This window comes from Sphingobacterium sp. MYb388 (assembly GCF_037479535.1).
GTDB lineage: Bacteria > Bacteroidota > Bacteroidia > Sphingobacteriales > Sphingobacteriaceae > Sphingobacterium > Sphingobacterium anhuiense.
The window spans coordinates 1,153,426-1,211,096 of record NZ_JBBGYV010000001.1 but is presented as its reverse complement, the minus strand read 5'-3'; the positions used below and the strand labels follow the sequence as shown (position 1 = coordinate 1,211,096).

Here is a 57,671-nt window from a genome sequence, read left to right as displayed (position 1 = left end):
GATTATAATAAAATAAGTTTAAATGTAAATCCACACATTTAAGCTAGTTCATCCTCAATCACTTAGCCCAAGTGGTGTTTCCAGACTATACCTAAAAGGTCTGATTGAATCATACGCTAATTGCTTTGAATCTGTTGTATAATTTACCTCCAACATGTTCATCTGTTAAAGATATTAATAGCTATTCGTGTAATGTATAACTTAAATTCTCCAAAATATTATATATTTAGTTTCAAATTTAGTATCTAATAAACTATGTCATTGCAAAAAACACCAGGAGAAGTCTCCGCTTTAGCGGGCTTTTTTTTTCAATACGAAATCTTCGCAACAGAAATTTATAATCATTTGCTTGAAAGTAATTTAGAATGGGTGGAATTTGCGAGTAACACAGCGGGAAAGCTGGATGATGTACTATTAGGCGTGGAAGATAAGGTAATAGCATTTCAAGTCAAACAGATATCCAATTCAAATTTCAGTTATCATGACTTCGTTAATTCAGAAACGCAAAGTATTTTTCAAGGGTTATTTAAGGGATGGAAGTCCTTTAAGTCTAAATATCATAATAAAAAGATTGACGCTCGCTTTATTACAACACAGGATATTTCGGCAAATGACCAGATCAAGGCTTATGTAGGCAAAAAAAAACCATCGTTTGAAAATTTCATTGTGAATTTTTGGACTCCAATACAAAAAGGAATCTATAATTCAATATCAATTCCCAAAGTTTGGCAGGTGGTATTTGATGAACTGGTTAGTCAGATCAATGCAACGCCAGATGAACTTATTTCATTTATCGTTGACCTAAAATTTGTTTTCAATTACAAGACTAATCAATTTGTTTACGATAGCTACACACAATCAAAACGATCTGCACATATTAATAGAATTACTGATGGTATCGCACGGATAGTTGCAAAAAAAGGTAATGTACACTATGACCGGAAGCAGTTTCTCGCTGAATTTAGTCTAAAGGATCAATTTGAAACGCGGTTTCAACATGCATTTTTTGTCGATGAAAAACACTACCAGCCTATAAACACGACTTTGATGCAGTTGGCATCGGTCATAGAACGTAAAGGAAAAGGTTACATTGCTCTAGTGGGTAATGCAGGGTCGGGAAAATCGACCTTATTGACCAAATGGTTGACTGGAAGTGCGCATAGGGTACTTAAATACTATGCATATACAAACGTTGAAATGAGTTATGAATATGGTTATCGTGGAGAAGCAAGTTATTTTCTTCACGATTTGCTAGTTCAAATACGGGAAAGTCGTTCTGTTTTGCAAGATCGCCTTCCTGAAAATGACTTACTTGATCTTCAAGTGCATTTAGGTGAAGAATTAGCCAAACTTGGACGGAACAATGAAAAGGTATTCATAATCGTTGACGGTTTAGACCACATAAACAGAGAGCAACAAGTGACAAAAAGCTTGATTGAAGTTTTGCCTTCGCCAAAAGTTATACCTGAGAATATATACTTTGTATTAGGCAGCCGTACAGTTACCCAATTGGAAGACTTAAGTTTTGAGATAAGACAGGACTTAACTAAAAACGATAGCATTGTTACGATAAATGCTTTGGCAAAAGAACAAATTAATGAATTAGCTCTTTCTCATTCAATTAGCTTATCCGGACACCAACTAGACGACTTACAACAAAATACGAAAGGCCATCCACTATTTCTACGCTATACGATTGAAGAATTAAGAGCTGCAGACTTGAAGAATTACTCTGCAATTATTTCAGAAAAGGATTTTAGCGGTGATATTGAGATAGAGTATCAAAAATTTTGGGATAAGCATAAATCCTTAGACGAATTTATACATATTTTGGGATTAATTGCACGCTTCAGGTATCCATATTTTGAGCTTGAACTTTTGGGGGACTTCAGTATTAAAAATGCTGACGCTGAACGAATCAACAAAGTTTCAGAATATTATTTCTATAAATCTGAAAATATTTGGCAATTCTTTCATAATAGTTTCAAGGAATTCCTAATAAGGGAATCCGCAAAAAATCGTTTTTCAGCAAAGTTTGACCCTGTGACTCATTCTGCATTTCATTCGGAAATCGCAGATGCAATAGTAAATAATGTAAGTTCATACAGGTTTAATCTGATTTACCATTGGTTCAATGCCGGAAAATTTCAACAGATAACGGACTCGACATCACAGGCCTTTTTCCGTGAGCAGTGGTTCGCCTTCCGTAATGTTCAAATTATCCGCGAAGATATTAAGCTGGCGCTTCATGCTGGCGTACAACAGGGCAATAATCAAATGGTAATTATCTGTTTTTTTGCTTTATTAGAAATTGATCAGCGGGCTTCAAATTTTCCATTTGGAAACTATTATGATATTTTTCTTGCGGCAGAAAGATTAGATCTCGCAAGTTCTTTTGTCTTTGATCCAGCAAAGCTACTTGTATCTCAAACTGCTGCACTGGAGTTTTCCGTTTTGCTTGCGAATAACGGATATAAAGAAATCGCTAAGGAACTATTTGAACGGGCCACTCCCATTCATCTGTTTGTAGGACAACAATCATTATCCAGAAGGCGTTACAACTCACAAAACCATACTGAGATAGACGAGGTTGAGTTAATAAAAGTTTGGGCAAATGCAGCAAGTATTTTCCAGCCGATATGTGAATTCATCATCCGGCTTCAAAATCTGCAGATCAGTGAAGAGCATGGAAGCGGACCTGATAAACAAGTTATTCCTGAGGTTATTTTGTCTTTAAAAGAATACTTACTCGAAAATGATAAATATGAAACACTTATTGAATTAGATATATTCGCAGAGGAAAATTTAGATAAATACGATAAGTTTTATTTTTATTCTGACATCATTCACAAGCGATTTATTCCTCAAGGATTAAAAAGAAGGGCATTGGAATTCTTTAATAAATGCTCGCCTAAGGGACATAACTCCTACTTGCTCTCATACGCATCAATATTTACCTTGGTGTTGAACGACTTAGATAGAGGTAAAATCGCATTTGAAAAACTGGAAACCCCAGCTGAGATAAAAAAGCGAATCCCCCATTTCCAGATAGGAAGCATGGCAAATTATGTATTCAATTACACGCGGCTTTATTACACAATCACCAAAAATTTCTCTCTGCCCATTATAAACTTTTTACCTATAAGTGACAAGCCTACTGAAAAAACCTTCCTCTTAGCATTTGCGAGGATGGGACAGGCTCATGCATGGTATCATCATGGTTACCCTGAAGCTTCGGCAGAATTCTTTGGAGGATTAGAAAAGTTATTTGGGATGTTTCATCATTCCTACGACTCTCCTTTGTACGATTACGACATTATTGCCAATAAGGGACTTTTTTTGAAACAGGTGCTGAGCTCCAGTCTAAGCATCTCACCACAAACTACAATCGAACTTCTTGAAAAATTAACTAGTGAGTGGAAGTCAAATAAAAGGTTTTGGAGCGATGAAACAATTCAAAACATTGTAAGATGGGTTATAGAGCGTAAAGTTGATGCTGACTGGTGCAAGCGCACTTTGGTTTGGCTTGAAGAAACTATTTATAGTACAGGTTACCTCCAAAAAATTATAGATGACAGTGCGCGTCAAACTCGATTATGGGCAAAGCTTGGGATGATAGAAAAAGTAGAGGCCGGTATATCAAAGTTAATGGCGCATAGTCTAGGCATGGGTCCTGAAGAAGATCGTCAAGTGGAACAAATGGTTCGTTGGATGGAAAAGCATCCTCCAGTTGATGAAACTGGAGTCCAGTTTTACTTTGATAGGTTAATAAGCATAAGAAATAAGGTGAATTCTTCATCACATACGCCTGCACGTGATATATTGAAAATGGCATTGCCATTTGGTAATGGGTACAGGGTTTTTGAACACCTTCTTTTTCACCAATTGGTACCATTGCTGGACGGATTGGAAATAATCTTGGTTTATCTCCTTCAGCGAAATTCTGGTTGGTCAAATCTTTTGATGAAGCTTTTTACACAGATGGTTATTACAATGGATAGTGCCCATAGTACACGGCGTTCGTTAATAACCACTTTTTTCACCCAACAACCCCCTCAAGAGGAAGTACAGGCATTAGTAAAAGGAATAAAAATTTTTGCTGTTGCTGAGGTTCGTACTAAATATTTATTGGCTATAAAAAACCTTTGCGTGGAACATGGTATTGCACCAGAGGCGGTTGATATTCTCCATAAGCCGGAATTTAAGAATCGTGAAAGAGGTAGTTCAGAAAATTTGCACCTTAATGATAATCGTATTCTAGAACTTGAAACAGTACTTGAGCAGGTAAAGAATATAGATGATTTTATAAAACTTCGTGGTGAAACGGCGGAGCACAGCTATTTTAATTGGACAGAAATATTGATTAAGGTAATTCCCGGAGCTGACGAAGTATCTTTATTCAAAATCATTTCCGATTTTAATTTAGATATTGACACAAAACAGATCATCCGAATCGTTGATGCTCTTCAATCTAGTGGCAAGACAAAACTTGCACAAGAACTACTTGAACGTACCATAACCAGCTCCCGATATTGTCAATGGGGCGACGATTACTACGAAAAAGGGAAGATTCCAGCTTATCAAAAGCTGCAAGAATTATGTTCGGATACTGCAGTTAAATCATCAGCACTTAAAGATTTCACAGATGCACTACCAAATTTAAGCATTGGAGCTAGAGAATCTATTATAAGTGATTTGGACCAGATTTTATTTCTATTTGGTGAAGAAGTTAATATGGATATGATTTATCAAGAAATCAATCTTTTCCGTGATCAGCTATTCACCAATGATATGCCTTTGTATGAACTTGACATCATTGGTAATGATAATGATGAGTTATTATTGACCGATTTGTTATTTTTTTTAATTACCACACCAAGCCAGTTTGATTACATTATTTTCCCAATACTAATTACTGAAAACAAAAAACTAAAATCATTAATACACACTCTACTTCGTCGCTTATTTGACGAGGGATTTACGATTAAATTTCTACACTTCCTACACGGTCTGGGTGAAAAAAGTAGGGCATTCACTGATATGTTTCTTGATGAAATTGTCTCATTGGTGAATAATGAAAGGGCTGACGTTGTGGTTTTAGCCTCTGATCTTTTAAATTTAGCTCAAATAACACCCGTAAGGAATATTCAAGCAAAAGACCTCCCTTTGAATTATACTTTGGAACTATCCCCACAAAGCGGTCTTGTTGACCTTTCAAAAAAAGCTTTCGAAAATATTAGTTTAGACGGATATCTCAAAGAAACTACTGATCCTTTAATATTCACCCAGATTATAAAGTATGAAATAAAAATATTGGCTAAACTTACGGGCTTTCATGAGTATAATATCGCCTACCGTATCCGTGAAATTGGAAACGACACTCAATTTCCTAAATGGTGTGCAACGATTGGTGAGCCGGAACTAAGAAATTTATATGAAACAGTGCTTGACCTTCAGATTCCTTACAGCCGTCCTCAAGTGCAAAAAGTATTTGACGGCTTGGGTAAAGTTATCATGGAGCTTTGCGATTTGGGGCATTTAAATTTTAAAGATGTGGTTGGGTTACTACCCCATTTTGATTCTGTTCTATATCAGATTAAAACGGTTGAGATGCCTCCTTTTATATCCTCAATTTTAAAATCATCAGGCTCGGCACCATCTGCTGATCGAAAGTGGGCTCATGAAATTAATGAAAAGTACGTCTCTTCTGTTATTCCTTCATTCGATGGCGAATATTTCATATTAGCAGAAAGAACACTTCTTCAGGGTATGGGACATGGTAAAGCATTGGAAATTCGTCAAGCTTTTGTAGATACCGATCAGGCAGTTCCTCAAAGTATCTTTAGCATATTCCCATCGACAACAGAGGAACTCATTAGGGATTATCCTGAAATAAATCAGCAAGGTATTGTAATTTATAACAACTGTTTTAGCACTCTTCCAGTCGCAAATTGGCTTGCGATCAACCCTCTAGTCGCCTACGACCTAGGTCTTACTTACAATGTGGAGCAAGGTAATTTTCGTTGGGATAACTCATCTGGCGATTCTGTAATCGAATCAATATTTTGGAAATTAGGAGACACTGCTAATAAAAGTGGTCATCATGATTCTGAGGCCGGTTTTGGATGGAGGGTAATAATTAGCCGCAAAGGTCTAGAAGATATTATTGACAAATTGGAAGGCCAGCCCTTGTATCATTATAAGAAAGTAACACGAAATTTGGAGTTCTATCAAAAGAGATACAATACTTATATTAAGGAGGATGATTCGAAATCAACGGTAGAAGCATTTGAGCTTTAATAGTTATCTTCGGGTATTTCCTTGATATTGTTTTTATTCTAAGAATTATCCACCTCAAAAATTTATCATTTTTTAAATAATATCTAAATTTATTATCGGCAAAGGATTGCAAAACATAATACGACATTAATTGAGTTATCAAGGGCAGCAAAACCATCAATAGGTATGAAAGCGGCAAATTAAATCTTAGCGTCGACCTTATTGAAAAAATCTGATCCACAATAGGCGTCACGCCAGAGATTTTAATTAAATGAGTTACAATATTTTGTGTGCCTAAATGTTATATTTAGGCACACAAAATATTGTAATAATATAAAATTATAAAATACGAGATTAAGGGTAACAGATATTGTTCACTTAAGTCAATGTAAAGGAAATATTGAAATAGGTTTTTAAAAATGAATACCTAATTTAATGGATAACAACTATCATTAAAACTATGCCCTATAAAATTAATGTTCCCTACTCAGAAAAAGATACCGCAAAGGCTGTTGGTGCCTTTTGGGATAACGCTTCTAAAACGTGGTATATTCCAGACCACAAGCATTTCAATGATTTTTTGAAATGGATTAATATAAAAGATATCAGTATTATCCTCAAAGCCCCATACTATTTGGGACTTAACAAAAGAGAATGCTGGAAATGCTCCAAAGAAACTACTGTTATATCTCTTTATTCTGACAATTTTTATAAATATAATGATGATGACGACACAGATGAGCCTGCCTTTCATCCTGTAGATTCAAAATCATTTGTCTATTCTCTGGCTTTTATAGAACCGGATGTTGCCAATTTTATTCATAAGGAATTTCAGTTCTATAAGTTAGGGTATTCAAAAATGGCGGATAGTACTTATTGGGCTAATCATTGCGAACACTGCAAGGTAATTCAAGGCGATTTCCATCTTCATGAAGAACCTGATGGCGCATTTTGCCCGATAGATGAAGAAAGTTGTAAGAAACTTACACTCATTGAAATGCCGTTTACATATGATTTGGGTCTGGACGGAGCCTTTTCATATTCTTCGAACGAGGATGAGATCTTTGAATTGGCAAAGAAAGTGAAATGGGAGAATTTCAAAGAGAATAAATAGGGGCATTATGGCAATAAGTTAAGGGTATCTCAGCAATAAGAGGTATTTCTATTTAGTGTTTTCACATTTATGCACAAGCTCATGATAATATTTACTCATTGAAGTTTGTCCTGACATAACACCTCTGTCGAGAGGTTAGCTCAAGCTGTTTTATTGAAAGAAAAGTTCGTTCAGGGAACATACGGCGACAATTATGGAAGCCTATCTTTTTGATTTGAGCACAACATAACTTAACATTATGTCTTTTTCAAATAAAGAATGTTCCTTCATTATTGAAGCTGGGCATAGGCAGTTTGAGCACACCGTTGAAGTTGCTTAAATATGGCTGGCCTTCTTCACGAACGGTTGGGTAATAAAAATCCCTCATTTCCTGATACGCTTTATCTTCTTCCAACTCTTTATTGAAAGTTGGATCGTAAACGGTACGAGCAAGGGCATATACCCTAAAGTCTATATCCGGATAGTCCTTCAATAAGGCCTTCCACACTGCTCTTGCAGTTGCCCCGGTGGTGATGACATCGTCTATAAACCAAAATCGCCTAAATGTCCTTCTGTTGTAACCATAGCAAACCTGAAAGGTATCCTTTAAGGCATCCCATCTATCTTCCTTGGAAAGATATTTCAACTCTGGTGTTTCATGTAGCTTCTTGATCATATCAAAAGGATAACGGATCCTAGATGCTCGGGCCGTCCTATGGCATAAATATGCGAGGGGCTGTTCCTTCTCTGAAGCAAATGTTGCACGCTGTTCATTATGTCCCAGCGCCCGCACCATTATATCTTTCAAATCATGCTCAAGCTTTCCGAAATCGTCATACATGAAGCCCAACCAGACGTTGACCGCGGGACGGTAGTTCTTCTTTAAGCTCAGGATACTCTCCGATATCGGGTCATAGCCCTGCGACCTCGGAAGATAACCGCAGACATAGTGGACGGGTGCCTTGCGACCATCCAGCTCCAACCATTCGTTTGGGTTTCTCATTACACTAAGATAAGAAATTGAAATCATAGAAGATACAAGCTCTTTTAGTCGAAGCGAAAGTATATTAAGTCCTTCATATTTCTGGACTAAGGTATTAGCCCGTTGTTAAAGCAAATGGATTAAGCTTAGAATTTTATCCGGAACCTGATGTTGCAATTGAAGAACAGCACTCAGAGCACAAAAAATAACTGGAAAGGCAAGAAGCCAAGTATTGGCATAGGTAAGGTTGATTCCAAAGTGAATTAAAAACATTGATCTATGATATTTTTTTCATTTTCTGCAACCTTTCTATTTCCAATTTTATTGTCTTTTGTTCTGTTGGCGATTTTGTCAATTTAATAGCTGTAGTATAATGTTGAACGGCAATGTCGAGGTCTGTACTGGAATATAGATAACCTAGTAATTCATAAAAATAATTGCTCTCCGATAGATCTAGTTTTTCTACTTCATTGATTGCTTTTTTAAAACCATGAATTTTAGAGAATGCAAATGCCCTGTTCAGGGCAGTAATAGGTGAATACTCAATAAAGAGGAGCTGATTGTATAATTGTAGAATATGCTTCCATTTGTTATCATTGGTAGATGTAGTATGCCAATAGGCAATTCCAGCCTCTATATGATACTTAGATACATCAGTGCCACAACAGGCATTCACTAAATAATAATTACCTCTGTCAATTAGGGATTGGTCCCACAGCTTTTTATCCTGATTGTCAAAAAGTATAGCTTCGCCATCAGCTCCTGTCCTAGCATCCAATCTTGAGCTTTGAAAACACATCAATGCCAAAAGGGCATTTACACGAGGTACATTGGTCAAAGGATTTTCGGTAAGCACGAGCATTAACCTCACGGCTTCCGAACAAAGTTCTTTTCTGACTGTCTGGTTGCCGGTGCTGGAGAAATACCCCTCGTTGAATAGTAGGTACAGCATTTTCAGAACAGTGTCCAATCTAGATTGAATCTCTAGTTCACTTAGGGCTTTAATTTTGAAATTGTCATTCCGAAGTTGGGTCCTTGCTCTATGTAAACGCTTTTTAACGGTTTCTTTTTTTGTCAAAAAAGCATTGGCAATTTCTTCGACACTAAAACCACATAGAATTTGAAGTGCCAGACTAATCTGTGCCTCCCTTGAATTGGCAGGGTTGCAAACTGCAAAAATCATAGCTAACTGGCTGTCGGCAATAATTTGGGTATTAAATTCAAAATCTTTGTTTACCTCGATTTCGTCCGGTTTAACGGCATCTTTTACCTGAGTTTGAAAAATGGCAATGTGCTTGAAATAGTCCTTTGTCTTATTCTTTGCCACCAGGTAAAGCCAGGCTGTCGGATTTTCCGGTACGCCGTTGATAGCCCAATGTTCTGATGCTTTCAGAAACGTATCACTGGCAATATCTTCTGCAATTTCAATATGCACCAAGCCAAAATGACGGCAAAGGACAGCCGTCATCTTAGCATATTCCTGTCGGAACAGGTGCGGTAGCAGTTCATTATGTGAGTTGGCGCTGCTCAATGCTAACTACGCTTTAGAACCTCTCTAATTTCGATGCTCCCCCCAATTTTAAATATTGGATTTTCTTTGGCCATTTCTACGGCCTCATCAATGGTATTTGTTTGAACTACAATGTAGCCGCTAATAAATTCCTTGATTTCGGTATAAGGACCGTCGGTTACCATATTATCCTGTCTTACAGTTTTGGCACTTTCGGGAACAGGTAATAACGTATTACCTTTGTCCACCAATTTGTTCTGAGCTGCTATTCCTGCCAGCCAGTTCATTCTCTCCTGCATCTGCTCGGGAGATGGTTGAAAATCAGCAATGTTTTTTAGTCTGAAAATTAATGCAAATTCTTTCATGTCTTTAAATTTAATTCTACCCTAATAACGATTGAATTTTCATAATGGGGACAACTTATAACAAGTTACATAAACTTAATGCTTTCCAAAGTATTTAAATATATAAGACAGCTATTAAACAGTTAAAGCCTTTTAATGAATGCTCTACCCGTTGGTGAAAGGTCATAACCTACCTTATGGCTTATGGTCAAGCCCAAGTTTTTCAGTTTTCGGATATTTAGCTTCAGCCATTCTTTTTCAAAGCTTGTTAATTGTGCTATATTTTTTGCATGTAAATTGGGGTGATCTTTTATCGGCCAATAGAGTTTTCCTTGTCCAATATCTTTGCCTGCTATAACAGTCCAACCGTTCCAATTTCTTTTAGTCGCAATGTTTTTTTTTAAACAAATACTTTGGTTTGGTAAGCTTTTTCTTCTGCTGCTAATGAGGTATGGTCGTTCTGTATAGTTCCGAGCAATCTAAAGGACTGCAAAAACAAGGTGATTTTACGAACGATTATGCGGGAATGAAAGGTATGAACAGTAATAGGTACCTGAATCCTAATGAAGAAATCCTTAAAAATACTTATATCTAAAAAAGTGAGTGTATTTACAACTACCTCTAAAATACCTTATTAAATCATTGATAATTCTTTAAACAGTCCTGTAATGCCAAGGCTACGATGAATTTTCTTTTAGGGAAGAGATTATACATTAGTAATTAGAAATAATAGGTGTTTTAAAAAATTATAAAACCTATTACTTCTAATAAAAAATAATATTTTTCATATAAATAATCAGTCTTCTGACATTGTTTCCTTTGAAGATGATAATCTTGCTACAGTGTTTGCCATTAATCTAGCCATTTCATTTACCGTGTTTAAATTTGCTCTATTATTAGGTGCGTAACGCACATTCTCAATACCTTTAATTGATTTTATATTCTCCTTATTAATCACAATTAAATCTTTTTCAAATCCTTCAGACAAGAAAAACATATTTCGTTCAAATTCTTTTCTACTGGTCGGCATCCTTTTTACTTTTAAACTCTGGTCGCTCGAAATTAGCTATTGAATTAGCTAAGAGTCTAGTTGATTCATTAATAGTCAAAAAATTAGTTCGTCTATTAGGCATGATTCGAACATTGAGTAGTCCATTTATCAATCTTGGATCGGGAGGAATATGAAATTTCCCATCCTTAATTCTTTCAGCTAATAGGCTAATCCGCCTTTCAAATTCTTTTCTATTGTTGGGTGAGATCATCTTTTTATTATTCTTTGTTCAAAAACATCAATATATACTTCTTTATGGCCATAATAAATCTGCCAGACCAATTTGTATTTTGTTTTCAGTCCGTCAACAACCTCTTTGGAGATCGTTGAATAATACCCTGTCTGTTGGGCCACCCCTTGCTTTGAGTTATCCCAATTCCGCCCTCTTCTCCAATATGTAGAAGAAATATCATTGGTTATTCCCGGAATTAATTTAGCTATATTTGGATTTTGTTCAGCTGGCACTAATTCACTTCCTGTTACATCGCCTGCATTCTCACAATTAATAAAAAATGGGGTTACTTCTTCATCATCTTTAAATGTTGCAGGATATCTATTTGCCGGAAAAGATAGCCAAGGATAAGAATTACCTTTCTCATTAAATGAATCAATCGGAATTAAATAAGCATTCAATTCGATATTTTCGATTGTTCTCCGATCTGATCCCGAATATTTTGTAATCGTGTAATTCAATGGGATTTCGTCATTAATTAACAATTGGTCAATATTAACTTTGTTACTACTAAAAACTTTTTTAATAGTTGACTCAAATTGGTCGCCCACGGTTAAAATGTCCACATTTAACTTATTCTCTGGAAAAGCAGGTTGATACATTCTTAATATATCTGCTACATTTTCTTTAATATCGAGGGAAACATATGAGTTAATTGCAATATTAAGGGCATATCTTAAGAGATTATCAAAATCCGGTATCAGATTAATATCATTGTTATCGTTAAAGCTCCTTTTCATATAATCACTCGCTTTTTGACACTCTTCAATTGAAAGGTTAACAACCAACTGTTGAATTTGATCCAGCAGTATTTCTTCAAATTGAGTATTTAGAATGTTGAGTTCATTCAGATCATATAAGAAATCATCTATTGGCTCTAAGTATTCTTCTTCAATTTCAATCTCCTCGTTTTTTATTGCAACTGTTGTAAAAGTTTTCTCAAATTTTGAAATTAAAACATCCAAACCAGTTGCTCCATTTAATTTTAATTCTTTGAGAGAATTCATTAGGGTATACTTTATCATGAAATGTTCAATTTCAAAAACTTCTTTCTCATTTCGCTCAATGCAGGTCTTAAGCACATCCGAAAATCCAATAATATTTAAATTAGAGATTTGATGAATCGCTGAGGCTGAAAGTTCTTTCGATATCTTATACCCTTCACTGCAAATTTCCGTCATCAGTGTATTAACTATTTTTTCTGCCATATGAGATCCTAGCCAAGTTAATATCTCTATCGTTCTATTTTTTACTACGATAGACGGGTGATTTAAAAACCAGACTAATAATTCTAATATCAGATTATCCTGTTGATCCTGTGTTACCTTCCGTGTACTAATACTTAACCAACTATACTTATCTTTATAAGCTTGTGGCGTCTTCACCATTAAGTCTATATGCTCAAGAACAGAAGATAATATCAATTGCTTCTCATCCTCATCCTCTATATTTCGAAGTAGGCTCATTATCTGGTCAGCAATTACCCAACCTTCGAAGTAAGGCTCATTAATAATTAGGTCTTTTATATCCTTAATAAATTCGGATGAGTTATCATAACTCTCAGACAAAAGATCTCTGACATCATCAATTTTATGGGAATAATTAGATGACCATACTCCATATTTTTGACTTTGCAACTCCTGCAGAGCTTCAATTATGACCTTCCTTGCACCAGCCTTATTTTCAGCATCAAGCTTTTTCTGTATTGATTCTTTTACTTTAACTAATAAATCTAAAGGATCGTCTTTATCTTTAATTTCCGAATAAGCCTTTACTTGATTAACGTCTGGTGCCTGTTTTGAAAGAGGAGGCTCAGGCTTCATACCAACAATCTCGAGGTAAACAATAACCTTTTCATAATTTGAAGGACTCAGTTCTTTAAACAATTTATGAAGATATTCATTACGATATTCATCATTTATTTCGGTAATCACAAATCGGGATAAGCGTCTAAATAGTACGTCCAACTTTTCCGGCTCATTACTTTCAGCATAATTTAAGATTCCCGCCTGTATCTTAGCATATCCACTTAAATATCTGTCATCCCCTAAAATACCCAGTTCACTAAGTCCCCAAGCAAACAGTGAAGCATTGCAATCAATATTCTTTAGCATATTTAATATACCACTTTGCTCTTCTATTGCCCTTGCTCCTAATACATAGCCATGCCCGATATTAGGCATATCTACTTTTCCAGATTCTGCATTGTCAATAATTGTATTATAATCTGGGAGCACTAAGTATTTAAAATACGAAATTGCCTTATCGAGAAAACCGATTTTTGCTAAATCTCCAACAAAGACCTCCTGCTGTTGCTTCACATATCGTTGAAATGTCATTTCACCAGAGGCATGGTGCAACTGGGCAGCAAACTTCCCTAAATAGGATTGATTTCCGTTTTGGGGGATGATACTAGAAACTGCGGTATTAATAATTCCTAACTGTGCCTCCTTATACCATGAAGGTCCCATGGATGTATCGATCATTTCTTTAAATATACTTTTGACCCTAGCCTCATTATTTAAAAGACCATATAGCTCTATCAACCTTAACAAATATTCATTTCTTTCATAACGATTTTCTATTGTTGTTATAATATGCTCTTCTAATACTTTGGCAACTTTGAAAGCGGGCAATTCATGTTCAGGATTTTTAGCAAGCTCCCTGGCTAAAACAAAGAGACTATCTGTATATCCTTCAGTATAAAGCCCTAGTTGATATTGCTCTTTTTGTACAATTACCTCAACAAATCCTAAAATTTGATCAGGAAAAGCATCAATAAGCACATGGATTAAATACTTATATATAATGGGGTAAATAGTTTCAGGCAATGCATAGGCACGATTCCAGTGCATTCTAACCCGAAGATCAGGAATCAGCTTACTTAAAAGAAATTTAATGTTTGGTTCAAAAGAATTGATTTGATCAACTTTGCAATCCACCCTAAAACGCTTAATTTTTCCGTTAAGAAAACATAGGTATTGAAAGATCGCTTTAATATTGTACTCCCACTCGTAAAAAAAACCATGTTGAGGCAATTCCGGGAACTGATCGGTTACATCGAAAAATCCTAAACATTCATAATAAAGAGTAATTCGATGAATAGAGTGATGATCCAAATCGACGCCATTATCTTTTCTAAAATCAAACTTCTCTTTGTTGATGTAAACTTTTTCGTAGAGCTTTTCAATAATATCTACTCTTTTTGATCTCCCTAGAAGAATATGCAAAAGCATGAAGTGATAGTCTGGATGAGTACCATATTTATCAATTACGTATTCCAAATCTTCTATCCAAGATGGAATATTATCGTCCGTTTTTCTTCTTGGACTTCTCTGCTGAAAATCCAAAGCATGATAAATACTTATTGCGATAAATCCACTGGCTTTATCATCATAGGTAAATTTATTCTCTATTTCCTTGGTATAAGGTGGTACATTAAACCTCCAAATGAAATAGCCACTATTATAGGAACCGACCTCGTCTTTAAATTTATGTATTGATTCTTTAGGATTGCCACTTGCTTTAATTAATTTAATTGCTGTATCCTTTATATGATCAAATTCGTGAAAAGCCTTTTCAAAATCAGAGTTTGCAGATAATGTAACTGCACGGAACTTTAATTGAATAAATCGATTGAATGAATCGGTATCAAAACCACTTTCAACGAAATTGTTACACGTCTGATTAATCGTGTTAAGCAATACTTCTGCCTCTTCAATTGCATCATACTCGTAAAACTTTTGCAATAGATAAATGGCATCTCCATCTGAAGTTATTAAGGTTTTGTTCCGAACCACATATCTAATAGCCTCCTCTGGTTTATTTAAAGCGAGCAAGGCATTGACAAGAAAAATAGCATTTTCATGAAATAGTGTATTATATCTGAAATTTACACGCTGAGAAAGAAGTAACAGGGAAATAACCTTGTGTGCATTACCCAATTCCGCAGCTAACCCTATTACATCTTTAATATCGGCTAAAACTATATCTGGGTTTATACTATTTATTGCGCAATCATCCACCCAATTCTGATTACATTCTATTATTGCAGTATTTTTCCCATTTTCATCCCCCCGTAATAAATGGAAAACCCGTTCAGAAATTCCGAAATTGGTATCGGGATTTTTCAGAATGAAGGCAGCAACATTTGCGTGAACCCGCTTACTTATTTCCTTTGTCTTCTCATTGATAAAATCTGAAAATGATGTATGATAAATACTGACTAAATTAGTATCTCTTAGCATGTGTTGTATTTTCTTAAAATTTGTCAGAAAATGATGCTTAGTATATTCAGGTACTAATTCTGGTAGTATATCTTTTCCAATGGGTATCCTCAGCCGCGATAGCGTAGCAGCAAGCCAGGTTTCATCAGTATGATCATCAAGTTGTTGCCAGATTTTATTATAATAAATTTCAATTTCCCCTCCGATTTTTGGTATAGAATTAATCCAATTATCTAGCGTAGTAAGATCTTCGGTATCCAAAACGTATTTAGTAAGGTAGCGTAAATACAAAGGATGTCCTTCTGACCTTTGTGATAATTCATTGATCTGAGCCAAGCTCAGTTGCTTACCTTTTAATTGTTCAAACAGAAATTTTTCCGCGTGCTGCAGCGATAATGGGGTGACCTTTATTTCATTAGAAGAATTGATTGCTGCCCGGATTGTTTTTGGCAAAACTTCTTTAGAAGTACAAGAGAAGATGACTTTAAAATTTGACGGTAATTGTTGAGGTAACACTGATAGATAATCTATTATTTTAGATCCGCTGACATCATCTAATCCATCCACAATTAAAAAAGCGATCTTTCCTTGGCCCTGGAAATGGCTTGACAATTGTTGAATAATCTGAATTATAGCAAATATCCTCTCGTTGAAAGTCGTTTCTGGTTTGGGTTTAGGAGGTGGATTATTGAACAATGCTCGATAACAGACTTCTTCAACCCAACGAATGAAAAATTCTGGAGTTGCCCGGATCTGTGTGGGATATTCCTCGTTTTCGGGAACCTTAACAAAGAAACGATCAATTATTATATGATTATTATTCCTAAATTCCAATTGTGCAGCAATTGTGGTTTTACCAGAACCAGGATTACCTTTTATCAAAAAGTAACTAGAATCAATTTGTTCTGTGATCACATGATTTATTTCCTCGAGCACTTCATCATTCGGCGTAGTATCGGAAATATCTTCTTCAATTGAATCAGGAATCGAATGTTCATTTTTATTCACGATTTTAATATCGTGCTCCACTAAAATTTCAGCGACACTTCGGATGCTTGTAGCTCCCAAAGTACCCGCATTATCATAGCCAATAACACCTACCGCAAAACCGTCAATTAATAGAACTGAACCTGATAGCCCTGAAAAGTCATCCAAATTCACATATTGGGTACAGATTAAATCAACATCCCATTTAGTACCCTCGTTAAGACGGGAGACAGTTCCAGTATATCTTCCTCCAGAATTTATTCTTTGTGCTGGAAAGCCAAAGGTTTCCCAATTTTCATCATAAGGTATCTGTATATTTTTTAAAGTAATCGCATTAAAATTAGTTGTCGATTCAAGCTTTGTTATTAAAATTGTAATATCATGTTCTGGTATTCTCTTTAATATTTCGGCTTCGGACCTTACAGTTTCGGAAGAAAATATATAAATAGGTTCTCCTGCGGGAAGATTATGGTCAGCTGTCAGCAAAAATTGTTTATCATTATCAATAAGAACGAAAAAGGCCGTGCCGGATTTATCACCGCATTCAACCCTAACCGTAGCTTTTTCTATTTCTGATGGATGTAATATTCTTGAGGTCATAGTGATAAGGTAAATGGAGCTTGGTCCAAATAATGTATTGAGTAATTGTGTGTTTTTTTCCAGTCTCCTCTATCAAAAAATTTTGAGTTATCAGTTTTATAATTGAAATAAATTTTTCGATGGAAGCCTACCGGGCGATTAATAATATGGGCAATTGTTTTTTTATCGGGATGATTATGGCTTGCTCCATTAGTGGAAATAAGATAATTGTGGGCATCAATCGTTTCTAATAAATCCTTACTAATATTATTAAAGCTCCCATGATGTGAAACTTTAATAAAGTCAAACATAATTATACCATTTTTTTGAAAATCTTTAAGTGATTTTACTATCAAATCCGGGTGCGCGTCTGCAAGAAAAAGTAATTTTTTTTCTTCAATTTTCAATATAAAAGCAATAGAACTACCATTCGTAGCTGTAGTGTCTTCTTCGAAAGGCTGGTTTAGTAATTCTTCAAGCGTATCTTCCGTTGCAGAAATTTTAGTTGGACGTTTTTTATTCATTGCCTTTTCCCATGACATGAGCATTTCAAAAGCATCATCATACAATCCTAAACTACCATTATTATAGTTAATGCCATATCTCTCAAGCTCACCGGACCATAATTTTTTTAGTTTGTTTAACTTCTCCCTGTCAGGAGATAGAAGAAATAAATTTGAATTTTCACTAATTACAATCTCCCTCCCATAATCTGTAGAGATTGCGTTTCCATTAAAATCACTATTCCAAGAGTATTTCCCCTGTAAAATCAATGCTCCGACTGTAGTTCCTTGTTTGGCACTAATTTCTTGCTCATCCTTTAGAATATTTGGTTTTTTAGGATAACCTCTCAGGATTATTTGCCTAAGTATTCGTGATTCTTTTTCATTAATATCTATTTGGTTTTTCTCAAAAAGATGACGGAATGCATTATGCCATATTTCTTTAATTTCTATAAATCTTTCGGAATTATTTTCCTTCAACAATCTTATTGCTCCTTGAATATGATCAGCATCAATGTGAGTTAAAATCAATTTATCGAGCAATCCGCCATTTAAACTTATCTTTATTAGATCATCCTTTAAATTTTTTTTTATTGTTGCAGCATAGCCGCAATCAACTAATATATGCTTTTGTTCCTTCTTATCATGAAAGCTTATTAAAAAGCAGTCTCCATTTTTAGCGGGATACGCTATTATACTTATGTTCATTAACTTTTTAAGAAATTAATAAATTGACTTAACTCTCGTGAATATAAATAAAAAGAAGCATCAATTAATAATGAAAGTAAAATCTTCGATTATTAAATAGAATAATTGCTCTATTACCATTAACATTCTAATACTGGTTCATTCATTCCAAAAGATACAAGAAGCAACTATGATAAGCTTCCCCCTATTATCAGCATTATGTTACCAAACTATTGCTCACAAGCTGCTTCTCGAGCAGCGCTCCCTGCCATATATCTAGCGCTATAAAGTTTATATTTAAAAAACACTCTAAAAAACCTATTAAATTGGACCACATTACCTTTGACAAAATGATTATTCATATGACATATCTTCGATTTTCTCCCTTGTCTCTTCGTCCAAATTGTAATTCTGAATTAAATTTATCCGTTCATGTTCAAACTTTTCACGGTATGCTTCATCAAGCAAATAATAGTTTAGTAAGTGAATATGAGATTCAATATCGGTAACATTAATTCTTAAAATTTTTTCAGCAGTGTTTATTGCTTCAAATAGATGACCACATTTATAAAGGAGGTATGTTAGATTAAATAGTTCTTGTTTATCTGTTTGATTACCTGCCAAAATAGTACCATTATAAAATAAATCTAGCAATTCCGCACTTCTATCTTCATGACCGTTTTCAAATAGCGAATCACTTGCTAAAGCTAAAAAAGTCAAAATACGATTAGCCTTGAGAATCACAATATGCTTTTCATAATCTATTAAATCACTTTTCCCGTCCTTTCTTTTCAAAATTTTTGGGTAACATTGAGAAATATGCTCATGGAAGAAATTAAAATATAATTCAGCATTATTTTTAGGGTATACTGAAGTATTGAATTGTAATTCTGAAAGTAAAGAAATTGATAAACAAAAACGATTGTAAAAATTCGATTCTTTACTTATCAAATCATATAGCAATTCAGAAAACAAGTCATCAGTCCATTGCGGCGTTGTATGATTATTTAATCTTTTATTAATTGATATCCTAAATACACTCTTAATCAATTCACACTTACCCCATAAGTTCGAATTGTCAAATAACTCTTGAAATTGGGGCAAAATTGTAAGTGGAGGATAGCTATCTAAGTGACTGATGGCTCTTAAATAATAAAACTTAAGCTCAGAGCCAGCGTTAGGAAGGGAGTTTAAAAGAAAATGAGCAAGAATACCTGAATACCCACGACTAGCTAAAATAAACAAATTTGCAATAGCAATTTTTTCTTTTTCAGGTACATTTGCTTTAAGCATGTCATCAAAAAATTGATGCCCTAACCGATAATCATAATGATAAAATCGACTTCCTCCTTCATTCAATACTTCTTCTACTTCTAATACTTTAAGAATTTCGGAATAGAAAAAGCTGTCTAAAAAAAATGAAGAACTCTTTTCATTCCCATCCTTCATGTAATCCTCCCAATGAGAATAATAATATTTAATATCATTTAATAAAGATGGATTCGGAGTATATTCACTAGCTGGCTGACCATTAAATGTTGGGCTATCCAACCCGCTTATTGAAATTACATTAGAGAGCGTATTTGAAGTGTCTAATCTGAATATGCTTAGAGCCGTAGTTGAGGAACAGATTTTTGCAAAAGTTTGCTTAAGTACTTTGTAGAATTCGCCTAAAGAAATCAAGTCCACATTATTGACTAATTCTTGTGAAGTTGCAATATCATAACTAGTATCCAAATGTCCAGCTGTTTTGTTTCTAATAATTCGAATTTCATCTATTTTTTCTTGGAAACGATATGATGCTAAAAATCGAGAAAGTAGTTCCGATTCTGCTGGAAACTCAATCTGTGTAAGATAATAATCTAGGCCTGGATCATACTGCTTGTCAGTTGGAGTAATTTCCGGTCTGCTAATTAAATTATCTGCGTAACTGACAATATCTAGTATAAAAATCTTTATAAAAATATGCCGGATAGGTACGACATTTAACTGTTTTAGCATCGATTCAGTATACCCGATAAGAAGTTCTAAAGCTTTAAGTACTCCACCCTTTGTTTGTAAACCATTTTGATGTACCAAACCACCAGAATTATTTCTAGTGAATGCTAAAATATCAGATGATAAATTTGGTTGTTTTTCAATGTCATGTTGATTGTTGACAATTTTTATCAGATCCCTGCTACTTTCATCTATTACAATAGTATGTAGAGGAATAAAACCGCTCAAGGATTGAAAAAATAAATAAATTTTTTCAACCTGATTGGCAAAAAAAACTACTGTTTCCAAATTAATATCAGCCCAATTTGAAAGCCGATCAAAGTAATCTAAATGTTGAAAATGAGCACCAAATTTATCCCGTGAAGTTTTTAGATATTCGGCGTAGAATTGTGCTAAATCGTTCAATTCATCCTTTATTAATTTCAGGTTTAAAGTGGATTTATTAAGACGAAATCCTATTTTAATAAAGTCGTCTAATCTTACTGCAATATATCTGGCAATACTACGGTTGTAAAAATCACAGTTTTCTATTTTAATTAATTCCCTTATTAAAACAATTTCCTTTGCACAATAATTTAAATGATTTATAGTCATAGATTAGATAAACTTTTAAACTTTTAAATATAGCATTATAAAATGTCTAAAAAAATTAAACTCTATGACACCTCTATTTTCTCACCACCAACCGCTCCAACTCCGGGTCGTTCATCATCCGCTGTATCTCCGCATTAACTATTTCCTGTACCTCTTCGCGTATCTGGTTGTAGTTGCGTTGCACCATTTGGTTATCAATTTTGCGGATGATTGGTATTGATTGATAAGCTTTTTCTTCTGCGGCTAAAGCGGCATGGTCGTTCTGTATCTCGTTGTGGAAGGCTTTTAAATGTATCTTTTCTTCCGGATTGTCGGCTACCATTCCGACAAACTCCCCACTGCTCAGTGCTGATATTTTGGATGCGGGAACTGCCGCTTCCAGCTGCTTGGATTTGCTGATCGAGGTGTCGTTCCTATTGATGGAAAGGCTCTGCCTGTCCTGCATGATCCGCCCTACTCTATCGGATAATAGCTTCGCTGTATCGCCAGTTACCTGTCCTGATACAATATTGCCGACGATACCCATAATCACATCTGCCTGCTCCCTTCCATAGTCTTTTCGTAGTTGTGAAAGATCCTGTATGCCCAAGCAGGTCGATACTTTATTGCTCCTTGCCGTGGCTATCAAACTGTCTATACCGTTCAGATAAATGGTCGGAAACTCGTCAAAAATTAGTGAGGATTTAAGCTTTTCTTTCTGATTGACCAGCTTTACTAAACGGTTTACATACAACGACAACACAGCTCCGTATATCTGTACCTTCTGTGGGTTATTGCCCATACACACCAGCTTGGGTGCTTCGGGGTTATTGATGTCCAACGTGAAATCATTACCGCTAAGGACGTAATATAACTGTGGTGATGATAGTCGTGCCATGGCTACTTTAGCGGATGCAATCTGTCCTTCCAGCTGTTCCACCGCACCATTTAGAAAGGCGTTGATAAAGGGATTTATTAATACTTCTACTTCCTGTTCCAGCCTTAATACGGTAAACAACTGGTCGTATTCGAGCTGCATAAACTCCAACACATGTGGCAATGTACAGAACTCTCCATCCTGGTATTTGCGCAGAAACCAAATAATGGCCGTCAAGAAATTGATGGGTGACTCGACGAAGAAATCTCCCTGTTTTTTGATCCATTCCCTGTTCAGTCCCAACAAAATCGTACGTGCCGATTCTGCTGCATCGGTGATATCTGTCATTCCCAAAGGGTCTAAGGGATTGCAACGATGACTTCTAGTGAGGTCATCAAAATTGATAAAATAGCACTCTGACTTGCCTTTGTATTTGTCCTTATTCTTTAGCCAATGGTTGTAAACGATTATGGATAAATCAGGAAACTTGAAGTCATAAACGAACATCGAAAAGCCTTTTGCAATGTGCTGTGTGATTACATGGCGTATAACAAAATAGCTCTTGCCTGCGCCTGGTGTGCCCAGTACCAGCAAGGCTCTGAAAGGGTTAATGATATTGATCCAGCTCATTCTTTTCTTCTTTTTTAACTGATATTGTGCAGGGAGATTGATGCTGAATTCATTCTCCAAAAGACGTTCCTCCTGTGGGAATGTTTCGTTTTCCTCGTTGAAAATATCGTCTTTTAGTGCGTCCTTGATGATACGTGAAAGTAATGTACCACCTGTAAGCACCAGTATAAATCCTATACCCGTTATAGCCATATACAGCACGCTCACCATAGTCTTGCCCCAGTACAGTTGTAGTATAAAACAGCTCAGGAAGTAAAGGGTAAAGCCGGGGATAATGTAGTGCAAAGCTGTTTTGTAGGTGAGCTTCTCGCTCTTCTTTCCTCTTGCGCCGAACAAGGATACAACCAATAACCCCAGAGCAATAAGCTTGGATTTATGGAAGTTGCTGAACAGTCCTGTTCGGGTAATATTGCCCAGTATACTGTCGGAGAAGGGCCATGTTAGACCCCAACCCTGAAACGTGCTATAGCATTGGTAGTAATAATGCAGCAGTAAAACAAAGATGGCCATCCATCTGGTCATGTCTATTATCTTGCGCAGTGCTTGTTCGTTTTCTCCTGTAGACATAGCTTATTATTTTAAGAATAATTACCTTTTTTTCTTTCTCTTCTTTTTCTTCTTCCACTCAAAAGGCACCGCATTAGAGGCATATTCGTGCTGTAACAATAGGTCGAGCAACGTCTTCTCATTGTTCGATTCTGGCATCCCAACTTCCTGCTGTGGCAAAGTTTTCGGTGAGATATCAACTGTATTATCATTTGAATTCCCATGGTTTTCCTTGTTCAAAACACTGGTCTTGTCAGCGCTCGCCTGATGCAGTCCTAGACGTTCGGTCAAACCTTTTGCACTGTATGCTTTGCCAAGCGCACTGCCATTGAATACACATTTAGTTTTGAAATCGATATAGGTAATGCCGTAAACTAGCCCTTGCTCATTCTGCCGCAACACCATTTTTATACCTCTCCTTCGAAGGTCTTCTTCTAGTGCTGCAAGGGTCTTTGGCCTCTTGGAGGTTAGGGCAAAATCTATAGTCGATTTTATCTTTGCCTTATGTGCCTGTCTTGCCACATCGTTCTTCAGGAACTTATTTTCTATATAATTTAAGGTAGGTCTGTTATGGAAAAGGCTGGCCTTTATGGGTACGCCCACCGGGTTACCTTCGGTATCGAGCACACGGTATAATAGACCACGGTGCGCATAAACGCGTGAATCCTCCGCCCCTCTTTCTGCTTTTACATTGTAAAGCCTCAGCACTGCATTTAACTCCGCCAAGGTGGTATATTTATATTGGTCGAGCACATTGTCGAGTATATTTCCAATCGACCTTTTCGTTTCTGCTTTACCATATTGTAGCTTGCTGGCATCAATAGGCTTTAGTGCTAATAAATCTTTCCTATGGTCTTCCGCCTTTACCAACCCGTACTTTATTTCGAGTTCTTTTCTTGCGGGTTCCGACCTCTCCCTGCCAATATTATGAAGGGATATTCGTGAACCGTCCAACTCTATATTGGTAGTCACGATATGGCAATGAGGGTGTCCACTATCGTTATGGCGGTATACCAGGAACGGCTGCGCGCCAAAGCCGATCTTGTCCATATATTCCTTTGCAATGGCTGCAATCTTAGCATCTGAAAGCTGTTCGTCGGGCGCAAAATTTAGGGAGATATGGACGCTGTTAACCAGCACGTCCTCCCTTAATCCTGCCAGCTTTTGTAACAGGTTCAACCTGCGTTCGGCATTCATTTCTTCCATTGGATAAGGGTAATTTTGTGTCGTTAAAATTGATGCCACACCTTCTTCCAACTTGTTTTCATTATATTGAAAAGCACGTCGCAAGGAACTTCCCCAATTGATTATTGCAACCATTTTTGCGCAGTTTTATGGATGTATCCCGTAAGAGATTGCAGGGCTTCGAGGAGTATACCCCGCTCTTTATTGTATTGCGAAACCCAAAGTTTTACCTCAGGATCTTTATCACATAAATGGAGCTTATGTACCATCTGATTATAGTTGTTGCCGATCTTGTTCATATCCTTTTGCAACCTATGCAGCTCTGCCAAAATCTCTGACAGTCCGGTATCTTTAACACCTGCAAACACCGGCTTTTCCAGCAGAACTTTACGCAAATAGGCACTGAAATTCTTCTCGGTCGATTTGCGGAAATTGTTTTGCACAGCTTGATAACTTGGCTCGTCCATACGCAAGTGCAGCCACTTGTTCTTGTTGTTTTTATTCTCTTCCATCACAATTCATTTTCACGTTTAACATTCAGATTTTAATAATTTGCAGACACCACGACTTCGGAGTTAGGGGTTTTTCTCCCGGTATGTGAAACACCGGTACATCTTGCCGTTTCCGGGACGAAGCAGGGAAACCCCTTTTGCGCATAAAGCTTTTTTCAATACTCATTGCTATAGTTTTTTAGCTTTTGATTTAATTAGGGAGGGCACAGTAGTTTGTTTAAATACATTTTAGATTTACCTTGATGACAATGCCAGTCATTGAGATCCTTATGGTTTTTGTAAAGGGCACTTTGGTCTTTGTAAATTGAGATAAGCGAGCTGGCATAGCGGCTGTAATTTTGACCTGCAGTATCGTTATCCAGAAAGAGCCAAACCTCGCTGTAGGCTTCCATTATCGGTCTTGCCCTTTCAAACAATGTCAGGCTGCTCAGCACGAGAAAACTGTAGGTATGTTCAGCTTCAGGTATCAAGGTCAGGAACGATAAAAAGTCGATGAAGCCTTCGAACACGCAGATGCAGAATCGGTCAGGATGTAAGAGGGTAAAATCTTTTGGGCTGGAGCTGCCCTTGAAATAGGCGTTACGTATTTCCCAGCCACTCGAGCGATTTAGGAATCCAATAGCAAAATAGGTTTTGCTGCCAACAGCATAACGAAGCTCACGGCAGTAGTTATTCGCTATGCCGATGGGTATATGACGACGAGCAAGGTAATTGATCAAGCTGAACGCGTAGAGCGGACGATCGTCGAGAATAGTAAGACTACTTGCAGCATAATCATCACTTGTATTTTGTGCATAAGCATGCTTAGGAAAAGAAAAATCATTATTGTCCAATGATTGTAGGAACTCGGCAATTGTACAGTCTTTAAAACGGATGGCAAAGTCTATGATGCTACCTCCAACACCCTCACCGAAATCGTACCACCTATTGGTCTTCCGGTCCACCTTGAACGAAGGTGTTCGTTCTATCCGAAAAGGTGAATGGTACCAAAAATTATTTCCTCTGACCTTGACTGGCATTATGCCAAATCGTTGAAGGTAATCTACTAAATCTATGTCGCGTGCATGAGCACAGCTTAGCCTCACATTTCCCACATCCACTTCACTAAAATCCTCCACACCATTGTCGGGATGTGTAACAAATTTAGCAAGCATATATCGGCTATCCTTGTGTTGTTCAGATTCTAAACAAGTGAAAGCCCGTGCAAATATTGACCTTTGTGTTATGGTTTAATCAAAAATAATAACGTTATGGAGGAGAAAGATTTGAAATGGGTGTACGGTACGATTTTGTCTGCACCAGGGATGGACGAACTGGTGAAGCTAGACTTTAAGGCAAGCCGTAAGGTTATCCTGCTGTTGGGCGAAGTTATAGGTCGAGGATTAAAATCTAAGGGCAATGGATTACCAGAATGTGTGGAGCAAGAGATGCTCCATGAACTTCAGATGATAAGTGAAAATTTTATTGCGAGAGCAGGTATGACTGAATTGGAAAAAAACTTAAGGCAACTTTAGTTAAACACTAAAAAGAGGGTATTCTAATGAATCCCTCTTAATTTAGAACAAATTCACATGGCAAGCTTTAAATATGATTAATATACCGATTTCTTTAAGAAAAAAGTTCTAATCCAATTCTTTTTCATGTAAAATTCTATTCGAGATTCCTCTTCGAATAAAAGCTTTGTAAAGCTATCCTGTTGCTGTATAATTTATAAAAAGAGGATTGAAATCCAGAAGCAGTGCTTGCAAGAAGAGCAATCTAAGAATTGCTTCGTAGACTTAAGATGATTAAAGAAAATTTTATTGCATCACCAAGGCATGAATGATTGAATAAATCTTTGAATATTTATGTTCAAGTTAAATAGGTCTAATAGAGAGGTGATTTCTCTCTATTAGACTAATACGCAAATTAATTATATATTTAGCAAAGGTGTAACTGGCAATATTCTTGCTTAAAAACTTCAAACAAAAAACATTTTCAACTTTTCACTTGCATAAGGCAACTCATCAGAACTAATTGTCCAAATAGATAGATTTTCATTTAAATTTTTTACTTCACCAACTTTTGAACTGATTAAAAATTGCATTGCATTATTGTTTAATTGACTATTATTGATAACATTAAATAAATATACTTTTTTCAAAAAACCTTCTTTAATTTTCCCGGCATTTTGATTCCATTTATTATCTTCTTCATTTACTTCAGCTTTAATTCCAAATAATCCTTTCTTAAATTTCCTTTCAGTAGTTATATCATAATTTGAGTCTAAATCAACTAAATAAGCATAGTCAAAATCAACTAATTTATATAAACTTATCAAAAAACCTTGTATAAATTCTGCATTAAATAGAGTTAAATCTAAAGCAAAATGAAAAGTAAAAAGTCCATCTTTTAAATTCGCTTTCCTATTTAACATTTGATTGTCTATCAATAATACATTAGAATTAATTTCATCAGTAGCTAATATTTGAAAAATATCATTTTTCCTTTTAATCACCTTTAATAATTGATTGTAATTAGAGATTTTCTGAGCACCATAATTTAGTTCATAATAATCAAAACCCTTGCCGCCTAAAGAATCTATTTCCTTTTGTACAAGACTTATTATATCTAACATATCTATTTCCAAAGCCTGCTTTAAATCCACATTTTTAAATACCTTGATAACTTTATAATTGCTAGTTTTCCCTTTAAAAACATTAAACATATTTTATATTATTTTACGGTTTTATTATTTTATTTAAAAATCTTGCTCCTGTAAAAACATTGACTGTTCCATTGATTCCATTGTTACTCATAAAAAAGACATTTCTAGAAGACAATGTCAACAAATTATCTGTTTTTGATGCAACTTCGAAAACTTTAACTCTTCCAGAATGAAATAGAACTCCTACGTCTGGTCTAGGGCCATATCTAAAGTTCCCCCCTCCCAAAAGCCTTTTGTAGCCTAAGTCCAATGTAACCTTTGACACTCTAGGATCGACTGCATATCTTAAAGCAATTGCTTTTGAGAAAAATGCGTGCCCAATCGTTCCTGTAGATTGTGCTGAACCTATTACTTTTGTAGATACAGCTGCACTTGCACCACCAACGGGCACAAAAGTTGTACCTACACTAATAAACGCATCAATGTTATCATCTGTGGTGGTTACTTGCCCATCCAAATGGAAAGATAAATCATCAGACCTAAAATTCTTAACGAATAAATTTTGACCCGTTACATAAAACGCATCCGTAAAGGAATATGTTGCTCTTCCATACCAACTCTCACTGGATCCCCATTTATCCATCGCATTAGGTACGTGTTGCATTATATCTCCATTTGGAGATTCCATACGTCCGTCAGAATAAAAATATTGACTTCGTGTAGATGGTCTAATAACTGCCAATCCGTTTAAAACTATATTGTTTTCCGTACCTCCTGCATAATCTACATGTATGCTGCCTCTCAAAAGGTTTTTAACCTGACCATTGTTTTCCTTCGCAAAGCTTCTAGCAGCTTGTCTTTGCTCGGATGTTGATCCAAACCCCTTAATTCCAAATAGATCTCCAGCTGGATCACTATAGAGTATTGGATTTAGTCCGTTAACTGCATAATTACTAATACTAATTTGATCAACAGGATCTAAGTTCCACCTTCTCAATATTCTAGTGTCCATCTCCCAAAACTTTGCTGTAGACAGATTCCCGTTACCATAAACCTCATCCGACTTCATCTGAGTATTATAACCAAACGAATAGTTTTCAAATTCCTTTGTGCGCTCGCTCATCACAAATCCTCCCGGATAATGGTCACTAACGTTAGCCAAATTAGCATAAAAACCTGCATAGAGCCCACTTAAAGCACCGTAACCGCTTTTCCGATCTATTACTGTTGCCAACACATTACCTAAGTGGTCTGTAAGCTCATATTGCTTACTTCCCAAATTGCGCACTTCTCTAAAGGTGTCCAAACTTAGGTTAAACACGTTTCCGGAGTATGGACTTACTCTGTCATGTTTGATCCAGTCCTGAAAACCTCCACTTAACCATGGTCTTCGAATGTTTAAAGAACTGTCGCTAAGGTGTGCTTGTGTTACGCCGTCGTCCCCTATATAGACTACTCTATAATCATCCTTGGTATAAGTTTTAATGCCCAACCTGCTGCTACCGTAAAGATGGTGTTCAGATAAGAACAAAGTATCGGCTGCTATATTTGATGGATTAGGTGTATTTACCTGCGGCGGGTTATATGTCGGATTAAGCGTTCCAGTCAACACGCCAATATTGATTTGTTGCAAATATCCGTAAACGGAAAGTTGCGGGATATTGGATAGCACAGTATTGACAGAAGCTACCCCAATGTTATTCAGGAAGGAAACCATGAATCCATCCCTGTCATTTTGGTAAACGACATGTAAACGCTCGTCCAAGGAACTATGGTCCTTAAGCCAATTGGGATTCAAGGTTTCAAGGTAAGCTTTAAAAAATCCGGAGGCTGCATCCCTAGGAGCGTATAAATTTATATTGTTACGTAATTCGTCAGCAAGCCCAAGATTGGATAACAACCAACTTTTATTTATAATATTGGGGTCACTTGCCAAGTTTTTGTAAAACTCATCGGCACTAAAGTTTTTTGCTGATTCTAAAAAGCCTTCCCAGACGAGCGGAGCACCACCGCTAAGTGCATAACCCGAAATTTGGTTAGCCCGGTCAACATCTGACAGACCTGATGAGGGCAATCCTATATAATCCAAGATAGCTATACTAATATCAGGTGTGTACTTAGAAAGATGCATTATAGTTGGAAAGCTCTGCCTGCTGTCTTCTGCTAATGAACGGAAAATATTTCTGAAGCCACTGTTATCTCCGTTGCTGGAAAAAGTTGCCATCATTATGCCTGGGTCGGCACTTACCATTGGTGCAAAATAATCGCCTATGGATTCGTTCAAAGCCTGTGCATAGATACCATCCGACAATTGAAGATACTGTCCCAGCGTCAGAGACGAAGATTGATTATTACTCCATACACTACTAATGTTTATAGCAGCCTGAACCAAGCCAGTCGAAAACTGACCATTATGCGCAAATTGCGCGTTTAAGAATGGACTTAGGCCAGTATTGTTAGGTGTTTGCCAAGCGCCGTGCTGGGTTTGGATATGGTCGTTCAACCATTCTATCGTGAGCACATCGTTTACTTTGGACACGCCCTTGTAAACCGCCAATATATTTCCCGAAGCATCCCTGACGTAGACGTCGCTACGTCTGATCGTGTCAGAACCTTCCTTAACAAAAACGTCCTTACGAACTCGGTTGCCGGAGCCGTCATAATCATAATGTATCAGGAGATTGTCTGTCCCTGTTTCGATCTGCTCTACCTTACCATAAAGGTTCCAGGAAATATTCTCCAACTGGCCTTGTTGGTCACTCACGAGATTCCCGATTTCATCATAGTGATAGTTGTCGCTGATCTGACCTGCAGGAAGATCGCTTCCGCCCGAATTGGCAGCGGCATCGGTAACATAACCCAGTTTGTTTTTGATCGGATCAGGATAATGATAGGTCAGGTTATCGATATCGGTACCAGCCGCATTTTTGCGTAAGAGGGTTTTGATATTTCCGTCCATATCATAACTGTAGGCATTCTTGTAGGCCGCAGCCATAGTAGTCACTGTCCTGTACAGATCGTTACTTACAGAAGCATAGTCACCTTGTTTTAGTCTGTGCAGTTGGTCATACGTATAGGTTCGCTGTAAATTGTCAATTGTGTGCATACTTTTAGTCTGTCTTGCTATGTTGCCGTTAAACAAGGACCTTGATAAAGGGTTTATGGAATCGGTATAGGTCGCTCTCCTGTTACCTATCTGTTTATAGTCACCCAAGTGATAATCCAGACTATGGGCAAAGACATCCTTAGGATATAAGCCACCATTCAATCCATCCTCACCCATATCGTCCTCCGCCCTAAGAATATCTCCGTTAATTGCCTTGAGCCAACCTTGTATGGTATAGGCATATTGCACCGATTGAACCTTTAATTCCCCTAAATCCATTTGTGCCAACGGACCGTGTTTGTAGTACCTGTACGATGCGTCCCTGTCCCAAATGAGACCATCTTTGCTACTCATAGCAGTTTCCAGACGGTCATCCGCATCGTAGTCATACTTTTGGTAAAACTGGTCAGGTCTGCCCCTATTATAGCTTACCATATTTACTTTTCCACTCAACAGGTCATAATCGTAATCAATCCGTTTAAAACGCTGACCCAGATAGTCCATGTAAGGGTTATCCTGTGTCAAGGTGCTAACATTTCCCATTGCATCATAGCTAAAATGGGAAGCATAGGCATAATAGGATTCGGAACTCTGCTGCATGGCTAATTGAGGCGCGTAAAGTATACTGCTTACCCGCTTTCTCAAGTTTTCCTGTGTCGTGAGGCCTGCATTAGTTCCGAGATTGATCAATGCATTATCGTAAAATGTAGCGACCACATCTTCGCGAGGTTTGCTTCTAACCTGATCTGCGATAAAAGAATGTTCTACAGCCTCTGCAATTTTCACTAAGGCAGGATGGTCCTGTTGTACGCCAAAGATCACATAATCGCTGGGCAAGAAACCGATAGCCCCTGTTTCAGAAATTCGCCCCTGAAGATCATACAATGTATAGCTGTATTTGGACTGCCCTTTCTGTTTGGCGTTTTGCGAAAAAACGACCCTGCTCGATTTGTCATAAAAAAACTTGGTCGTATCCGCGTCCGGTGTCCATTGCATCACCAGTTGATCCAATCCATTATACTGATATAAGGAAACCTTGGTGTGGTTAGGTTTGTAACCCAGACCTCCATTGGTACGCTGCTCATCAACATACTGGATTACAGAAGGACTCAATGTGTCTACACCTGCCGGTGGTATGGTCCTAACAAGGTTGCCCGCCAAATCGTAGTAATAGAGTGTGTACTGATACTGCTGTTTGTGTGTTGACAACCAAAGGCTGTCTGTCGTATTTGTAGGAAAATGCCTCCTCATGGCCAGAAAATGGCTCTGTTTGATTGAATCAATATATCGACCATGTAACAGCTTACCTTGTTGAACCGCACTGAGCAGTACCTGTCTTTCACAATTTACGGTATCAACACAAACCTGATTATTTTGATGGTCGAACAGTACCACGTTTTGTATCATTTCACCGCTACCGATAGGGTAATCAGTATAGCCCTCACAAAAAACAGTGTGGATGTTGCCGCCTACTGTTTTTTGCATCTTCACCTTAAAACGATAGATAGATTCAGCTCCGGGTGCTATTTCTATAACATCACCCACAGATGACATGGTGTAATCTGATGACTGCCCTACCATTTTTGAGGATGGGAAAAGGTAGGTATTGTAAAGCTTATTCTCCTGATCGAATAACCTAAACCATGCACCCCCATTGGACATCTTAAATGCTTTAAGCGATGTACCTCCTGAACCAAGTGCTCCGACCGGTATTGTCAAGCTAGGGGAAGTCGGGAAAAGAGCATTGGACAACGAAGCCTTTACCTGATTGAGAACTACAGACAGCTTTGTAAAACCTGGGTGATTGGAAGAAGGCTGGGAGTAAAAGTAAAGGTCTTCTTTTTTATTGGCGCACCAGGTGTCCTGATAGGTCAACATGCCAGCATCTGCAAATTCAGTTATGCCTGGATTTTCCCTAAGCATTGGCGGAGCTAGGAGTTCTGATACCTCATCCTGATGAAGGCCTTGAAGACCATAAACATAACTAAGATACTGCTGCTTAATTGTATTGTTATAATCAGCACTGCGCATAATTTCACGGCTTTCAAGGAAATAACTCGCATGACAGGCAGTATTCGTGTCCTTAAAATAATTTCTCACACTGCTTATTACATCAGCCACCGAAGTCTCACTAACACTACCAGGAGTTGTAACATGATAATAAGTGTAAGGAACATATGATGTGCTTCCGGCAATTTTCAACTCTACTGCTATTGGTGTTATACTTGCTGAAGGCGCAATTGTTGACCAAGGAATTGGCGCAGTACAACCCGCGTTCCTAACAAATACATTTAGATACAGACCTGGATCAAATGGTTCTGTCGGATAAATGTATGTGTATAAACTACTGTTGTTGTTAACAAAATTATACGCTTTCTTAAGTTTGGGTTTTGGTATGGAATTAAAGTCAAGCCACATCAATATAACTCCATCGCTTGAACGCTTAAATGAGAAGTTGCTTACATTAACATCCTCAACATTTGAGTTGAATGCATTGATAAAATTGTCTGCTGCATTTTGGTTGGTAAAACCCAGTTCAAACTGGCCCTTTGATTTATTAAAAGGTATGTGGTCACTCAAAGCGCATCCCTTTATCAATTTTTCATATTCTTCGTAAGTATGCCCCTTTTTTAATTTAAAATTCAGAAAGTTACTGATGGCTTTTGGGTATAAAGGGTGATTCGTATACTGGGGTAAACTATAGTTAGGAACATCCGAATAGTATTCTTCCACAGCTTCTTTTATCTGAAGACAGTTCACACAATTATCCAATGATTCCGGATCACGCTCTTTTAGCATATCAATATTCCTACTCCAAATTGCATAAGGGTCACAAGAAGGGATAGAAGAAGCATAGCCATTGAGTTGGGCATATACCAAATTCCCCGCTATCAACCCGTTATTGATAGAAATTGTATTAACATCATCGAAGATGCTCGCGACATTGGTAAAACTTATATCGGAATAACTTGCCCCTTGAAAAACAACAGGCGTGTTCGTTGTGTTTGAGCAACCTGTAGGTGTCATAGTCAAAGCGCGTCTAGCAAAGTAGAGCGTATCGGTATAAGAACCTGCTTGAAATACTATTACAGGGTAAGTATAGGTAAAAGCACCATTAACGACTGTTTTCGTATAAGCGCGCAAGTTGACTGAACTTGAGCTATTTACAGCGAAGTATATTTCTCGTTCAAACTCGTTGTTCGACACGTCTAGCAAAAAGCTAGGATAGCTCGTGCCCCCAGAAGGTGACGCAGTGGTGAGCGCATCCTTTACTTCGGTCCTGTTCAAGAAATTAGAGAGCCCCGTGTAAAAAGATTCCTTACGGGGAACGAACCTACTTCTGTCCTGATTCCTATATTGATCATAAAGACCGTATTCTACCAAAAAAGGACTGCATAGTTCAGATATATTTATGTTGTTGTTATTAAGCACATCCATAACATTGTCAGGTGTGATATTAGCTCCATTTTGGCCTGGAGTACAATATAGGTCCATAAATTCACCAGCAATCATCAAGCTGTCATAATTGTCAAATCCACAACTTGTCAGATCGTTCATTATCTTTGCGACCTGAGTACGGCAAGAATTGTTCTGGCCCAGGTTATAGGTTTCCAAAATTTGTTGTGGCATCTGGTTATTGAACTGGGAGCCATTAATCCCATCCTGCATAATGCTGTTAAACCAACTTGGAGAATCAACATTTACCAAGTTATTGCTATTACCTGAAAACACCGGAGGGAAAATTGGAGGCTGAACCAGATATAACCTAAGTGAGTCACAGGGACCGCAATTTGAAGGCGCATCAAATTGTCTTTGCTTCCATAGATTTCTATTCGCCAGGTAATTACCTCTTAGTTTCTCAAAGTAAATATCCCGCACCTTAGGATCCAAAGTCAGGCTGTTGATCTCGTTATAAAACTGGGTGTTTGTGCAGTACATATAAGCTTCGGGACTATTGCAGCCGCAATATGCCTGTTGCAAAGAAAACGTATCAATCCTGCGCAACAGGTTATGGTTTGGAGGGAGTAATAACGAACTACCATCAATCTCGAAATGTGCCAGTTGATCCTGGGTTAAGGGACCTGCAGGTGTAAATCCTGTAAACAATGGATCCTGCTGAATGATAGACTCTAAATCATCCAAGCCCAGGATCGCTGCCTCCTCGAAGTTGTTGATACTATTAAGCTGACGTTCAAAACCGTCATCACAAAATGTCAACTTACAATATTCTGGATGCAGGGGTAATAGCGCTTCGGCGATGTCGTCGTTAAAATTTTCAATTAACTGGATTGGCGTTAGGGTTGATGCACTTACCGTAAGCATATTATTATGCTCATCTCTTATGGAAACCATGGGCAGGCTTAAGCATTCCCATTGATAACGATATTTAATCTCAATTCCATTGTTATCACAATTATAAGGACCGCTGTACCATGACCCTGGATCTAAGTTACAAGGAAAAAGGGTTGAACTAGTCCATATTGAATCAGTCCTAATTGAAGTACATGTTGCTGCTGCTGGATATTGGTTAAGGCATGGCGAATTCTGTGCTGAATCCAATGAATTATAATTGACACAGGTGTGTAAAAGATACAGGCAACTGTAAGTCACTTCGCCCACAAGAGGCGTTCCCATGGAAGATACAAAAGAGAATATAGAATTTGATAAACCATATCGGAAAACACCATTTGGCGTTGTATTATATTTTCCATACTTCGCCCCGGGGTACAGTTCGGCCTTCATCTGTGCACGTCTTTGTTCACAGGAACCTAGGGTATCTGCCGGCTCGCACGGGAAATTCTCTGCATCTACTACCCTCCTGATGAAAGAATCCTGATATACGTAGCATTTTTCAATACCGGTATTGTCGTCCGTAAAGTAGGAAGCCAGCCTGCGCATAGTTGTATCTGGAAAATACAGTTCCTTGGTCAGCGTATACTTATCCGGATTTAGTTCGGCTGTCACCGTAGGAGCACTGTACACCTGGGGGGTCGGAGAGGAATTTATTTCCGTTAAGCCAACACTATTTGACTGTGAGGCTGCCAATTCCCCACATTCACTTACTAACTTATATTTGTAGTAACCTTGTACATGTATGTATTTATTTCCGCAATTCGCAAAATACGGTGGAATCCTTACCCCGTACCGGAGTTGATTCTCACCTAATGATTCGGAAAAAAAACTGTGCTCGGCAACCCTTAACCCAGGGCTGATGTCCTGTGCCAAGTCTGCGAAGAGGTTCATCGAAACAGTTTGCTCCTTGGCTATATTATCCAATTGCCTAATTGGATACAGTGTGCTGTCTGGCGATTTCCCAACAAGTGCGGTAGCCACAACTTTACCCGAAGGATTAAATATACTGAAACTTGACTGCTTATTTGGGTCAGTAACCACCTCTTTTGGGTAATATTGTTTCCAACCGGCTTCCGAACCCATCAAACGGTTAAGCTCATGCTGATCGGCACGGACATAACTCATGTTCGTACCGTGTTTCCGCCACCGTTGAAAATCGATACCTGCACCGCCCTTCCATATAATTTTGTTGGTATTGTCAGAGGAGTACCTAGTTTCCATAAATGGGTAGCCCTTTGCATCAGGAACGAACTGCTGCATCCCAACCATATTATTGTTGGCAGGGGAATAATACTTGGAAGCCAGTGCATTTTCATGTAGGGGAGCTATAGAATCGGTTCCACAACCTTTGTCAAAATCAAAGGCTGTGTACGGTAGGGCTGTGGCCTTATTTAAAGTAAGATCCGGCTTGTAGTTTAGGTCCTGTGACTGGACAGGTATGGGCAGTGTCTGGATAGAAGGTCTACCCTCATAGTCATAAATCTTGTCCGCTGCTACCACATAATCGATATCGGTGTTTATCTTGGTCTGTGTCTGTCTGCCGTGACCTGCCCCATCGAAATAATTAACAATGTGCTTTGACTTTCCTTCTTCCGCAAAATTGATCGAATACTGCCAGTTAAAATCATCACCATCATGCGGGTTAGTTATGAAATATAAAGATTTTGATAAACAGACATTGGGTCCTGTATATGTATTTTGGTTCAATACACCGCTCTCGGACATATTCCACGGTGAATAAATTAATTTGCCATAGTTGTCCGGATCCGGTCTTACCGTTCTTATTCTAAATACCAGAACACCATATTCATAGACAATTGGGATGTTATAGCTATTGTCGTAAGTCTGTATCCGCGTGGCATTATTCTTAAAATTGTAGGTGAATTCAAAAACGCTTGGGTTAAATTTATAAGAACTGGCTCCTGTAGCATAATTATCCAACTTATAGCCATCGACATAGGTCCATTCCAGCTCATACTTTACCGGTTTGTAGTCATCGTATGACGGCATATAGGAACAGGGGAAAGTTTGTGTAGCTGGGTTATATTGTCTCCAGCTGACACGTAGTTGATTTTTTGTGGGTACTGTTGAGGCATCCGAGTTTATAAAAATTGCCTGGGGCGTCAGCACATAGCGCTGCACCGAAATTTGCGGCTCGATATAGAAATTCTTCACGAGGGAAGCTACATTGACGGGCGTAGTTGTCCCATTTATATAAATACCCGTTATAGACACGTCCATCGCATGGAACTGACCGTCAATTTTATAAACCGTAAGATCCTTATACCTGCTCAATGAGTCCTTGTCGTACTGGAGTACGATTGACATATTAGAAAGGGTGAACGATGCAGGTGATGCCGGATTGTTATAGCCCTTTACCTGCAGGTCGACCCGGTAACTATAGTTGTTATTTATGGTAAGGATATCATGGTTGATACCGACACGTAGGGTATTGCTAATACTTTTGAATTTATACAGTGTATTCCAACTGCTGTTTGTCTTCATCTCCTGCCACCAGTCGTGCTCTATATGAAGGACATCACCATAGTTTACGATAGCTGTCGCATTCAACCGTTCCACAAAGGGATCCGGTTTGAACTGGAATTCCTGCGCCATCAATGTTCCGCCATTGCATGTAATCAATGCAAGCAGGAAACAAACCTTCATTATTACCGTGCGCACTGTGCGGTGATTTAAAACTTGGTTCATAACTCAATAATTTGATAAGAGATTATAGTATGCTGTTGATGGAGTAAGATTGAAGCTTGCCCAATGGTCTGGCATTGTTTTGTGTGATATGCACATATTTCCCTAACACCATCCTCGCGGGATCTACCTTGTTCTCGAAATCCGTCAGGTAATAGATCTTGCTGTATCCCGTACTTGCTCCCCACCTATCCTCTTCATCGACTGTCATCATTAATTGGATAATAGACATATCCTTTCTGTTGATACGAAGTACCATTTCCTTTAACATCCCGCTCCCTGGTTTCATTTTATAGTTCAGCACCAGAACGTCAGCGGTTTCTTCTACATTTAGGTCACTTAATTTGAACAACACCGAATCTGGCACAGAAATCAGGCTGTTGCCCATATCCTCAGGTTGCATACCTAATTTTTTTTGCAACGCAGAAATGTTAAATACATGGGCAGTTTTTTTTATTGCATCTGTTTTGAGATAGTATCCGTCCGATACCATGCTCATGGTGTGGGAATTACTGTCCAGATAGTTTCCATAGGAACGGGACAGAAAGCCGAAGACACTATCGATGCGGTTCTGTTGCTCGTTATCTACCAAAACGACTTTGTACCTATAAGTCAGAACTGGGTTGTTAATTTTCAGGCTTGCCCCCTGCAGGTAAGGCATATACTTTATATGCTGCAACTGGGCGAGACCAGTTGTAGCAGTGAAGATGCAGGTTGCCATCATCAGGCAGGATGATATTTTTATTAAGCTCCTCATAAGACTGTGGTTAATGCACATTTTTTGCGTTAGCTTTCCTGTTCTCGTTTACCGTTAAAATTCCCCGTTCCGTCTCTTTCTTTACCCTAACCAAAACACCTTCCTGGTCATATTCATAAAAGGTCGCAAAGTTGTTCTCATCCATCTCTGCCAGTAATCTTGAAGTAAAAGAATCGTAAACAAAGGACTTCATGTTTGCCCCGTCCGGTAACATCCTTATATCATCTATAAAATATCCCAAAGGTGCCTGAAGGTGAATGTCTGTATAGGCAGTTAAAAGACTCATAGTCATCTTACCTTCCAATTTGTACCATCCGTCCAAGGAGTTCGTCATTTGACTAAAAACAGTATAAACATTGGAGATCGGATTTCCGTTTCCATCTTTACCACTCACATATACCCTTATCTGGTTTGGTACAGGAGCCGAACCCGTGCGTTTAACCCATGCACTAATGTGACAATATGGAACACCTATATAATCGGTAACCTTTGCAATTTTGACATTTGCTGTGCCGTTAAATTTCAGACAGTAATTACCCGTGTGGCTTTCAGTCCTATCTAGCGCAGCATTTTCCACAAAGTCAGTAGCATTGGGCGTCCAATATGTTTTACCGTAATTATAGAGATAACTTGACACACCGGGGAATGGTGGTAACATGGAAGGTTCCAATTCTGCCCAAATGCCAAACCTATATTTGTTATAATTTTGAACCTGCATTTCTTCTTCAAAATCAACAAATTTTATCTGTTGGTTCTTTGCATTTAAACCAATTGCTTTAGGTAAACTATAATTGAAGCCATAAATTGCAGTAGAAGGTATTTTAGCCGCATTTATCTCTTCAACAGGTGCCCCGTAAGCATTGTACGCTGTAACTTCCTTGATCTTTTTCCAGTCATTTCGGGGATAAAGGATATAGTCTACCAAGGTACAGGTACCCGAATCGGCGGCATTAGTTCCAGCTGCCCAAAATGGTGAATAGCTGTTGAACACACCGTCTTTACGGGCATGGTTCTCGTATCTTCTTTTACCTGACCAACCATAAGTTTCCCATTCCCTCCAATTCCCTTTTTCCCCTTTTAGGTAAGGTGACAAACCAAAAGATCTAGTCAGTCCGCCTTCATTAATTTCCTGGTTTACACCGCTTTCTCTAAATGTATGAATACTCGAATTAAAAACTCGCGAGCTTCCTTCGGTCATACTACCAAGATTTACAGCACTGAACAAGTCCTGAAAAGAATTTACAGTAAAATTGCCGTTTGTTCTGATCTGCTGAATCTTGCTGTTCAAATTATTACGCCGACCCGAGCGAAGTACTTTTACATTTACGTCTATTAGTACATTGCCATATACCTCCCAAATACCGAAGGTGGGATGTCCGGTAGGCGTACTGGAACCCGGTTCCAGAACAACTGTACAATCATTTAAAACTGTAGTGCCAGTTGCTGTATAACAGTTAAGACCGGCGTATAGAGGTGCCACACCGACAACATACATTTTAACGGTACGCTTTTCCGATATCCCAACATTAGGGGTTAACGTCTTATACTGCATAATTAGCTCATCTCCTACATTGTAATGCTTTATGTTAGCCGGATTTATCAACCTAGCTTTAAGACAATCATCAATTTTAACGGTATCAAAATTCTCCTCGTAACCTACATTGTAATAAGATGGTCCCATTCCGTCATAGGCCCAATAGGCAGGATAGGTCAAGCTATTTATCGGATCTCCGAACTCATTGTTGACCTTACTTAGGAGCACCTGCCCCGTTTCACTGTCATATAATATATTCTCCGTTTTAGTCTTGGCTCCATGGTCATTCACCTCCACAGACTCCAAGATGCCGTACTGTTGTATAATCTTTGTCGATACCATGGTCTGAAAGAGGGTAGTTACATCCATGTCCGGAAAAAACACAGTAGGTATAGGGACGACAATGATTGCAAAGTTCACCACATTCAAGTTAAGGGAAACTGTCAAGCTGCTCGACTCCGTAAACCTTTGCCTGCTGTCTATGGTAAAGTCTGTCTCCTCCCCGAGCACCATATCCTGAACACTGTAAGAAGGACTGACCAGACTGTTGCGCTTTACTGCCTTGACACGATTGTTGAGTTTCCCTTCACCATCTACCTTATAATTGTATCTGGTACTTGTGATCAGCTCCCTGGTTATATCATCCGGCTTGATCACATAGTTTGATACAGCTTTTGGCTTGCCGTGCATATCGTTCATCTTCAATACATACCCCTGCAAAACTTGTAGTTCCTCTTTTTTGGCGCGAAGCGTCCTGAACCTTTTCTTTACAGGTACTTTTTTCGCCGTGAAATCTGTTTCTATCGGGAAGTCCTTTGCCGTATAGAATTCATGAACGTCCTCGGCTTTTGCGGAGCGGGACAATTCCCTATTGATACTTCTTACTGTGACCTTACTGTAACCGACAGAAGCGGAAGGATAAAAACTCTCCCCAAATGGCTCCTCCTGATAAAGTTTAAGGGCCGGCAAAAGTTTACCGGATTCCGCATTGTAGTCCACTGGCCTTCTTTGAGGGATCTCATCGGCTCCGACCATTGGTTCGTAGCTGGCGACGCCGCTGCTAACTTTATGTGTATTGTCCAGTAAGGTCGTATAGTCGTAGGTTCTGCCGTAGGAGCTTTCCGCGCCATTGGTTGCCATTTCGTTCCAGGAATCTTCCAACTTCAATACCTTAACCCTTGTTCCACCTCCGATCTTTGTATTTCCAGGTGTATGTAAGCGCACCCAGGACTTTCCAATTTTATATTTTTTGGCAAGACCATTTTTCACAAACCTGACGTTCGCATTCTGAAAAAGGGTCAACATCTCCTTTGTTGCACCGACTAAGCCTTTAAGGACTTCCGCCGCATTGGGATCACCGTCATTGTACCCGGGGTAAATTATATGTGGCAGATAATACCTTCCCGTGTTCAAACCGGCAAGTGTTATCGGATTCAGCATTTTACCGCTGTTACCACCGGCACTTTCCTTACGTAATTTGACATAGCCATATTCCGTATTGTCACAGATACCTACATCTTCTACTTTAGCGTAACCTTTAATGTTCTCGAAGCGGTTCCGCGCAGCAATGTCCAGATTAAAAGAGAAGTAGAGCAGGTCCGTCCCCTCCAGGTAATTCTCCCTAATCGTTTTCTCTGCCCGTTCGCGGGCAATGTCCCGCTTGAAGTATATGTAATTGTAAATCTGGTCAATGTCCTCGTATAGCTGGTCAACGGGATGGAACTGTTTACTAGATCCCACACCTGCTATCTTGAACATCTCCATAGGTCTTTTATCCTGAACGGAGCTGTAGTCGTCCGCCTCAAATTCTATCTTAAGCTTCCCACCAGAAGGAAGCTTTATTTCTTTTAAATGCCAATTGGAGGCGTTGCTGTCAGCTGTAGATTTATTCTGTGTAACATATGGAAACTCATAATTGGTCAGGCTGGTATCATTCCGTTTATAATTACCCCATCTATCCTTATCCGCAAAATTGTAAGGTCTGTTGTTGGTCAGATCATAACTAAACACATAAGGGTTCATCAAACTCTTCTGCGAATTGCCATATTTAAAATAAATCCGTTTTAAGGTCAGCTTTCCATTTGACTCTCCAGGACCAGGCGGGAGCCGATTCGGCACACCAGGGCACAACGAATAATCATAGTCAAATATCACTGTTTTTATAGGAACGGCATTTCCCTGATTTAAAAAACGGTCATTCTTGTTGTATAGTTTTATGGAATCAAGCTTGAGCGCAAGGGACGGATTATTGGCCCCCTTTTCATCTTGGAGATGAGCTGCTGTATTGGAATTACCATTTGGAAAATCATTATTGGAAACAACATTTTTTCTTACCCCAAGGGCGTCCTTTCTCGTACTGGTATAAAACTCTGCGATGAAATTTTTTGTCTCCACGGAATGTAGGTACCATGTTTCCTTTGAACCAATAATATATTGCCCCTTATCGTCCTTTGGGTCTGACCAAAATCCGGGCATGTACTGAGCACTGTCCATATTCTCATTAGCCTGGAATGGGGCAATCCAACGAAAATCGGAATCTGACAGTGTATAGTTGAATTTTGTATAAGTCCCTAAATCATCCTCGGAGGGACCGTCACCTGAAATATCTGCATAATCACTGGAAAGCACCGAGGTCAACAGGTAGCTATGCGCATAGGCAGGCGTGTAAGTGGCCTGAAAGTAATTTTCTCTTCCCGAGCTATTTGCAGGACTTTCATTGTCGGCCTCAAATTTAACCATTCCCGACCCTCTGTTACTTTTAGCCTCTTCGACGCTGAATGTGACCTCCTTCTGCATGTTGTTCATGGCTGGCAGGCCGTATACGTAACGACTTCCATCAGGAAGTACCTGGCTCATCTCGGCGATATGGTGTCCTTTTGCAGTATTTTTGGTTGCTCCGGTTCTTTTACCTTTTGTTATCGCATCATTTATCCCAATAAAGGAATTATGTGGATAGTTGTCTTTTTTGACATTGGGTGTCGATCCCGTAAGATTTGCTTCTGCATTCGTGATATAGGTTAAGAGGTTGGCCCGCGCAGATCTATTTTCCATTCCTCCGTAGGTTTCTGGCACGGTTCCTACATTTGTGCCGTTACCATTCTTTATTTGACCACTAACTTCAAGGTAGATGGGGGAATGATCGGAAAGGGAGGATGATTCCTGTTGCAAGTTGTACGTAAGCTCTCCCCCTTGTTTAAAATAGGCATTTTCAAATAAGGACTGTTTTCTATTCTGGGAAAATTTCTTTTTGTACCAAGGACCGGACTCTACCGTGCTTCGAAAAAATGTAGCCTCTGAACCTAGTTCGAACAATCCTCCTATCCCGATACCGACACCTGCTTCTAATGCGAAATTTTTATTTGTTGACTTGTTGGACACCAAAGGGTCGTGCACAGATCCCACATCACTTCGAACTGCCCTGAAGACTCCCCCTGTACCTTGCCCACTTATCCCATATACGTCATAGGTCATACTAGAAAGCGGCAGGTTCGGTAGACTGCTGTTATAAATACCATCCTTTTCCCTCGTAAAATCCATAATAGCATTGTCTCCTGCATTTTGGGAAAACAGATAACCGTAGGAAGGTAAAGAACCATCGGGCTCATGTTCAAGGGAGCTCCAATTTAATGTTGTGGTAAAATTGGGGAAGGTATACATAGCCTCAAGACCCAGTTTAACCTGTACCGAAAAAGATTTTAACATCGTTCGGTTGGTTACTGCCATTGGGTAGTTCTGAAGTCCGATGGGAATAGCTGTACTATAACCTATCGGTAACCCCACACCAACGCCGAAGGATAATGCTTTCATGCCCCCACGAGTGTCAAATCCCGTACCTCCTGAGAGGGAGATATTTCCGGAGTTCTCTCCTTCTATACCAGAAGTTTTGAACTGGGCATTGCCAGAAACGCTTGCGCCATCCAATGATCCGACATCCATGGTCATTCCTACATTTACGATGGGGGTGTTAAACCCGACACCAACATCCATGCCCACTCCTACACCTTTGTAATTATTATAGGTTATTGACTGCCCGGCAGAGACTCCTATCGAAGCCGCTCCTAAAAGCTCAAATCCTATATTAGCACCCAAGCGTAGGCCGTATTCCTTTTCCGGTTTTACTTTAAGGTATTTATTTAAGGTATCACCGTTAAAATCATCCGGCACGCCGCGGACACTCCTGTTTATTACCCCCGGATTAATGTTCCATCCTAATCCTACCCAACTCGCTTCCTGTTCTATATTGATACCGCTGTGGTAGGATATGTTTATAGGGTAACCATCTACATCCAACAGCGGAATGTTGTAAACGAAATCACCGGAAAAAAGATCCACCATTTCTGTGGTACCTACAGGTTCAAAGCTCTGCACCTCGGGCTGTGAGGGACCGGATGTGAGGGCAAATATCTGTGTCGCTGGGATTATCAACTGGTAACCCATAATACAGATCATTGTCTTAGCTGTAAACTTGATGATTTTGCTTTTCATAAGCTTTATTTTATTACCAAGGACGGAAGTTCCTCGATATCCTTATTATAGAAGTTTGCTTTAAGTAACAGATTGTTTAGCCCTTGATCGTTAAAGGTCACCTGCCAGGATTCGGCATTTTGACATTTCGGAAAGGCTACAATGATGGTGTTGATTGCCGACAGTCCCAAACGGTTTTCATAGTGGTAGCTTGATGGCGGATACTCACTCCCATTGCACACCAGACGAATATCGTTAGCTGCTGAAAACTCATAGTACATCAGCCGCTTTTCATATTCCTTATTGCCGTTACAGTTGTATTGTAATATGGGGATATCCTTTCCCTCTACCCGGTGGTCGATTCTGATGAACATATACCCATCGAGCTCGACCAACCTTTTTTTATAACCCCTGTCGTCCAAGTATTTTTTATCTTGATCATAGCTGTCCCTTAAGGCCATGGATTCAGCAGTTTGAAGACTGAACTTATAGACCACCTGTCCAGCTCTGACTGTCTTCTGCAATCCCTCAGATTGCTCCAGCGCCTGAACATAGGACTCAATCTTTCCCTGCTTTCCCTTACAGGAGAAAGCAACTATTGAAAAGCATGCTATAACTATTATCAGTTCAATCTCCCTTTTCATAAATTTTGTTTGCATAGATGATCAAATCAGCGGTAACATCACGGGTATCATTAGCATAGAGGACCGTACCCATTCCGTTTGCCCCTATTAGTAGATCTATCTTATTGTCCTTTCCAAACTTATTGATTACAGGATTGAGCCTTGCCCAGGCCTTCTCGTTTATTTCTTTGTTGATATTGCTGTATGCCTGTGTCAATCTCGACTGACCTTCCGACACGAGCTGTTGCGCTCGGGGATCTTGGGGATTCACTTTCAGTAGAACCTGCACACTATCCAGTTCTCCTTTGAGCTGCCTAAGGGTTCCTTCGGCCATTTTTTCCATATCAGTCTTAAATTTATATTCATCGAAAAGCCTAATGGCGTCGGCATAGACAATTTTGGGCTGGTTCATTCTTGCAAAAAAATAAACTGCAAATACTTGCACCACTGTAAAGCACAGAAAAGGGATAATTACTTTTTTCATTTAAAATTTTTACTTTTTTAAGAAAAGTGGATTTATGTAGGTGAAAGGTATTTTGTAAACTGATTTCCGATCGGTTTCTACAAACATGATGTAGGTCTTTTTATGCTTTAGCACTGCTTTTCCTGGAAAATCCAGGTCCATGTAATTGGTTCCAGCTTTTAGTGCGTAAAACTTGGTTGCATACTTAATTTCCTTTCCGTCCTCATCCTGAAGCTGTAGTTGAAGTGTATCCTTTTCTGAGTAAGACTGAAACTTAAGTTTTAGGGTATCTATTCCTAGGATTTTGGTATCACCACCTTGCTTGGAAAAATCATAGTAGGACTGGTCGGTCGGTATCGCCACCATCAAACTGTCCTCAATAATCGTAAACCTCCATGGGGCTGCACCACCGAGCAGAATGCCCTTGTAGTAAGCATCAACCGTCCAGGCATAGGGCTGGAACTTCTGGAGCGGTTTGGCGTAGACAGGATAGATCTGGCTCATCTGCATGATGTTCTTCTCGTCGTATACCGGGTTGTTGCGCGACAGTGCACCTACATTGTTCTGGCCTTCCCTGACCTCGGCCACACGGAGGCGGTAGGTCAGTTCCCCTGCAAATGGGTAGTTGACCGTCCAGCTCAGCATCGGGTTGTACTCGTAAATTTCAGCACCGTCCTCGGGGTCGATCAGGTTGATCAGGAATATATCTTCCGACTTGTGGTACACACATTCGTTGAACACCTCCTTGCTGCCCTCGCCCGAATTATAGTCAGGCTGCACGCCTACGCAATACTCATAGATACCCTGTGGAAGTTTCCTGTGCTGCTCGAACAGTTCTTTCAGCGCCGGAGTGGAATAGGTGAACTGTGGCCGCACCTGGTCCTTTGGTATTATGTTGAGACCGGGCTGCAGCCTGTACTGGAAGGAGTAGCTGATCCTAAGGTTGGACTTCCTGTAAACTATTGTTCCCTTTATCAGTGCATTGCTGCTCCGGTCAAGGCCTGAATGCACCTGAAAGTTGAGGATATTGTCGGGCGTGATGTCCAGACCGTCCACCATGGCCATGTTCACGACCACGTTCTGCTGGGCATGCATATTGGCTACCGCCAGCATCAAGGGCAACAGTAAAATCCCGGTAAGTAATTTCCTGATCATAGTATGGTATTTAAATATCAAAATAGTATAAAGCCCTAACCCAGCTTGGTGCGGAAGCGCCAGGCCAGTTCCAGACCACCAGACAGTACCGGCTTCCAGCCCAAGCCTTCCACTAACTTATAGTTGCTGTACCTGAAATTTCCTCTAATGCTGATGCCTGTCTGTCCCAGGTTATAGTTGGCGCCCAGAAAAAAACCGTAACGGCTCAGCCCGATAATGCTCCTGGCCACATCCGTACCGCCGTTCAGCATCATGTTCTTTGTTACCTGCCCCCCTGCCGCCACACTCATAAACTGGCTGTTGTTGAAGGCCGGGAAAGGCATGGCCACATAGTCGGTATTAATTTTGGTCACCCCAATGTTCAGCGACAGCATGGTCGCCTGTTGGCTGTATATGGTACTAAACTGCACCAGGGTGCTGCCGTACTGTACCGTGTCCATGGTACTGTTATTCTTGTTGTACAGGAGCGTGAAGCGTAGCGCCCTGCTCAACCTCTTTATCTGGTAGTTGGCCCTGCCCGTCCATACCTCGCCCAGTAAAGGCTTCTGCTCTATATTGAGCGTATCGTTGAAGCTCCTGAAGGTGGAGAACGGTTTGTAGGACAGGTATACCGAAGGATATCTTTTGGAATGGGTAGTGACATCGAAGCCCCAGCGCACATTGTTACCTTTGGAATGGAGGTTCTGCTGCACCATATAGTTATACTCCAGCCCCAGCGTCAGGAAGGCACGGAAGAAATCACCCTTACCTTTTATAAAATAGCGTTCTGTTCCCGTCATGGTCAGGGGAAGTGTGTTGTTCTCGAAGGCTTTTCCTGCATTTTCATAACCTGCCGTGAGCTCGATCTGCGTTTCGGGCACGAGTCCTGTAAGGCTGATGTTATAGGCCGACCTATCCTTGAAGCCCATGGTATTTCTTGCCTCCTCGGACTGACCGGGCTTGGTGGCATTGGCAAATTCAGCTTCCAGCATGGCGTATTTGGTGACTTCACCTTTGTAGGTCATCGATACAATGTGCACCGGGTTGCGGAAACTCGGTAGCGACACATCACCACCTTTGAAGAAGGCGTTGTCCTCCATGATCTTTTTTCCCGGCGAGTAACCGTAGTATATAAACCCGAAGTTCTGTTTCAAGATAGGTTTGAGCATAAGCCTTCCACTGTAGGCCTTGTAGCCTTCCACATTGCCGGCCCTGTCTATATACTCTGTTTTACCATAGGTGGCACCAATTTCGGCAAACCCTATATCATAGCCGATATCGGCACCTTTCAGCATCTGTCCCGACATGGTATAGTCCGATACATATTTGGGGAACATACCGGCATCAAAGTTGGTCAGCCCTGTTACCGCACCCTTGAGTTTACCTTCTGGTAGTATGGCACCTGCTTTCTTGGCCATGTCCTTGTAGGACATATTTTCCATATCCTTGAGGTCCTTCACCTTGTCATGCGCCATCAAGGAGTCAAAGTAACTGGCATTCTGATACTGCTCCATCAGGGTCCGGTACTTATCTATCTTTCGTTCCAGCTCCATGATCTGTTCGTACTTTTCCAGTGCCTTGGCGTACTTGTCCTCGATTTTCTTTTTAGCTGCTTCTGCCTTTTGCAACTTATCCCCTACGCCGGCAACAGTATCGTTAGCATGGACAACCTGCTTTAATGAATCCTGAAATTTGTCCTTCTGCTCCATGCTCAGGGTCATTGCCCTTTCTTTTATCCTGTCCGCACTGTAGTCGGAAAGGTCCATTTCCGGCAAGGCCAACTGTTGCTTCAGGCTGGCGAGTGCTTTATCTTTTTCGGACTGCAAACCGGACACGAACTGTCCGTAGATCATATCGTAGCTGCCACCCTGTGCTATTGCCTGCTCGTACTTCTTGTTATAACTGCCCACAAGTTTCAACAGTTGCTCCTTGGCCTTGGCGGCATCGTAACGGAAATGGATATAGCTCGCCTTGGCCTCCCTGTTCCTGTCCTGTGTGGTATAGTAACCGGAAAGATTTATGGGGATGCCCATTATCGGGAAGTCTATTGCTCCTGCTGCCTCATAAAAGTTATTGTCCTGTGCGGAATACTCCTCCTGTGCGCTGGCCCAGTTGGACGCTATCGAAAGTTCACCTGTCAGCTCACTGTTCTCCTTGTTCTCTTTCTGCATTTCACGAAACTGCGACAGCAGGGAACGATGGTCGCCCATGTTACTGGTCCTGAACTGCGCTGCCCCATTCTTTAGGGCCTCGCGCTGTTGCTGCAACTGATCGTTAAAGGAGCCCTGCGCCGGTAACTGATACCTTCCGAGGTACCAATCCTGATAGAAAAGATCTATGGTTTCTTTGTCCCCAACCTGCAAGCGGCGGGTGATAATCCCTTTCTTCTGAAAGTGCCGTTCGGTCCTGGGCATCCTCCGGTCGAGGATACGGCCTATGTCGTTTACTTTCTTGGCTGCTGTGTTCTTAATCGTATTCCCATTTCCCTGAGCATCAAGCTGACCAGTAAGTTCCCGATGTAAAAAGTTGGAGGGGCTGAGCACACTGTCCAGTGACCTAATGTACTTACCTTGGTAAAGCGTATCATACCCGTTACGGAGACTAAGATGCAGCGCATAGCTTCCGACAGGAATAGCACCCGTATTGTGTAGTGCCTGTTTGAAGGAGGGATGGATATAATTTACAGAAACGGGGCCATGGTAGGGCAGGCTAAATTTTGTTACTGTTTTCGGCAATTGGAAATCCTTGTACCTGTTGCGGTACACTAAAATACTGTCCCCGTTCGGATGGAAGTAAAAGCACTCCAGCGAGATGTCCACCAGGCTGTCCTTGATACCGGTGATATAGATATCCTGAAAAAACTTTTTGTCCTCACAGTATATTAAGTCGGTATAGGCATTCCATTTCCCCTGCCCTGCTGGCATATTCTTCTGGGCCCCTGCTTCCTGCCGGATGAACAGAAAAAAGAGCGCAATAAAAAGATATGTCTGGTTTTTGGGCATAGGTATTCCGTTTCCCGAAATGTTGTTTTTTGAAAAAACAGTTCGGCGATAAATAAAATACTCAATTGTTCCCTGAAGGAACCTACACGAAAAATTTTACTAAAATTGGGCGGGCTGGTGCTGCACGCTTACAATTGGGGCTGAAGGATCTCTGAATCGTCTATAGGGCCTGGTTCTTCTTTAATCTTGTTAATTAGTGCTAAACAAATTTATAAAACAAATCCAATTAACCAAAGCATTGTGCTAAATTTTATCTAAAAAATGTTTTAATTCATGTATTGCTGATAACATTTTAGGCATTGATATCTTTAGCCATAAACCAAAGATTAGCAATTCTGTCGGTAATTTTATCAATTTTCGAATTTGTTAAAAGAAATTAGGTGAAAACCTGAAAAGGAAATTTTTAATATGTTCTAAATTGAAGTCTTTACTGGATCAATGGATAACATACCTAAAAAAATCCCCACCTTGGTCATACTTGTGCATTTTAGTTAGTTCGTATCCTCTCCTTTGTTTCCATGAAGACATGGAAGACAATAGCAGTGGCCTGCCTGATAGTGCTTGTGGGCTGCAACAAACAGGGAACAATTTCTGGTGATACCTTTACTCAGAATAAATTGAGTGGTAATGAAACCAAGGAAACGTTTAATGCTCCTGATCACAAGGTCAATCCGTTTGACCATCTTGGGCAGATCCACAACGAGGGGCTTGCTGCAATACACCGTTATAAAGCTGAAACCGGTGATACGACAAGAAAGGGCAAAGCGTCATTCCTGGAGAAATGGTACCACGAACGTACAGGTATAGCGGTAAATGTAACTGCCTATCCACGGATCGAACCTGCCATCATGCAGGACTACAGAAAAGTGCTGGACAATTTGATGGAAAGCCCGGAGGGCAAGGGATACATGACTTTGCTCTGCAACACCTTGGAAGCAACAAAGGAGGTAACGCCTACCGCGTACAACCGTCTGTTGAAAAACATCATTCTTATTGAGCAGAAAATAGTTTCTTCCGCGCTTGGGAAATATGAAAACGATGTGCTGCTCCACGTTTCCACCATGATGCGGCACTCGGCGCATTACTGGTCAAATTATCTGAACAATCCTGAGATAACAAAGAAGCAGCAGGACAAAGTGGTAACCAATTTCCTACGAAAACTAGCGGGGCTAATCGCCGGTGTTGGAGCTGATGCATCTGCTCTTGCTTGGCATTATGCAAAGAATTCACCTTACGATGTTATGGTAGGCGAGAGTATTATGATGAGCGAGATCTGTGGCTATTATACCGGTTGGTGGTAATGCTTTGAAAAGACCCACATTTGAATAGGTAAACCTTTAACTTTTTACAATCCTCACGAATAAAGCCCCGTTGGCATGGGGCTTTATCAATTACGTAATGAAACAAACATAGCGTACACTTCACCCGGACTAAAAGAAAGCTAATAGTATCTGCTTAATATGCTACCTTTAAGTATCTTTTCCTGAAACCAAAACACCTACATATGTTTGTCGAACTTACACCATTACGAAAGTTGATGAAGCCCTTGAAAGGCGATCCTAAAAAGAAAAGTTACTATAAGAAACTGTTCAAATGGCACGCAAAACTCATCAAGGCCAGGCAGCAAATATGCTTCAACCTGGAAGCCCATCTTTATAAGTTACAAGACAACAGGAAAAAAGGAATTGTGTATTATGATGGTTATACCTTAGCCCTTATCAAGCTTGAACGGTTCGGCAAGAAAAAATTATCAGCCGCGCAAAAAGTATATCTTACAGATTGTATTGAGACAGTAGCCATCTTTATGGAAAACCAGTACACTTATCTTTACCTGCTTAACGGAATGACCTTATTTGAAATTCCGTTTGGCAAGATGGAGGCGAAAGAAATTGAAAATATCATTCTTTAATTAACTATTTATTTTCTCTAAATTAGATTTTAGACAGAAATGTAAATATCCATATTGATTACATGAAGTTTTGCGACTACACCAACCGACTCATTTTTCTAACCTAAATCCTGGCTCACGTATAAATCATCTTGGTCTGCGAAAAAAAATTTCAGGTATACCCAAAGAACCTGATATTAACCAGCATAACGATTTATATGAAAACCGAAATTAAATCAACGATAATTTTCCGTGTACCACAGTTTTCTACTGATGCAACACTTAAAGCTTCTTGGGAAAGCTTAAAAGAATCAATCAAAATATCATCGCCAGAATTCTTTAAACTAATCAGATCAATTGGATACGAAGATATAGCCTTAGCAACACCAGAAATCCAGCATACTATATGGAAGTACTTTAACCGTTCTAAATACCGCGCAACTCCTTATGGTACATTTGCAGGAATTGGGATAATGGACAATAATATTGAGAAGAATTACCCTATGCTTATTGGTGAAGAGCAAAAAAGGCATGAATTTCATGACTGGTCGCAAACAGAAAAATCTGGGCTTTATGGTCCATTGGATGCCCGGGATGAAGCCCTAACTAATACCTCAATTTACAAGCTATTTGGAAAAACTCGGTATCTACATTATCAGGAACGTAAATTCCATCTTGCTGAAATCAAGTTGCAACAAGATTCAAATAAAATTTCTCGTATTTGTCGTAAGCCCACGCCCATATCAAAACTGATTGAAGATAGTCCTGACATTCCTGATACCCTTGATCTAATCATGGAAATGATCCAGCATCAGCTTTTAACGACGAGCGAACATTCCAATATAATTGGAAATGATTATTTTCTAAGAAGACAAATACCAAGGCTAAAAGAGCAGCCAAGTTATATTATCTCAGAGCGTCCTTACCTATCCGGAGCGCTACCAACAAAGCCTTTTAAGTACTTGCCAGAACTTACCAAGATACTTGCGTCCATAAAACCTAAAAACGAGGGGACTGACTTCGCCCAGTTCAAAGTAAAATTCAGAAGTCGATACGATATGAAGGCTGTACCGCTTATGGAAGTTCTTGACCCCGAAATGGGAATAGGTTATGGTCAATTGGATACTCCAAGCGAGGAAACAGTAGCTCCATATCTCGAAAATCAAATAACTAAAATCAGTCTTGATGATAAAATAAAAAAGCTATTCTATGGAAATAAGAATCTTAACAACGGCACTATCGACCTTTCAACCATTGACATTGAAATTAGCGATTCACTAACCCTACCCAATACGATTGGTGTGTTGTGCAATATTCAGGACGACATGCTTGTGATTGAACATCTCGGAGGTGCTACGGTAAACTCCCTTGCAGGCCGTTTTAGTTTAGTCGGCGGTGAACTCGAAGAGTATTGTCGAACTATTGCTAAACTTGAACAAGATGCGAATCCAGATGTTCATTTTTTTGATGTAGGCTATGCAGGAGAACCGGATGTCGATAATGTAAACAGGCGGGCCAATATTTATAGTCAACAATTATCTGTTCTTACTTACGATACAACTGCAGCCCCACTCTACCTTGCAGACCTTATGCTTTGCTTACGGGGAAATGAATTCGTTTTATTCTCAAAAAAACTTCAAAAGCGATTGGTACCCAAAATTGCCAGTGCATACAATTATGGAAGATCAGATCTATCGGTTTTCCGCTTCTTATGCGATCTTCAACATCAGGGCCTAAGTACGGACTTAAACTTCTCGGTATCTTCGATTGTACAAGACTGCGATTCTTATCCAAGATTAACATACAAAAACATTATATTATCTCCAGCCAAATGGAAAGTACATTGTCCAAATTTCAAAGATGATACGCTTGAATGCGGTCTGATCAGCTTAAAAGATTATTTTGAGGGTTTGTCTCTTCCGCGTTATCTCGTTAGCCGCACATTCGACAGAACCATGCTTTTCGACACGGCTGACAATGAGGATATGAAGGCATTGCTGTTTATATTTAAAAAGTTTAAGTCAATTGTACTTGAAGAGGGATTTTTACCCCAGCATCCGATTGTTTATGACACCAAAGGAAAACCCTACAACTCCCAATTCCTTATAACTCTAGCCCATGATAAAACGATTTACAATCCACTAACTATTAAAATAAGTAAGTCTAGGTCAGACTATCAAGCCTCGTTTCTTCCAGGGGATAAATGGCTTTATTTCCAGTTGTTTGTTTCTCCTTCCATTTCAAACAAACTAATCCTTTCCTATATCAGTCCCTTTATCAAAAGATACAACAGTAAAATAAGTTGTTGGTTTTTTATTCGATATAACGAGAGAGGTGAACACATCCGTTTCCGCTTTCGTCCAAAACTGCAAAAGGACTACAACACCCTATTTCATGAAATTACTTTAATACTACAGAAAGCGGAGAAGAAAGGACTATTACAGGATATACAAATATCCACCTACCACAGAGAGTTAGAAAGATATGGCATCGCTGACATCGAACGCGTTGAACAATATTTCCAAACGGACAGCAATTATGTTGTGAATTGTATCAGCTTAATTTCAGATCAAATGGAATCTAATATTACTTGTGTCGGTTTTGTTCTTTTCGTCCTACAGGCTTTTGATGAAGATACCGAAAAACAAACCATGTTCATAGAGGATAGAAGCCATTCGTTCTGTCGAGAACACGACATTAAAACTGATGGATACAAGTTGCTAAATCAACAGTTTGCGGATTTTATCAAGTCGGTTAGTGTTGCAGATATTGAATTAAGGACACAATGGTCGATATTGAAAAATGAATTGCACTCCCTGCTAAATCCATTGTCCCTTAAGGATAAAACTTCCCTTTTTGGTGATATATTGCACATGCATTTCAACAGATATTTTGTGGCAAACCAGCGAACACACGAAATGCAGATTTACTATTTTCTATCCAAGTATCTGCGGTACCGCAAAGCTACAGGCCGTTACCTATTTGATGAACAATGAACTATTTCTTCCTTTTAGCAATCTGTTTATGGTCTTCTGAAAAGTTTGTCCAATATCTAGTACAACACCGTTGTAGAGTTCTATCTTTTTATAATCAAAGTTGGCTATCTTATCTACGTTGATGATTAGGCTACGATGTATCTGAACAAAGTTAGAAGTCCCTAATAGAGAGTAAACTTTCTTTAATGGGAGCAAAATCAAATAATAAACTTCAGCTGTATGGATTTTGGTATAGTGATCCATACTTTCAACATAAAGGATATCATTTCTTCTGACATTTGTTTTAGTCCCTGTTCTTACATTTTTTACAAGGATTGTAGAATCCAAATGATTCAAAATATAATCTTGTGCGAGCGCACGCTTTCGGCATCTGGTCACAGCTTCGTTGAATTCGTTCTCCAACAGAGGCTTTAATAGGAAATCGGTTGCATCAAGACGATATGACTTCAAAGCAAATTCGGCATATCCAGTAATGAAAACAATTTGAACATGATCCATAGAAGCCTCCATCCGTACTCTCCTGGCCAACTCCATACCATCCATATCCCTCATTTCAATATCCAGAAAAAGAATATGAATTTTAGCACTGTTACTCTGTGAGAAAGCTAGCAAGTCAGCAGAACTGGAGAAACTATTTATAAGTTTCAATCCTTCTATTGCATGTATTAATTTTGAAATATGGCGACGTGCAAAAGCCTCATCATCCACAATGATACAATTCAACGTCATAGGCTTATATTTAATTTCAACACGTACATATTATCAGTGTCTTCCACAATTAATTGATGTCGGCGACCATAAGTATTCTTCAGCCGATCTGTTGTAATACGCATTCCCTGACCTGATTTGGGAAGATTAGCTTCAGGTAACTTTTTATTAACGATCTGAATCTCCAATACTCCTCTTTTGCATTTGATAGTTAAGCTTGCAGGGTTCTCTGGACGATCCAGCACAGCATATTTCAACATGTTCTCTACCAATGTAAAAAGCAATAAGGGTAGTATCTTGATTGTTTTAGCCTGATTTGCATCAACTTCAGTTAGAATATCTAAATAAAATTTCTCTTCAAATCGCAATTTGTGCATTTCGATAAGTCGTGTTACGTGCTCTAACTCTTTTTCCAATGTTATCTTTCCATCCTCGGAAAGATTTTCCCACGAAAACTGTAATGACCTCGACAGTAGATCCAGCATTTTCTCAGCTCGCTCAGGATTACTTTTCATTTCTACTTTTACAAAATACAATGAGTTATAAATATGGTGTGGATTCAGCAGCGCTAGGAGATAACCATTCTCCAGCTTCCGTTTTTGGCGTTCACGGCGCTTATTGTGAGTGGCTAACGCATAGGCCGCGCTATAACCACCAACTAATACTGACCGGTAACCCGCATTAACATAAAACACTTCCCTTTCAAGGCCTCTAGCTAATTGGAATCGTTCATTGTTATAAAAGAGTACTGCCAATATTGCTTCAAAATGGATAGCTAATGAAATTAAAACTAAGAAAATAAAAATGAGAGAATTTTTACCACCTTTAAATAATTGTTCAAATAGAAGCTTGCCTTGAAGAAAAAAGAAAGCAATATTCAAGATGTACAATAATATATATTGGTCAATTGGCTTCCAACCTGCCAGCTTAACAGAGACATACATTTCAAGGGAAATAATGAAAGAAATTCCGAGCAAATGAAAAAGCATTGAACGACCATTTACATGCCACATTTTACTTTTTATTTCATCAATTTCTTGGTCTACGAATAATTTGAATTGGTTCACGAAAAAAAATTTAATTGAATTAGTTTGCTTATTACCTTTAGGTTGTTATTAGATAAACACCTTAAAATCAATGATTATGAAAGCGAAAGCACAAATTAAACGTCAGGCATTAAGCCACTTGGTAGTTTTAACATTCGATGGAAGTAAAACAAGAAAAATGAAGGGTAATCAGCTGGCAGATACAACAACTACAGCATTAACTTTTCCAACCACAGTATGCGTGTTTTAAAAGTACCATCAGTACAAGAAAATCACGATTAGATTTAAAATTGCAAAGCCGGTAACCAATCCGGCATGCATTTAAAATCAATGTATCATTTGCCTTCAATTTTTGAAAAGGAAAACAATATTCAATACCATTCTTTTCAAATTAATATTCTAATTGATTAAACAATAACAAAACATCAGCATTAACTCTATTTTAGCAATTGAACTGATACGTCTTTTGAACCCTATCAAGACCAACACTGCGCTCTAACCGTCCTTTTCTTACCATACCCACCCTTCAACAATCATCCTTTTTAAAAATATTTGTTATGCGGGCTAAAACTCTTTTCGTTGATAGCATTGCCATACTTTTTATTATTCTCTGGGTTTATGCCGCAGTAAGCAAACTGTTTGACTACAACAATTTTAGCATTGAGCTTGGCAAAGCTCCTCTACTCAGCGGATTTGCACCTGTAATAGCTGTTGGTATTCCTTTCCTAGAAATAGCTTTGGCCATTATGCTCCTTGTCGAGCGCACCAAGTTTATTGCCCTTGTATTAAGTTCGTCTTTGCTGTTACTGTTTACAGTCTATTTATTTATCATTCTTAATTACAGCTCTTATATACCCTGCTCCTGCGGTGGCATACTTGGCCGCCTAGGTTACAAGGAACACATTTTTTTTAACCTGATTCTTTTTGCCCTCGGCATCGCATCTATTTTGCTTTACCAAAAGGAAAATCAACATAATCAAACCAAGTACAACAATCTTTCTGTTCACTAAATTACTTAGTCATGAAAAAGCGATTCATCATTATCCTGTCCTTGCTCCTGCCTGTGGTTGCACTGACCGTATGGGGATTTGTGTCCTTCAAACGGGAAATACCAAACGGCTTTAACCGGAATTTCCGTAATGACATGCTGGTTCTTACAGGTGAAGTCAACAGCACAGAAGCCCTCATTTCAGTCAATACCATTACTAAATATACCACATACTTTACACCACAGACACCGCAAAAGATAGCCCTATTAAAGACTGGCGAAAAAGACCTGCGCTATGAAATGCTTCCCGTGCCCTATGACCAATGGATCAATTACAATTACAGCATGCAGGTCGATAGCCCTTTCACCATGCTATTTGCAGGTAATCTTCCTGCAGTCTTTACCAAGGAAAGCGGCGTTACTGAAGGAACAATAAAGTTGGATATGAAAAGTAAACATTTT

The 57,671-nt window shown here is 39.0% G+C and carries 32 protein-coding genes (2 of these 32 only partly in view); 10 read left to right on the top strand and 22 right to left on the bottom strand.

The genetic code is table 11. From position 1 onward, the window contains the following. The 3 genes from WH188_RS05260 to WH188_RS05250 all read left to right on the top strand — a co-directional run. Window positions 1-16, top strand: the 3' end of a protein-coding gene (locus WH188_RS05260; protein WP_339423462.1) for a helix-turn-helix domain-containing protein. The gene continues 191 nt to the left of window position 1, outside the view; 16 of the gene's 207 nt are visible here — the last part of the coding sequence; the start codon falls outside the window, past its left edge; the stop codon is at window positions 14-16. Window positions 17-255: 239 nt separating this feature from the next. Further along, a complete protein-coding gene (locus WH188_RS05255; protein WP_339423461.1) occupies window positions 256-6,300 on the top strand; it encodes an ATP-binding protein in 6,045 nt (2,014 codons plus the stop codon). Between the two features lie 439 nt (window positions 6,301-6,739). Then, window positions 6,740-7,393, top strand: a complete 654-nt coding sequence (locus WH188_RS05250; protein ID WP_339423460.1) for a DUF5710 domain-containing protein — start codon at window positions 6,740-6,742, stop codon at window positions 7,391-7,393. Between the two features lie 247 nt (window positions 7,394-7,640). Here WH188_RS05250 and WH188_RS05245 read toward each other — a convergent pair whose 3' ends face one another. From WH188_RS05245 to WH188_RS05195, 12 genes are all read right to left on the bottom strand, one after another. Next, window positions 7,641-8,375, bottom strand: a complete 735-nt coding sequence (locus tag WH188_RS05245) for a ComF family protein (protein WP_339423459.1) — start codon at window positions 8,373-8,375, stop codon at window positions 7,641-7,643. A gap of 256 nt (window positions 8,376-8,631) precedes the next feature. After that, window positions 8,632-9,885: an RNA polymerase sigma factor gene (locus tag WH188_RS05240; RefSeq protein WP_339423458.1), complete on the bottom strand. Its 1,254-nt coding sequence runs from the start codon at window positions 9,883-9,885 to the stop codon at window positions 8,632-8,634. A 2-nt stretch (window positions 9,886-9,887) separates the two neighbouring features. After that, window positions 9,888-10,229 (bottom strand): YciI family protein, encoded by a 342-nt coding sequence (locus tag WH188_RS05235; protein WP_339423457.1) that lies wholly within the window; start codon window positions 10,227-10,229, stop codon window positions 9,888-9,890. A gap of 775 nt (window positions 10,230-11,004) precedes the next feature. Then, the gene (gene avs1c, locus WH188_RS05230) at window positions 11,005-11,238 is read right to left on the bottom strand and encodes an AVAST type 1 anti-phage system protein Avs1c (RefSeq protein WP_339423456.1); all 234 of its coding nucleotides are present in this window, start codon (window positions 11,236-11,238) and stop codon (window positions 11,005-11,007) included. Beyond that, entirely contained in the window at window positions 11,225-11,470 is a 246-nt protein-coding gene (gene avs1c / locus WH188_RS26270; protein ID WP_445265585.1) for an AVAST type 1 anti-phage system protein Avs1c, read from the bottom strand. Before avs1c (WH188_RS26270) ends, avs1c (WH188_RS05230) begins: the two co-directional genes overlap by 14 nt. Beyond that, entirely contained in the window at window positions 11,467-17,304 is a 5,838-nt protein-coding gene (locus WH188_RS05225; protein ID WP_339423455.1) for a hypothetical protein, read from the bottom strand. Before WH188_RS05225 ends, avs1c (WH188_RS26270) begins: the two co-directional genes overlap by 4 nt. After that, the gene (gene avs1a / locus WH188_RS05220) at window positions 17,301-18,494 is read right to left on the bottom strand and encodes an AVAST type 1 anti-phage system MBL fold metallo-hydrolase Avs1a (RefSeq protein ID WP_339423454.1); all 1,194 of its coding nucleotides are present in this window, start codon (window positions 18,492-18,494) and stop codon (window positions 17,301-17,303) included. Before avs1a ends, WH188_RS05225 begins: the two co-directional genes overlap by 4 nt. Before the next feature lie 333 nt (window positions 18,495-18,827). Beyond that, window positions 18,828-21,065: a hypothetical protein gene (locus tag WH188_RS05215; protein ID WP_339423453.1), complete on the bottom strand. Its 2,238-nt coding sequence runs from the start codon at window positions 21,063-21,065 to the stop codon at window positions 18,828-18,830. A gap of 73 nt (window positions 21,066-21,138) precedes the next feature. After that, the gene (gene mobC, locus WH188_RS05210; protein ID WP_339423452.1) at window positions 21,139-23,118 is read right to left on the bottom strand and encodes a conjugal transfer protein MobC; all 1,980 of its coding nucleotides are present in this window, start codon (window positions 23,116-23,118) and stop codon (window positions 21,139-21,141) included. A 21-nt stretch (window positions 23,119-23,139) separates the two neighbouring features. After that, a complete protein-coding gene (locus WH188_RS05205) occupies window positions 23,140-24,417 on the bottom strand; it encodes a relaxase/mobilization nuclease domain-containing protein (protein WP_339423451.1) in 1,278 nt (425 codons plus the stop codon). Next, a complete protein-coding gene (locus tag WH188_RS05200) occupies window positions 24,405-24,794 on the bottom strand; it encodes a plasmid mobilization protein (protein WP_339423450.1) in 390 nt (129 codons plus the stop codon). Before WH188_RS05200 ends, WH188_RS05205 begins: the two co-directional genes overlap by 13 nt. A 194-nt stretch (window positions 24,795-24,988) precedes the next feature. Next, entirely contained in the window at window positions 24,989-25,948 is a 960-nt protein-coding gene (locus tag WH188_RS05195; protein WP_339423449.1) for a toprim domain-containing protein, read from the bottom strand. A 63-nt stretch (window positions 25,949-26,011) separates the two neighbouring features. On the opposite strand from WH188_RS05195, the gene WH188_RS05190 reads away from it, so the two are divergent. Beyond that, window positions 26,012-26,308, top strand: coding sequence for a hypothetical protein (locus WH188_RS05190; protein WP_339423448.1), 297 nt, complete (start codon window positions 26,012-26,014; stop codon window positions 26,306-26,308). Window positions 26,309-26,754: 446 nt separating this feature from the next. Here the strand turns inward: WH188_RS05190 and WH188_RS05185 are convergent, their stop codons facing one another. From WH188_RS05185 to WH188_RS05150, 8 genes are read right to left on the bottom strand one after another with little or no spacing between them, the layout of a single operon-like run. Continuing rightward, a complete protein-coding gene (locus WH188_RS05185; protein WP_339423447.1) occupies window positions 26,755-27,501 on the bottom strand; it encodes a hypothetical protein in 747 nt (248 codons plus the stop codon). Between the two features lie 13 nt (window positions 27,502-27,514). Then, window positions 27,515-37,609, bottom strand: a complete 10,095-nt coding sequence (locus WH188_RS05180) for an RHS repeat domain-containing protein (RefSeq protein ID WP_339423446.1) — start codon at window positions 37,607-37,609, stop codon at window positions 27,515-27,517. A gap of 22 nt (window positions 37,610-37,631) precedes the next feature. After that, the gene (locus WH188_RS05175) at window positions 37,632-38,363 is read right to left on the bottom strand and encodes a hypothetical protein (RefSeq protein WP_339423445.1); all 732 of its coding nucleotides are present in this window, start codon (window positions 38,361-38,363) and stop codon (window positions 37,632-37,634) included. A 10-nt stretch (window positions 38,364-38,373) separates the two neighbouring features. After that, a complete protein-coding gene (locus WH188_RS05170) occupies window positions 38,374-44,382 on the bottom strand; it encodes a hypothetical protein (RefSeq protein ID WP_339423444.1) in 6,009 nt (2,002 codons plus the stop codon). Window positions 44,383-44,387: 5 nt separating this feature from the next. Beyond that, window positions 44,388-45,005 (bottom strand): hypothetical protein, encoded by a 618-nt coding sequence (locus WH188_RS05165; RefSeq protein ID WP_339423443.1) that lies wholly within the window; start codon window positions 45,003-45,005, stop codon window positions 44,388-44,390. After that, window positions 44,989-45,468 (bottom strand): hypothetical protein, encoded by a 480-nt coding sequence (locus tag WH188_RS05160; protein ID WP_339423442.1) that lies wholly within the window; start codon window positions 45,466-45,468, stop codon window positions 44,989-44,991. The genes WH188_RS05165 and WH188_RS05160 overlap by 17 nt, the downstream gene beginning before the upstream one ends. A gap of 9 nt (window positions 45,469-45,477) precedes the next feature. After that, window positions 45,478-46,602 carry a hypothetical protein gene (locus WH188_RS05155; protein WP_339423441.1) on the bottom strand — a complete coding sequence of 375 codons (1,125 nt, stop codon included), beginning with the start codon at window positions 46,600-46,602 and terminating at the stop codon, window positions 45,478-45,480. Between the two features lie 35 nt (window positions 46,603-46,637). After that, on the bottom strand, window positions 46,638-49,583 hold the full coding sequence (locus WH188_RS05150) for a hypothetical protein (protein WP_339423440.1): 2,946 nt from the start codon (window positions 49,581-49,583) through the stop codon (window positions 46,638-46,640). Between the two features lie 518 nt (window positions 49,584-50,101). Between WH188_RS05150 and WH188_RS05145 the strand changes: the two genes are divergently transcribed. The 3 genes from WH188_RS05145 to WH188_RS05135 all read left to right on the top strand — a co-directional run bounded on the left by WH188_RS05145 (window position 50,102) and on the right by WH188_RS05135 (window position 54,467). Beyond that, window positions 50,102-50,884 carry a hypothetical protein gene (locus WH188_RS05145; protein WP_339423438.1) on the top strand — a complete coding sequence of 261 codons (783 nt, stop codon included), beginning with the start codon at window positions 50,102-50,104 and terminating at the stop codon, window positions 50,882-50,884. A 203-nt stretch (window positions 50,885-51,087) separates the two neighbouring features. Continuing rightward, window positions 51,088-51,492, top strand: coding sequence for a hypothetical protein (locus WH188_RS05140; protein WP_339423437.1), 405 nt, complete (start codon window positions 51,088-51,090; stop codon window positions 51,490-51,492). 197 nt (window positions 51,493-51,689) lie between these two features. After that, on the top strand, window positions 51,690-54,467 hold the full coding sequence (locus tag WH188_RS05135; RefSeq protein WP_339423436.1) for a lantibiotic dehydratase: 2,778 nt from the start codon (window positions 51,690-51,692) through the stop codon (window positions 54,465-54,467). On the opposite strand, the gene WH188_RS05130 is transcribed toward WH188_RS05135, so the two are convergent. Together WH188_RS05130 and WH188_RS05125 are read right to left on the bottom strand one after the other, a co-directional pair. Then, window positions 54,450-55,196: a LytR/AlgR family response regulator transcription factor gene (locus tag WH188_RS05130; RefSeq protein WP_339423435.1), complete on the bottom strand. Its 747-nt coding sequence runs from the start codon at window positions 55,194-55,196 to the stop codon at window positions 54,450-54,452. The genes WH188_RS05135 and WH188_RS05130 overlap by 18 nt on opposite strands. Then, complete coding sequence (locus WH188_RS05125) at window positions 55,193-56,242, bottom strand: sensor histidine kinase (RefSeq protein ID WP_339423434.1); 1,050 nt, start codon at window positions 56,240-56,242, stop codon at window positions 55,193-55,195. Before WH188_RS05125 ends, WH188_RS05130 begins: the two co-directional genes overlap by 4 nt. Window positions 56,243-56,318: 76 nt before the next feature. Here WH188_RS05125 and WH188_RS05120 point away from each other — a divergent pair, with 76 nt between their 5' ends. The 3 genes from WH188_RS05120 to WH188_RS05110 all read left to right on the top strand — a co-directional run. Next, window positions 56,319-56,471, top strand: a complete 153-nt coding sequence (locus WH188_RS05120) for a hypothetical protein (protein ID WP_339423433.1) — start codon at window positions 56,319-56,321, stop codon at window positions 56,469-56,471. A 307-nt stretch (window positions 56,472-56,778) separates the two neighbouring features. After that, window positions 56,779-57,231 carry a MauE/DoxX family redox-associated membrane protein gene (locus WH188_RS05115; RefSeq protein ID WP_339423432.1) on the top strand — a complete coding sequence of 151 codons (453 nt, stop codon included), beginning with the start codon at window positions 56,779-56,781 and terminating at the stop codon, window positions 57,229-57,231. 41 nt (window positions 57,232-57,272) lie between these two features. Then, a protein-coding gene (locus tag WH188_RS05110) for a hypothetical protein (protein ID WP_339423431.1) crosses the window boundary here: on the top strand, window positions 57,273-57,671 show its start. The gene runs 633 nt beyond the window's last position; only the first 399 of its 1,032 coding nucleotides appear in the window; the start codon lies at window positions 57,273-57,275; its stop codon lies off the right edge, out of view.

Bases quoted from the DNA above. Each gene is read 5' to 3' on its own strand.
- WH188_RS05255 (WP_339423461.1), top strand. From the start codon at position 256: ATGTCATTGCAAAAAACACCAGGAGAAGTCTCCGCTTTAGCGGGCTTT.
- WH188_RS05250 (WP_339423460.1), top strand. From the start codon at position 6,740: ATGCCCTATAAAATTAATGTTCCCTACTCAGAAAAAGATACCGCAAAG.
- WH188_RS05245 (WP_339423459.1), bottom strand. From the start codon at position 8,375: ATGAGAAACCCAAACGAATGGTTGGAGCTGGATGGTCGCAAGGCACCC.
- WH188_RS05235 (WP_339423457.1), bottom strand. From the start codon at position 10,229: ATGAAAGAATTTGCATTAATTTTCAGACTAAAAAACATTGCTGATTTT.
- avs1c (WP_339423456.1), bottom strand. From the start codon at position 11,238: ATGCCGACCAGTAGAAAAGAATTTGAACGAAATATGTTTTTCTTGTCT.
- avs1c (WP_445265585.1), bottom strand. From the start codon at position 11,470: ATGATCTCACCCAACAATAGAAAAGAATTTGAAAGGCGGATTAGCCTA.
- WH188_RS05225 (WP_339423455.1), bottom strand. From the start codon at position 17,304: ATGACCTCAAGAATATTACATCCATCAGAAATAGAAAAAGCTACGGTT.
- avs1a (WP_339423454.1), bottom strand. From the start codon at position 18,494: ATGAACATAAGTATAATAGCGTATCCCGCTAAAAATGGAGACTGCTTT.
- WH188_RS05215 (WP_339423453.1), bottom strand. From the start codon at position 21,065: ATGACTATAAATCATTTAAATTATTGTGCAAAGGAAATTGTTTTAATA.
- mobC (WP_339423452.1), bottom strand. From the start codon at position 23,118: ATGTCTACAGGAGAAAACGAACAAGCACTGCGCAAGATAATAGACATG.
- WH188_RS05205 (WP_339423451.1), bottom strand. From the start codon at position 24,417: ATGGTTGCAATAATCAATTGGGGAAGTTCCTTGCGACGTGCTTTTCAA.
- WH188_RS05200 (WP_339423450.1), bottom strand. From the start codon at position 24,794: ATGGAAGAGAATAAAAACAACAAGAACAAGTGGCTGCACTTGCGTATG.
- WH188_RS05195 (WP_339423449.1), bottom strand. From the start codon at position 25,948: ATGCTTGCTAAATTTGTTACACATCCCGACAATGGTGTGGAGGATTTT.
- WH188_RS05185 (WP_339423447.1), bottom strand. From the start codon at position 27,501: ATGTTTAATGTTTTTAAAGGGAAAACTAGCAATTATAAAGTTATCAAG.
- WH188_RS05180 (WP_339423446.1), bottom strand. From the start codon at position 37,609: ATGAACCAAGTTTTAAATCACCGCACAGTGCGCACGGTAATAATGAAG.
- WH188_RS05175 (WP_339423445.1), bottom strand. From the start codon at position 38,363: ATGAGGAGCTTAATAAAAATATCATCCTGCCTGATGATGGCAACCTGC.
- WH188_RS05170 (WP_339423444.1), bottom strand. From the start codon at position 44,382: ATGAAAAGCAAAATCATCAAGTTTACAGCTAAGACAATGATCTGTATT.
- WH188_RS05165 (WP_339423443.1), bottom strand. From the start codon at position 45,005: ATGAAAAGGGAGATTGAACTGATAATAGTTATAGCATGCTTTTCAATA.
- WH188_RS05160 (WP_339423442.1), bottom strand. From the start codon at position 45,468: ATGAAAAAAGTAATTATCCCTTTTCTGTGCTTTACAGTGGTGCAAGTA.
- WH188_RS05155 (WP_339423441.1), bottom strand. From the start codon at position 46,602: ATGATCAGGAAATTACTTACCGGGATTTTACTGTTGCCCTTGATGCTG.
- WH188_RS05150 (WP_339423440.1), bottom strand. From the start codon at position 49,583: ATGCCCAAAAACCAGACATATCTTTTTATTGCGCTCTTTTTTCTGTTC.
- WH188_RS05145 (WP_339423438.1), top strand. From the start codon at position 50,102: ATGAAGACATGGAAGACAATAGCAGTGGCCTGCCTGATAGTGCTTGTG.
- WH188_RS05140 (WP_339423437.1), top strand. From the start codon at position 51,088: ATGTTTGTCGAACTTACACCATTACGAAAGTTGATGAAGCCCTTGAAA.
- WH188_RS05135 (WP_339423436.1), top strand. From the start codon at position 51,690: ATGAAAACCGAAATTAAATCAACGATAATTTTCCGTGTACCACAGTTT.
- WH188_RS05130 (WP_339423435.1), bottom strand. From the start codon at position 55,196: ATGACGTTGAATTGTATCATTGTGGATGATGAGGCTTTTGCACGTCGC.
- WH188_RS05120 (WP_339423433.1), top strand. From the start codon at position 56,319: ATGAAAGCGAAAGCACAAATTAAACGTCAGGCATTAAGCCACTTGGTA.
- WH188_RS05115 (WP_339423432.1), top strand. From the start codon at position 56,779: ATGCGGGCTAAAACTCTTTTCGTTGATAGCATTGCCATACTTTTTATT.